The organism is Streptomyces sp. NPDC003248, assembly GCF_055563235.1.
On record NZ_JBVHDT010000011.1, the window covers coordinates 1 to 41527 of the forward strand.

Below are 41527 nucleotides of genomic sequence, written 5' to 3' on the forward strand. Positions count from 1 at the left end.
GCCGATCGCGGCCCGCACCGCCTGCGGGTCGGCGGCGAGGTCGTGGCCACCGACGTGCACCGTGCCGGCGTCGGCGGTGACGAGGGTGGAGAGGATCTTGACGGCGGTGGTCTTGCCGGCGCCGTTCGCCCCGAGCAGCGCGAACACGGACCCGGCCGGGATGCGCAGGTCGACGCCGTCGAGGACGGTCTTGTCGCCGTAGGACTTGCGCAGACCGATGGCGGAGATGGCGGCCGGCGGCGGGTGACCGTCACGTCGTCTGGGCGTGGGCATGACAGAAGAAGGCATGGGGCCCTCCCGGGCAGAAGGCTGAAGGGGCTGGGGGAGTGAGGGGGCGAGGCCGGTCGTTCCGGGCTCAGGCCTTGGCGCGGTGGACGTGGATGTTGCCGTACCGGGTGAGGGCGCGGACCTCGACGGTGTCCTCGGTCTTCTCCGGGGTCTCGGACGCGGTGAGCGTGTTGCGCACCTGCCCGGAGCCCGAGCGGACGTCGAGCCAGGCGGCCGTGCCCTCGCGGACGCCGATGTCGATGGCGCCGTAGGAGGTCTCCAACCGGACGGTTCCGCGGGCCACTTCGTCCACGCGCAGGGTGCCGTGGGCGGTGATGGCGGTGACCGAGTCCTCGGCACGCCGGACCTCGATGTCGCCGTTGGCGCCGCGCACCCGCAGCTCGCCGGTCGCGGCGCCGACGGTCGTGGTGCCGTGCGAGTTCTTCAGGACGGCGGGGCCGTCGACGAGGCCGACGCGCAGGCTGCCGGAGCTGGTGGTGATCTCGGCCATGCCCTCGACCCGGTCCACGGTGATCGAGCCGTGCGACGCGGTCAGCTTCAGCGGGCCGGTCGTGTCGAGGCGGACGTCGCCGGACGAGGTCTTCACGCGGACCTCGCCGAGCCGGCCCTCGCCGAGCACCTGGGCCCAGGCGCCGGTCATGTCGATGTGCGAGCCCGTGGGCAGTTCGATCGTCACGTCGACGGTGCCGGTGCGGCCGAACAGGTGGGACTTGGGCGTCCTGACGGTCAGTGCGCCGCTCGCGTACGTGACCTCGGTCTGGTCGGCCGCCCGTACGTCCTGGTCCCGCTGCGGGTCGCGGGGCCGCACCTCGACGACGGTGTCGTGGCGGTCGCCCGCGGTGAACTGGATGGAACCGGCCTCCACGTGCGCCGTGGCCGAGATCGGTTCGGGAGTGTCGAAAGAAGGCATGGTGTCCTGTCCTCTCGGGTCTTCCGGAGTCCCCGCAGGGGGACGTGGTGTGGGTGAGGCGATGAGGGTCAGAGTGCGTGGCTAGCGCACCCAGCCCGTGAAGCTCTGTCCGACGGTCCGGGTCTTCTCCGTCGTGCGCGGCCGGGTGCCACCGCCGACCGCCGCCGACACGGCGCGCACGAGCCACGCGTTGACCGACAGGCCCTCGCGGGCCGCGGCCTCCTCGGCGAGGGCCTTGAGGGGGGCCGGCAGGCGCAGGTTGACGCGGGCGGTGCCACCCTCGTCGCCGTCGGCCGGGGCCGGGGTCCTGAACGGCACGACCGGCGCGGTCGTCGGGTCCGCGGGGCCGCCGCCGTCGGCGGGCGGCGGTGTCACCACGAAGTCGGGGTCGAGCCCGCGCAGCCGTACGTCGACCGAGCCGGGCGCGAGTTCGCGGGTGATCTCGTTCATCGCGGCGCAGAGCACGTCGAGCATGGTCAGCCGGGTCGCCGACTCCAGGGGAGCCGTGAGCCTCTCGGCCAGCTCGCGGGCGTCGTCGCCGCCGGCTTCGGCGGCCACCGCGAGTTCGCGACGAAGGGTGTCGACATATGGAGTGAGGTCCATGACGCCATCATGGCGCCATAATGGCGTCATGCGCAAGCCGTTAGGGGACATCGTTGGGGGAGGTTCCTGGTGTGGCCGTTCTGGCCTGCGGAAACGCGGTGTCGCATGCGTGGATGATGGCGGCGCCGTGTGTGTCCATGCGCCTCTGGTGGCCCGGGGGGGGCAGGTGGCGCGTAATGGCGCCGGGTGGTGCCAGATGGTGCCACGCTGTGCCATGTCATGCCCCGCGGTGGGGCGGAGGGTAGCCCTGCGCGGTCTCGTGCTCCTGGGCGGCGCGATCGAGCCGGGGGCTTGCCGCGCCGGCAGCACGCTCCCCCGCACAGGTGAACCTGCGGGCAAGCCCGTCTGGAGAGTGCCGAGCGGCCAGTATGTGTGGTGCCGTGACCACAAACCTGATGCGTGCCGGGGCCGTCGCCGCCCTGGCCTTCCTCGCCACGGCTCTTCCCGCCTCCGCTTCCGGTGCGGCCGGCCCGGTGCGGGCCGCGATCGACTGCCCGTCCGGCTATGTGTGCATCTACCCGGACATCGATTTCGGCGGCCAGCCCTGGGTGTGGCGGGCCGTGGACGGCAGTGTCGAAGACCTCCCGCTCGCGATCCGTGACCGGGGCAGCTCCATCCGCAACAACTCCGCCCGCACCGCCCGCGTCTACGAAGGGCGCAACCACAGCGGCCGCTGGGTGTGCGTCACCCGCAGCGGCGGCTCCATCCACGACCTGCGCAGCTACAACCTCAACGACCAGACCCGCTCCCTGAAGATCAACCGCAACGACTGCGGCTGATCACCCTCGCCACCCGCGCCGCCAGGTGCCACACGTGCCGGGACAGTCGGCCGTCCGGTCCCGGCACGTGCCGGGGGTGCCCCTGGTGGCGACGAGGTCCGCGGTTCCGGCGGACCGTTCGCCGTCCTCCCCGTGAGGGGCCGCCGGCTCAGCCGGCCGCGTGGGCGGTGAGGAGCGCCATCGTCTCGTCCCACAGGTTCCTCTGCGTGCGGGCGTCCCGGCCGGGCTCGGGGCACTCCAGCGGGCGGGCGTCGCGGACGAGCAGTTGACCAGCCTGGAAACGCTGCTCGCCCGCCTCGACACAGTCCTCGCGCGCTGACGCCGCCTCCACGGGGAAGGTGCCCGGGGCCTGTTCCCGGTGGCGCCGTGATGCCATCCTGGGGCCGGGCGTAAGGCGCCCGCCCGCTCGATCACCCGAACGGCACCCGATGAAGACACCCCACCACGAGTCGGTCCTCTCCCGTGCCGCCCGCATCCTGGAGGCGTTCAGCCAGGACGAGCCGGCGCTGACCGTCTCCGAGATCGCGCGCCGTACCGGGCTGCACGTGGCCACGGCTTCCCGCCTCGTGGCCGAACTGGTCGCCCACGGCTTCCTGAGCCGGGACGACGACCGCCGGGCGCGCATCGGCGTCCGGCTCTGGGAACTCGTCATGAGGGCCTCGCCGACGCTGTCGCTGCGCGATGCGGCGATGCCGTTCATGGAGGGCGTGCACGACGTGGTGGGCCACCACGTGCAACTGGGGGTCCTCCAAGGTGACGACGTGCTGTTCCTCGAACGCCTCTCGGCCCCGAACGCGGTGGTCAATTACTCCCGCATCGCCGGGCGGCTGCCCCTGTACGCATCGTCCAGCGGCCTGGTGCTCCTGGCCCACGGCCCCGCCGACGTCAGGGAACGTGTGCTGGCCGGCCCGCTGACCGCCTACACCGCGGACACCCCGGCCACACCCGCACGACTGCGTATCCTCCTGGCCGAGGCGCGTCAGCGGGGTTACGCCTTCTGCCCCGGGCACGTCCACGAGGAGGCCCTCGGTGTGGCCGCCCCGGTGCGCGGCGCGGACGGCACCGTGGTGGCGGCCCTGTCGGTCATCGTCCCCAACGACGCGGGCGCCCAGGCGGTCGTCCCCGTCGTACGGATGGCCGCCCGAGGCGTGTCCCGTGCGCTGGGGGCGCCCACCGCACGCGTGCCCGGTGTGTGACGGCGGCTCGACGGCAGCGTGACATCCGTACGGAGTCCGCCTCTCGCTGAGTGAGAACGCCGTCGCGGTGCGACCGCGGCCACGCGCATCCTTCCTGCATTCCCCAGACAGGAGGCGACGACGTGGTCGTACACAACCTGCTGCCCTCATCTCCCCGGCCCACCCCCGCCCTGACCTTGCGGGTCCGCTCCAAGGACGTCGTCGCCGACGGCGTCGTGTCCCTCGTCCTCGACCACCCGGACGGCGTGCGGCTGCCGGACTGGACACCCGGGGCGCACATCGACCTGGTCCTGCCGGACGCGACGACCCGGCAGTACTCCCTGTGCGGCGACCGGTGGGACCCGTACTCCTACCGCGTCGCGATCCTGCGCGAGCCCGCCGGGCGCGGAGGATCGGCCTACGTCCACGACCGGCTGACGCCGGGAGATCCGGTGGGTTTCGGCGGTGTGCGCAACCACTTCCCGCTGGTGCCGGCCGGCCGTTATCTGTTCATCGCGGGCGGCATCGGCATCACCCCGCTGCTGCCGATGATCCACCAGGCCGCGTCGACGGGCACCGACTGGCAGCTCCTGTACGGCGGCCGCACCCGCGCCTCGATGGCGTTCCGCGACGACCTCACGGACTCCTACGGCGACCGCGTGCGCCTCAGCCCCCAGGACGAGTGCGGCCTGCTGGACCTGGCGGCACGGCTGAGCCAGCCGCCGCCCGGCACCACGGTGTACTGCTGCGGACCGGCCCCCCTCCTGGCCGCCGTCCAGGAGGCGTGCGCCGTCCTGCCGCCACACCGTCTGCGCACCGAGCGCTTCACCGCCGCGGACCGCTCCGCGCCCGTGCGCCGGACGCCCTTCGAGGTGGAACTGCGCCGCACCGGCCGCACGGTGACCGTCACCCCCGGCACCTCCGTGCTGCACGCCGTGCGCCGGGCCGGAGCCGAGGTGCTGTCCTCCTGCGAGCAGGGAACCTGCGGCACCTGCCTCGTCCCGGTGATCGAGGGAACGCCCGACCACCGCGACGCGGTCCTGGCCGACCACGAACGCGCGGCCGGCGACTGCATGCTGCCCTGCGTGTCCCGCTCCCGCTCGGACCGCCTGGTCCTGGACCTCTGAGCGCCCTGATGCCGACGGTCCCGAGCCGTACGCCGCCCGTGCGCTGTTCCGGACTCCGAGCCGTACGCCGCCCGGAGCCGTCCGCCCCCGGAGCCGTACGCCGCCGGGACCTCCGAGCCCTCCGCCCGTTCCTCCCAGCCGCTTCCGTGGAGCCGCCATGACCGAGACAGCAGCCGTCCCCGCAACGGCGCCGATCAGTGACGCCGACCCGTTCGCCGCGCAGCACCTGGCCGCACCCGAGCCACTGCACCGGCAGTTGCGCGCGGCAGGCCCCGTCGTCCGCCTCTCCCGCTACGACGTCCACGCCCTCGCACGCCACCGGGAGGTGCACGCCGCCCTGGCCGACTGGCAGACCTTCCGGTCCGGCAACGGCGTGGGCCTGGCCGACTTCCGTCACGAGAAGCCGTGGCGACCGCCGAGCCTGCTGCTGGAGAGCGACCCGCCCCACCACGACGCGCCGCGCCGCGTGCTGCGCGAGATCCTCTCGCCGCCCGCCCTGCGCCGGCTGCGCGAGACCTGGCAGACGGTCGCCGAGGAACTCGTCGACGCCGTACTGGCCGAGCGGGGGCAGGAGTTCGACGCCTTCGACGCCCTGGCGAAGGCATTCCCCCTACGGGTCTTCCCGGACGCCGTGGGACTCGGCCCGGACGGGCGCGAGCACCTGCTGCCCTACGGCAACATGGCCTTCAACGCCTTCGGGCCGCGCAACGGCCTCGTCCGGGCCGACACCCACCGGGTGGCCGAGCTGTCGGCCTGGGTGAACGCCCGGTGCGCCCGCGAGGCGCTGAGCGAGGACGGATTCGGCGCCCGCGTCTGGGCCGCCGCCGACCGCGGCGACCTCACCCACGAACAGGCACCTCTGGTGGTGCGCTCCCTGCTCACCGCCGGCGTCGACACCACCGTCCACGGTCTGGCCGCCACCCTGTACGCGTTCGCCACGCACCCCGGCGAGTGGCGGCGGCTGCGCGAGCGCCCGGCCCTGGCCCGCGTGGCGTTCGACGAGGCGGTGCGCTGGCAGTCCCCGGTGCAGACCTTCTTCCGCACCGCCGCCACCGACGTCGACATCGCCGGGATCCGCATACCCGAGGGCGGCAAGATCCTCATGTTCCTCGGCGCGGCCAACCGCGACCCGGAACGCTGGACCGACCCCGACCGCTTCGACCTCACCCGTGACCCGTCGGGCCACGTCGGCTTCGGCATGGGCATCCACCAGTGCGTCGGACAGCACGTCGCCCGTCTGGAGGCCGAGGCACTGCTGACCGCGCTCGCCCGCCGCGTCCGCTGCCTGGAGCTCGCCGGCGCCCCGGGGCGGCACCTCAACAACACCCTCCGTTCCTGGGCCTCCCTGCCCGTGCGCATCCGCCCGGCGGACTGACCCCTGGCGACGGTCCCGTCATCCGGAGGACGACGGGACCGCCGATCCGGCGAGTGTTTTCGGCCTACCTCCCCGCGCGTTTAAGTCAGGCGGTTGATTTAGACCGGCGGGCTGGGATTGGGTGGGGGCGACCGATCGGAGGAGACGGCACACGCCGGACACCCCCGGCACCACCCGGCCCGTACCGCACCGCAGGGGCGGCCACCCCGCGGCGAGAGGAGCTGACGACACGGTGAACCACACCGCCGGCAGGACGGAACGCAGGCCCGGACGCGGAGCCGGGACACGAGAGGCGATCATGGCGGCGGCCGAGCGCCTGTACGCCGAGCACGGCCTGTCCACCGTCTCCAACCGGCAGATCGGCGAAGCGGCCGGGCAGGGCAACACCACCGTCGTCAGTTACCACTTCGGCAGCAAGACGGCGCTGGTGCACACCATCATGACCAGGCACGGAACGGCGGTCGACGCCCTCCGCCGACGGCACGTGGAAGCCGTCGGCGAGAGCGACGACGTCAGGGACTGGGTGCGGTGCCTGGTACGTCCCGTGACCGAGCACCTGGACGCGCTCGGGGTGCCGTCCTGGCAGGCGCGGTTCACCGTGCAGGTACTGACCGATCCCCTGATGCGGGCCCTGGTCACCGACGAGTCCCTCACCCGGGAGAGTCTGTGGCACACGCTGCGGGAGCTGGGAAGGTGCCTGGGGCCGACCGTCCCCGCCGAGGTCCGCCGTGAGCGTGGCGAGATGGCCCGCCACCTGATCCTCCACACGTGCGCCGAACACGAGCGGGCCGCGGCCGCGGGAACGGCCGAACCCGGTGCCTCGTGGCAGCGCACCGCCCACGCCCTGGAGGACGCGCTGGTGGGGCTGCTGACCGCGCCCGTCACCCACCACCGCTGAGACCCCCTCGCTGCGCCGTCGCTACGCCGTCGATACGCCGCGCTGCGCCGTCGATACGGCCGTTGATATGGCCGTCGGTGCGGCCGTCGGTCGCCACAGCCCGGCCGGCCGGCCCGGCGCATCGTCCATCGGGCCCGGGGTCGCTTCCCGGCCGTCCCGCACCCCGATGTCCCCCCACCACCGGAAGACGAGGTCAAACCATGAAGATCACCGTCGAGGAAGAGAAGTGCTGCGGCGCCGGCCAGTGCGTGCTGATCGCACCGGAGGTCTTCGACCAGCGCGATGACGACGGCATCGTCGTCCTGCTCGACGCCACCCCCTCGGAAGACCGGCACGAGCAGGCCCGCGAGGCCGCCGCCGTCTGTCCCGCCGCGTGCATCGTCCTGGAAGACAACGCATGAGCGCGGTGAAGAGCATCCTGGTCGTCGGAGCCTCGGTCGCGGGCCTGGCGACAGCCGAAGCACTGCGCCGCAAGGGCTACACGGGAACCCTGACGCTGCTCGGCGCGGAGCGTGAACCTCCCTACGACCGGCCCCCGTTGTCGAAGCAGGTGCTGAGTGGGGCCTGGGAGCCGCAGCGCGCCCGGCTGCGCTCCAGCGAGGCATTGGCAGCCCTGGACGCCGAGTGGGTGCTCGGCGATCCCGCGACCGGCTTCGACGCCTGCCGACGCGAGGTCACCACCGCGGCCGGGCGCACCCTCACTGCGGACGCGGTCGTCATCGCGACCGGCATCACCGCCCGGACCCTGCCGGCTCAGCGCGGGATACGCGGCACTCACGTGGTCCGCACCCTGGAGGACGCCACCGCGCTGCGCGCCGATCTGCTCTCCGCCCGCCGCGTCGTGGTGATCGGCGACGGTGTTCTGGGCGCGGAGACGGCGGCCACCGCACGGCGGACGGGCCTGGACGTGACCCTCGCCGGCCCCCAGCCGGCCCCGATGACCGAGCAGCTCGGTCCGCTGGTCGCCGGGCACCTCGCCGACCTGCACCGACGCAACGGCGTGGCGGTGCGCGGCGGGGTGCTGCTGGACGCCCTGCACACCCGTGGGGACCGGGTGACCGGGGTACGGCTCAGCGACGGCACGGACCTGGACGCGGACGTCGTGGTCACCGCGGTCGGCTGCACCCCGGCCACCGGCTGGCTGAGGAACAGCGGCCTGCGCCTGGACGACGGTGTCGTCTGCGACGCCTCCTGCCGGGCCGCCGAGGGCGTGTGGGCGGTGGGGGACGTGGCACGCTGGCACCACGAAGGACTGGGCCGTCTCCTGCGTCTGGAGAACAGGACCAACGCCGCCGAGCAGGCCCTCGCCGTCGCCGCGGACATCCTCGGCACCGGCCGGCCCTACACGCCCGTGCCCTACTTCTGGACCGACCAGTTCGACGCCAAGCTCCAGATCCACGGCATCGCCTCCGCCGCCGCTCGGGCCGAGATCGTCGAGGGCGATCCGCACGACGGGCGCTTCGTGGTCCGCTACACCGGCCCCCGAGGCCCGGAAGGCGTTCTGGGGTGGAACATGCCCAGGCAGACGCGCCTCCAGCGCGCGCTTCTCGTCGACCAGTACACGCGCCCCCAGCAGCCCGTCACCCCGTGAAACCGGAGGGACGGGATCCCAGCGGCCCGGCGCGTACCGTCGGCAACCCGCCACCGGGCACGACCCGCTGCCACCACGAGCAGCCGCACCCTGCCGGCAGCCCGGCCCCCACTGTGCCGTCCGGTTCGCCGGGCACGGTGAACACAGTCCGCCGCTTCCCCACACCGGGAGTTGAACGATGACTTCTCCGAGCGACATCGACGAGACACGAAACGACATCGACCAGACGCGAGACGACATCGACGAGACCGTTCCGCAGTTCCCCCCGCCACGCTCCGCCGCGTGCCCCTTCGATCCCTCGCCGGAGCTGCGGGCCCTCGCCGACCGCGGACCGGTCACGCGGGTGCGTTCCTGGGGCGGGTCGACACCCTGGGCCGTGACCGGCCACGCCGAGCAGAAGGAACTGCTGACCGACCCGCGCCTCAGCGTCGACTTCGCCGCCCCCAACTTCCCCAGCCCCATCGACCCCCGGCACAGCCACGGTGGCGCCACCGACCTCAGCTTCGTCGGCATGGACGACCCCGAGCACGCCCGGCTGCGCCGCATGATCAGCGGCACGTTCACCATCAAGCGGGTCGAGGCGATGCGCCCCACGGTGCAACGGATGACCGACGAGATCATCGACCGCATGCTGGACGGGCCCAGGCCGGCCGACCTCGTCCAGGCGCTGGCCCTGCCCCTGCCGTCGCTGGTGATCTCCCAGCTGCTCGGAGTCCCCTACGACGACCACGAGTTCTTCCAGGCGAACAGCAAGGTACTGGTCTCCGCCACCGCCAGTGGAGCCGACCGCGGCGCGGCGCACACGGCGCTCACCGACTATCTGGACGCCCTGGTCTCCCAGAAGATCGCCGATCCGGGCGACGACCTGATCTCCACGCTGGGCGCGCAGGTGCGGGCCGGGGAACTGACGGCTCGCGAAGCCGCCACCATGGGCGTTCTGCTGCTGCTCGGCGGCCACGAGACCACCGCCAACATGATCAGCCTGGGCACCCTGGCCCTCCTGCGGCACCCTGAGCAACTGGCGATGATCCGCGACGCCCAGGACCCGCAGATCGTGGTGAACGCGGTGGAGGAGCTCCTGCGGTACCTGTCGATCGTGCACCTGGGCCGCCGGCGCACCGCACTGGAGGACATCGAAGTCGCCGGGCACACCATCCCGGCCGGTGACGGCGTCATCCTGCTGGGCGAGCTGGCCAACCGCGACCCGAAGGTGTTCACCGCCCCGGACCGGCTCGACATCACCCGCAACGCGCGCCGGCACCAGGCGTTCGGCGGCGGCACCCACCACTGCCTGGGCCAGCCCCTGGCACGCCTGGAACTACAGGTGATCTACCCGACCCTGTTCCGCCGCATCCCCACACTCCGCGCGGCGGTACCGCTGCACGAAGTGAAGTTCAAGTACGACGCGGTGATCTACGGCCTGCACGAGCTGCCGGTCACCTGGTGACGGCCCGCTGCCCCCGGTCGTCCGCATTCCGGCGCCGGGGGCAGTGGACGGCGTCGGGAAGGACTCCGCGGGGGCAGGCGGAGGATCAGCGGCGGCCCGGGAGCGGCCAGCCGGTGTAGGCCTCGGCGAGGTAGGCGCGGCCGGCGTCCGACTCGACGACCGTGCGCAGTTCGCCGATCTGGCGCATCCGGTCGAACTCGCTCGCCTCGGGCTGGAGGTGCAGCATGTTCGTCATCCACCAGGAGAAGTGCTGTGCCTTCCAGATGCGCTGCCGGGCGGTCTCCGGGAAGGCGTCGAGCAGGGTCTCGTCCCGGTCGAGCAGCAGGGCGCGCAGCGCGTCGGTGAGCAGGACGACGTCGGCGACGGCGAGGTTCATGCCCTTGGCGCCGGTGGGCGGCACGGTGTGCGCCGCGTCGCCGACGAGCACGACCCGGCCCTTGCGCATCTCGTGGGCGACGAAGCTGCGGAAGCGCAGCACGTCCCGCTGGAAGATGCGGCCCTCGTTGAGGGTGGTGCCGGGGACGCGCGACTGAAGGATCTCCCACAGCTGCTCCTCGGTGTACGCCTCGGTGTCGGTCTCCGGGTCGCACTGGAAGTACATGCGCTGCACGCCGGGGCTGCGCTGGCTGATGAGCGCGAACCCGTTGGGGGAGTTGCTGTAGATCAGCTCCTCGGCGCTGGGCGGCGCCTCGCACAGGATGCCGAACCAGGCGAACGGGTACTCCCGGAAGTAGCCGCCGTACGTACCGGTGACGGCCTCGCGGGCGACGCTGCGCGAGCCGTCCGCGCCGACCACGACGTCGGCCTCGATCTCGACCGGGTTGCCCTCGGCGTCCTTGGCGACGACCCGGGGGCGGTCCGTCTCGGCGTCCTCCACGCGCTGGGCGGTCACGCCGAAGCGGATGTCCTGGCCGGCGGCGAGGCGCGCGGCGACGAGGTCCTTCAGCACCTCGTGCTGCGGATACAGCCACACCGCCCGGCCGACGGTGTCGGTGAAGTCGATGCGGTGGCCCTCGCCGCCGAAGCGCAGCTCGATGCCCTCGTGCTTCTGTCCGACCGTGAGGACCCGGTCCGACGCTCCCGTCTCGTTCAGGATCTCGACGGTGCCCTGTTCGAGGATGCCGGCCCGGATGGTGGTCTCGATCTGCTCGCGGGTGCGGGAGTCGAGGACGACCGACTCGATGCCGTGTCGGTCGAGCAGGTGGGACAGCAGCAGGCCTGCGGGGCCTGCGCCGATGATGGCGACGCGGGTGCGTTCGGGCATGTCGTCTCCTTCGACGGCTGGCGCGGGGAACGCAGGGAGTGTGACGCGAGTCGGGCCTCGTGGACGACGGTCATTGCCATTGAACGGGAATCGGGTTTTCTGCGATGTACCGCCCGACCAGGAAAGAAGACGATCGGCGGACGTCTAGGGGCGGTTCGCTCCGATTGCGGCCGATATGCCGGAGGCGGCGGCGCGCAGTTCCTCGGCCGCGGGGCCGGTCGGCGCGTCGCGGGGGAGTACGACCGACAGCGCGGCGATCACCTGCCCGCGTCCCTCGCGTACCGGTACGGCGACGCCCGTGGACACGGACTCGACCGACCCCGGCGCCACGACGACGCCGTCGCGGCGGATGCCGGCGAGGACGCGGTGCAGCCGCGCCGGGTCCGTCAGGGTCTCCGGCGACACCGCGTCGAGTGGCCCGGCGAGGATGCGTTCCCGCAGCTCCTGCGGGCCGTGGGCGAGCAGGACCAGCCCCGACGACGAGGCGTGCAGGGGCAGCCGGCCCGCGATCCGGGTGATGTTCGCGCCCGCGTGCGGATGGGACAGGCGCTCGATGAAGAGCGTTTCGTCGTTCTCCAGCACCGCGAGCTGGGTGTGCTCCCGGACACGGGCCTGCACGCGCTCCATGAACGGCAGCGCCGCCTGCCGCAGGCGGAGCGCCCGGGAGCCGCGGAGCGCCAGCTCCCACAGCCGCATGCCCAGGTGCACCCGCTGCTCCTCGTCCCGTTCCAGCAGCCCGCACTCCACGAGCTCGGCCACCATCCGGTGGGCGGTGGACGACGGCAGCCTGGCGCGCCGGCCGATCTCCGCGGCCGTCTGCACCGTGCGGTCCGTGTCGAACGTCTCCAGGACGCGGACGATCCGCTCCGTGACCGACTCCCCGGACCGTGAGTTCGCCATGGTGCGTCCTTGCTCCTGTTCTGCGCCGAGGCACGGGTGACGTCGGCGGCAGGCACCACGCCGCGACCGTGCCGCGGAAATCCGCCGACCGTACCTGCGCGCCCGCCCCGTTCTCCCAGTATGCGCGGCTCACCAGGACGGACCTCCCGCGTTCCCGAGTGGCCACGGCTCGGTGGCCGGTCACCGTGGACGGGGTTCGAGGCGACTGCCCGGTTCAGCCGTTCGGGATCGACGTGCATCGGGATGGGTGGTCTGGGCCGTCGAGCCCCCGACGCCGTGGCGGGCCCAGAGGGTCCTGAACCGCTCGCTCGCCAGGGCGAGTTCGCGGCGTTCGCGATGCTCCCGGGCCGTCGGTGAGCACGACGGCCGCGGCGGGCGGCGGTTCCCGTCGGCTCGGCCCGCCCGGCCCGCTGCACCGTCCGGTCGTCCGTGGCGGTGCAGGGCGTCAGAGGCCGAACTCCTGCGGAGACAGGCCGAGGACCGAGCACACCTCACGCAGGACCTGCTCCTCGGCCGGCGCGACGTATCCGTCCGCACCCGCGACGACGAAGCCGGTCTGCACGACCGCCCTGGCCTCCGTCGGCTTCTTCGCCGCCTTGGCGATCTCCTGGAGTGCTTCGGTCCTGCCCTGCTGGAAGTCGAACGCCAACCGGTCGACGTGGCGGTTGAAGCGCTGCCGCAGCTGATCGGGCGGGAAGTTCTGCAGGACATCGTTGTGCAGCAGCAGCGACTCCACATGCTGCCGCTCGGCCGGGTCGACATGCCCGTCGGCGGCGGCGACCAGGGCGCACACGGCCATGCTGGCGTCACGGTAGGCGCCGCTCTTCAGCTCCGTCTTGAGGGAGCTGAGCTGCGACTTGAGCACGCTCACCAGCTGGGCCTTCGACCCCCCGGCGGACCCCGCCCCGGGCCGTCCGTGCCCCCCGGAGCCCCGAGCCCCCTGCGCCTGCTGCTGAAGACCCTTGGCCTGGTCCTTGATCCGATCCCACATCGCCATCCGTGCCACCTCGGCTTCGCCCCGTGTCGTTCCGGTCGTCCGCGGATGATCCGCGGTCCTCCTGCCAACTCCTGCGGGCTCGTCGAAGTTCCGTCGCCGTCGTCGCGCAGTGCGCGGAACCGGCGCCGAGGGAGGGCAGCGCACGCTCGCGCCCCGCGCACCGAGGCGCCGAGCGGGACGCCGGCTCCTCGCGCCCGCCGCCGACGGAGCAGGTCAGGTGGGGTGCGTCTCAGTGGTCACCCGGCTGGTGCCGCTGCCGAGGCGGGCCGGTGTGCTCGGGTCACCCGCGCATCGCCGCCACCCGCGCACCGCCGGTCACCCGCGCACCGCGGGCCGCGGCGACCGCGGGTCACGGGCGGGCGGTGTCGTCCGGCTGGCGGTCGGCGAACTCCCACCAGGCGAGCGGCAGCCAGTCCCCGTCGACGAAGCCGTCGACGGAGCCGCCGGTGCCCCGTATGGCCACCTCGGTCCCCACCGGATAACTGGTGCCCGACAGCCCGGACACCGGAACGAGCAACACGCCGAGACGTCGCTTCAAGGTTCTTGATCCTTCCAAAGGGTACAGAGCGGGACTTCGCGGCCCCTGGATGCAAATCATCTCATCGTGCACCAGTCTGGACAGTGAGGTAATACACAGAAACCCGGTCGAGCTGCCTGAATCGAGGCCCCTCTCCTCGACTGGCGCCCAAGTTCTCCGCAATCGGTGTTTCCGTGTGTGATCGAGCAAGCACGCCTAGTGGAGGTGCTCGACGATGAGGGCTGTCGTGTACAAGGGACCGTTCGAGGTGGCGGTCGAGCAAGTGGAAGATCCCCGGATCCAGCACCCGAACGATGTGATCGTGCGCGTCACGTCGACCGCCATCTGCGGTTCCGACCTGCACATGTACGAGGGCCGCACCGCTGCCGAGCCGGGAATCGTCTTCGGTCACGAGAATCTGGGGGTCATCGAGCAGACCGGTGACGGGGTGACGACGCTCAGCCGTGGGGACCGGGTCGTCATGCCCTTCAACGTGGCCTGTGGTTTCTGCAAGAACTGCACGGCGGGTTTCACCGGCTTCTGCCTGACCGTGAACCCCGGCTTCGCCGGCGGTGCCTACGGCTACGTGGCGATGGGGCCCTATGTGGGAGGCCAGGCGGAGTACGTGCGCGTGCCCTATGCCGACTTCAACTGTCTGAAGCTCCCCGAGGGCACCGAGAAGGAGACCGACTTCGTCCTGCTCGCCGACATCTTCCCCACCGGCTACCACGGCAACGAACTGGCCGACGTGCGCCCCGGCGAGAGCGTCGCCGTCTACGGCGGTGGTCCGGTCGGGCTGATGGCCGCCTACTCGGCGATCCTGCGCGGGGCGAGCAAGGTGTTCGTGGTCGACCGGGTGACCGAGCGGTTGCAGAAGGCCGAGGAGATCGGTGCCATACCGGTCGACTTCACCCAGGGCAACCCGGTGGAGCAGATCCGGGAGGAGACCGCGGGGCAGGGCACGGACAAGGGCATCGACGCCGTCGGCTACCAGGCCCAGGCGCGCGGTGAGGACCGTGAGGAGCCGGCGACCGTGCTGAACTCGCTGGTGGAGACGGTCAGGCCGACGGGTGCCCTGGGTGTGCCCGGTCTGTACGTTCCGCGCGACCCGGGCGGACCGGACGAGCAGGCCAAGCAGGGCATGCTGATGGTCGCCATCGGACGCCTCTTCGAGAAGGGGCTGCGCATGGGCACCGGTCAGTGCAACGTCAAGCGGTACAACCGTCAGCTGCGTGATCTGATCGTCGAGGGTCGGGCTCAGCCCAGCTTCGTGGTGTCCCACGAGCTGCCCCTCGACCAGGCCCCGACGGCGTACGAGAAGTTCGACAAGCGGATCGAGGGCTACACCAAGGTCGTTCTCCATCCGCATGCGTGAGACGGCGGCGGAAACCCCCGGGTTCGTCACCCGGGGGTTTCGTGCGGGGTGAGCCGCGCCGCCTGTGCCGGCGCGAACGGCGGCGACGGCCTCGACGGGTGCCGAGGGGGCTGGTACGGGCATCGGAGCGGCCGGTGCCGGTCGGGGACGAGAGTGGCTCGAATTCGACGTTGTGACCATGGTGGGCGGCGTGCACCCTGTGCGATGTGGGAGCGCTCCCAGGCGGTCGTACCCCACCGTGTCCCCCCATGGCCGCACCCTCCACACCCGCAGCTCCCACACCCCCACACCGAAGAGGGAGACTGCGATGCGCTGTATGAGTTGTCATGATCTTGACACGCGCTGGATCCGGTTCCGTCCGGCCCTTCTGCTGTGCGTGCTCGCCGCACTGCTGATCAGCCTCGTCCCCGGGGGCGGCACCGCGGCGGCCCACGGCTCGGTCGTCGACCCGGCGTCCCGCAACTACGGCTGCTGGCTGCGCTGGGGCAGCGACTTCCAGAACCCGGCCATGGCACAGGAAGACCCCATGTGCTGGCAGGCGTGGCAGGACGACCCCAACGCCATGTGGAACTGGAACGGCCTGTACCGCAACGGCTCCGCGGGCGACTTCCAGGCGGTCGTCCCCGACGGCCAGCTGTGCAGCGGCGGCCAGACCGAGGGCGGCCGCTACAACTCCCTGGACGCCGTGGGTCCGTGGAAGACCACCGACCTGTCGAGCGACTTCACCGTCCAGCTGTACGACCAGGCCAGCCATGGCGCGGACTACTTCCTGGTGTACGTCACCCGGCAGGGCTTCGACCCCACCACCCAGCCGCTGCAATGGAGCGACCTGCAACTGGTCGCCCGCACCGGCAGCTACGCGCCCAGCCAGAACTACCTGATCGACGTGAGCACGTCGGGCCTGAGCGGCCGGCACGTCGTCTACACGATCTGGCAGGCGTCGCACATGGACCAGACCTACTTCCTGTGCAGTGACGTGAACTTCACCTGAACCCCCACTTCCGCCGCCACCGGACGCGTCGCCCAGATGACGCACGCGCCCGGTGGCAGCGACGGCCGGCGGCACGGCGACCACCTCCACCGTGCCGCCGCCCGCGTACACGATCCGGCCGGCGCCCGTCAGTCGTCCCTCGGACCCTCCGCGGCACGCACCACCCGCACGGCACCCGCGACGAGGGCGGCGATCAGCGACACGCCGACCATTCCCGCCGCCGTCAGACCCGTGCGCCATGTCCACAGAGGCCCGCCCCGGTCGAGGTCGGCCACGGGGATCGCGTCGTCCGACGAGTAGCGCACCCCTTCCGCCACGGCGGCGTCGTCACGGCTGTCGAGGGTGACCCGTACATCGGCGTCGTCCGGGCAGCGCAGCCGGTAGTGCCAGCGTCCGTCGCCCCTGTCGTTCCGTACGGACAGCACGTCGCAGTGCGCCGTCCGGCCGACGAACCGCAGGCCGGTGCCCGGTGCCGTCGCCATGAAGCAGAGCAGCGTGGCGAACAGCACCGAGAAGAGGGCGTACCCGAGGGCCTTCGGGCTCTGGAGGAGGGTCAGGGTGAGCGACAGCCAGAGCAGGCCCGCCACGGTGGCGAGAACCCAGCAGCACAGCCACAGCAGGCACAGCAGGACGCGGGCGGTCCGGCTCAGGTCGTACAGCCAGGGAGCGGCCACGGAGATTCCCGCGACCGCCGCCACGAACACCGCGGTCACCACCGTCAGCCACAGGGCCCTGGAGGCCCACTCCACGCGGTTGCGGACGGCCGGATCCCGCGTCAGACGGCTCCGGACGCGCCACCGCGTGTCGTGCCACCGCACGCGCGCATCCGAGAGCCGGGACCGTGCTTGCGCCATGCGCTGCCCCTCCCTGTCTCGTTCCCGCCCCGCCGCGAGGACCGGCGGTCCGTCCTGGCCGGCCGCCGAGCCCCCCGCGGACGATGTCCAGCGGCCCCTTGCCGTCGAGCACCACACCGTCGTGGTCCGGCACCTCCTGCGGACCTTCGCCGCCGGCCTCGGTCTCGTGTGCCGCTCGACACCCGTGCCGCCCTCGCCGATCCGGGCGAGCAGGTGGTAACCGGCCACCTCCCGGGGGCCTTCGGGGCCAACGGCTCCAAGTGACCGCCATAGGGGGCCTGTTGTCCGTCGTGCCGACGGGATCGTCCCTCCTCGCGCGGCCCGACTCCGCCCGGTCACCCTGGCCGAGACCGGAGCCGGGAGACATCCGTGAACTCACCCAATCGGTTACGTAAGATCGTCACAGTGGCCGTCCCCAACGGCCCTCGTGCCGAGGGGAGACGGGCGTGCACGCGACGCCGCTGGTGGGCCGTGGAGCAGAGCTGGAACGCTGGGACCAGGTGCTCGACCGCGGACTCGACGGAGCCGGCGGGCCGGCCGTCGTCGACATCGCCGGAGCGGCGGGCATCGGCAAGAGCCGGCTGCTGGCGGAGTTCTGCCGACGCGCGGAGCGCCGGGGGATGCGCGTGCTGCGCGGCCGGGCCGCCGAGTACGAACGGCACCTTCCCTACCGGCCGTTCAGCGACGCTCTCGCCGATCACGGCCCGGAGCTGACGGACCCGGCCGCCGGGCAGGGGCGCCGTGGCGACCGGTTCGGGCTGCACCGGTCGGTCGCCCGACTGCTCGAGCGGGCCGCCGCATCCGGTCTCGTCGTGGCGCTGGACGACCTGCACTGGGCCGACCCGGCGTCGCTGGAACTCCTCGACCACCTCGTACGCCATCCCCCGCACGCACCGGTCGTGATCGTCGTGGCCCGGCGCGACCGCCAGACCTCCGCCTCCCTCGCCGCCGCCCTGACCCGGGGCATCGACCTGGGCACGGTGGTCCGCCTCGACCTCGGCCCGCTCGACGGGGCCGCCTGCGTCGACGTCCTGGCACCGACCCTGGCCCCCGGCCTGCCGTCCGGCCGGGCCCACGAGCTGTACGCGGCCAGCGACGGCAATCCGCTGTACTTCCTCGCCCTCCTCCAGGCCGGGCAGACCGAAGGCGCCGGGGACACCGGCCGGCCCCTCACCCCTGACACACCCCCACCGGCCCGCTCCGCCGGTCTCGGCGCCGTCCTCCTGGACGAACTGACCCCGCTGCCCCCCGCTCAGCGCCGGACCGCCGAGGCGGTGGCCGTGCTCGGCGACCGCGGCACCCCCGCTCTGCTGGCCCGGGTGACCGGCCGCGACGAGCCCGGTGTCGACGCGGACCTGGCGGCCCTGGCCGCCCGCGACCTGGTCCGCGCGGGACCCGGCGGACGGTGGACCCTGCGCCATCCGGTCCTGCGGACGCTGGTGCACGAGAGCACCGATCCCCCCACCCGCGCCCGGATGCACCGCCTCGCCGCGGAAGCCCTGGCCGAGACCGGCGCGCCCGTCACCGAACGCGCCCACCACGTCGAGCGGTCGCTCACCGGGTGGGACCCGCAGGCCCTCGCCGTCCTGTCCGAGGCCGCCGAACGCTCCGTCGCCACCGCACCCGCGAGCAGCGCCCACTGGCTGGGCGTCGCCCTCGCGCACCTGCCGGACCAGCCGCGCCACCTCGCCCTGCGCCGCGACCTGATGCTGCGACGGGCCCAGGCCCTGGGCGTGTCGGGCGGCCTGGGGGAGAGCCGGGACCTCCTGCACGAGGTCATCGCCATGTCACCGCCGGGCGAGCCGGACACGGCGGCGGTGCGGGCCTCGGCCGTGACGCTGTGCGCGGTGATGGAGCGTCACCGCGGCCGCTACCCCGAGTCGGTCGCGCTGCTGCGCCGTGAGCTCTCCCGCACCCCCGGCCCGTCGCCCGCCGACGCCGTCGCGTTCGGCCTGGAACTCGGCTCGTCCGCGCCGCTCGCCACCGCGTACCCGCAGGTGCGTGCCGACCTGGCCCGCACGCTGGACCTGGCCCGGAACCTGGGCGACGAGGTCGCCGAGGCGGCCGTGCTCGCCATCGCCGCCCTGGGCGAGACGTACGAGGGCGAGATGCCGGCCGCCCGGGAGACCACCGGCCGCGCGGCCGCGCTCGTCGACGCCCTGACCGACCACGACCTCGCGGGTCTGTGCGAGCCGCTGGCTCGCCTCAGCTGGGCGGAGGCGTTCCTCGAGCGCTACGCCGACGCCGAACGGCACGCCGACCGCGGCCTGGCCGTCGCCCGGCGCGGCGGCCGCCTCTACGTCGTCCCGCACCTGCTGCTCTGCAAGGCGCACCTCCACCTGACGACCCTGCGGATCGCATCGGCCCTGGAGCTCGCCGACGAGGCCGAGACCATCGCCCGCGGCATCGGAAGCGGTGAACTGCTCGCCTTCGTCCTCGCCAACAAGGCGCACGCCCTGCTCTACGCCCTGCCGCCCGGCGACCGGACCGCCCTCGCGGTGGCCGAGGAGGCCGTCGCCTCGGCCGGTACCGGCATGAACTGGTGGGCGTCGATCGCCTGGTGCGTGCTCGGCCAGGCCGCGCTGCTCGGCGGGGACGCGCGGCGCGCCCGTACCGCCGTCCTGCGCGCGGGAGGCGACGACCTCCGCCGCCTCCACCCGTCCATGCGGCCGCTCATCCTGGAGGTGCTGGTCACCTCCGCCCTCGTCACCGGCGACTCCGACTCCGCCCGGACCTGGGCGGAGCGGGCCCGCAAGGAGGCGGAACAGCTGGGGCTTCCCTCACAGCGGGCCTCGGCGCTGCGCAGCGCCGCCCAGCTCCTGCTCGCCGACGGCGACACGGCAGCGGCCGCCACGCTGTTCGAGGAGGCCGCGGAGGCGGCGGGGGGCGCCGGAGCGGTCCTGTGGGAGGCGGTCAGCCTGCTGTTCGGCGCGACCCCGGCCGCCTCCGCGGGGCACCCGCAGCGCGCCCTGGCCCTGTGCGACCGCGCCCGGCACCTCGCCGCGGCCGGGGGAGCCCACCAGCTGACCGGACTGGCGGACATGATCCGCCCCATGGTGTCAGGGCCCACCGCGAGCACCGGCACACCCGGTCCGGTCCCTGACCCGCTCCCCGGTCCGGTCCCTGACCCGCTCCCCGATCCGTTCCCTGACCCGGTCCCTGATCCGGTGCCTGACCTGGTTCCCGCGTCGCTCACCCCGCGCGAACGGGAGATCGCCGCACTGGTCGCCGCCGGCCTGACCACCCCCGCCATAGCGGCCCGGCTCTTCCTCAGCCCCCGCACGGTCGAGTCCCACCTCAGCCGCATCTACCGCAAGACCGGCGTCACCACGCGGGCCGCGCTCGCCGCGCTCCAGACCCGTTCCACGCTGCGCAACGGCACACCCCGCACCTCCGGACCCGGGACACAGGCCGCGCCGTGATCGCGGTGCGCCGCCCGCACGAGGCGGTGACGAAGGCGAACGGCTCGTCGGCGCTACGGGGACGGCCCGTCGGTCCATGTCGTCGCCTCGGACGAGGACGGCGAGCCGGCGACGGACTGACACCGCCGGACCGCTTCGGCCGGCGCACCGCGGGTCGCAGCGGGAGCGCGTGGGCGCCGCCCGCCCGCCGGGCGCGGGGTGCGGGACGGGTTCAGGCGGTCATGGAACGGGGTCCTGTCTCGTGAGCGTCCGGCGACGGTGGTTCAGGGCTTCCAGGGGCCGATGCGGTCCAGGCGGCGCAGTTGCTGGCGTGCGGTGGGCAGGTCGAGACCCTGGCCCCGTCCGGTGAGGTGGTCGGCGACGGTAGTGCGGTGCTCGACGGGTTTGTGGTCGTCGTACTTGAACTTGGCCCTCACCTCGATGACGTCCAGGCGCAGGCCGCGGATGCCGGCCAGCATCCGCCCGTACGGGGGCTGGCCGACCTCGATGGGGGAGTGGTCGCCGTCGGGCTGGAAGTGCGCCATCTGGCGGCGCAGGAGTTCGGCCTTGGCCTCGGGGTCGTCGATGACGTGTGCGCGGCAGGTGAACTGGACGGCCGCGTAGTAACTGGTGGGGACGCCCTCGATGGGCGGGACGTCGGGCTTGACGCGCCAGGGGCCGGGGACGAAGGCGTAGTCGCCGATGACGGTGAAGGTGACGTTCGGGTCGTGCTCGATGGCCGTCCAGACCGGGTTGGGCCGGGCGAGGTGGATCAGCAGGTGGCCGGCGTCGGTGATGAAGTGGGTGGGGACGACGGTGGGCGGCCGGCCGGGCAGGCCGTTGACGCCGAGCTGTCCGAAGTCGTGGCCGTCGGCGATCCAGGTCTGCCATTCGGCGTCGTCCAGGGCGGCGTCCCAGGGCTGGATGAACATGCGGTTCTCGCTTTCACAACGGAATGACTTGACCGTACAATGAAACGACCGCTTGCCGTCAATCGAACGACCGGGCGGATCATTCCAGTGCTCCCCAGGTCAGGACGGTGATCAGGTGACCGAGGCAGAGGCGGCCCTGCGCACGCTCGCGCACAACGTCAGAGCCGCACGTACGCGCGCCGGCCTGTCCCTGGACGAGCTGGGCCGACGCGCCAAGGTCAGCAAGGGCGCCCTCGTCGGGCTGGAGAAAGCCCAGGGCAACCCGAATTTCGCCACCCTGATCCGCCTCGCCGACACCCTCGGCATCTCGGTGTCCGCCCTGATGGAAGGCCCGGCCGAAGGCCGCGTCCGAGTGGTGTCCGCCGACGCCGTCACGCCTCTGTGGACCGGGGAGGGGGGCAGCGAGGCCCGGCTCATGCTGACCACCTCGGGGCCGGCCCCGGTCGAGGTCTGGCGCTGGAGACTGGAACCGGGCGAGGAATACCCCAGCCACCCTCACCAGAGCGGCGTGGTGGAGACCGTCAGCGTCACGTACGGCCGGATGACCCTGATCGTCGACGGCACCGAGCATGGCGTCGAAGCCGGGCAGACCGCTGCCTTCGACGGCGACACCCCCCACACCTACCGCGGCGCGGGCACCGGAACCTGTCACCTGATCATGACCGTTCACATCCCGCCCGGCCCCGGCTCCACGACCTGACCGGGCGCCCGGGGCGGTCTCGCGGCGCGCCGCCGTCGCACGAGGCGGCCGTCCGCTCACTGCGGACGCGGCATGACAAAGGCAAGGGGGCCGTTCCTCCCTCGCCGTGCTCAACGGACAGCGCAACGGGGGGCTTGCGGCAAGGCCCGGGGCGTGCCGCAGAATGCCCGGCCGAGGCCAGTACCGGCGGACAGGGGGAGTTGCCAAGTGCGTGTGCTGTTGTCGACGTACGGGTCGCGTGGGGACGTCGAACCGATCGTGGGACTCGCGGTGCGGTCGCGGGCGCTCGGCGCGGAGGTGCGGGTGTGCGCGCCGCCGGACGAGACCTTCGCCCTACTGCTGGACCGTGTCGGTGTGGAGGCGGTGCCGGTCGGCCTGCCGATGGGGACGATGGCCCCGCCGTCGACGGAATCGGCGGCCTCCCGGCGGGTGAGCGAGCTGGCCGCGCAGTTCGACACCGTCGCCGCGGCGGCCGAGGGGTACGACGTCCTGCTGGCGACCGGGCTCGCGCACTTCGCCTCGCGGTCGGTGGCCGAGAAGCTCGGCACCCCTTATGTCTACGCGACCTTCTGCCCGTTCCTGCTGCGGTCGCCGCACCAGGCGCCCCCCCGCGCTGCTGCCGGGCCGGTCGTTCCCCCCGGACGTGACGGACAACCGGGTGCTGTGGGACCTGAACGCCCGGACCTTCGACGCGCTGCACGGCGAGGCGCTCAACGCCCACCGGGCCTCGGTCGGTCTGCCCCCGGTGGACGACGTGTACGACTTCATCTTCACCGACCGGCCGTGGCTGGCGTCGGACCGACCCTGGGCCCGCGGAGTCCCTGTCGGCCGCGCTCAGAACGGCGCTGGATCCCGAGACCCGCGCACGAGCGAGGGCCGTGGCCGGCATGATCCGCACCGACGGGGCGGCAGCGGCCGCGAAGCTGCTGCTCGACGCCGTCGGCCGAGGCAGGCTGCCGGTGTCCGCATGACGGCACCACGGCGGAAGGCGACCGCGCCCCGCTCGGCAAGCCGTCAAGCCGCGGTCCGGCCGCCGCCCCGTCCCGCCGCCGTGGTGACGGCGGAGACGACGGAGGTCGCGGCGAGGCTACCCAGCATGACCAGTCCGGCACCGACCGCGAAAAGCCCGCTGGCGTCGTCCGACCAGTCGTAGAAGGCGGCCGCGGTGAGGCCGGCGCTGGTGCCGAACACGGCCCCCGCGACACGGCGCCGGGACGCCGCCCAGCACACCGGCGCCAGCAGGGTCAGCACCAGTCCGATCACCTGCCACGCCTCGTACGGGCCGGTCGTCGAACCGTCGGGGTGCACATCCCGATGCTGGTCCCAGCCCAGCCAGGCCGCCCAGGCCGCCGACGCCACCGCAGCCGGCACGAGCATCGACAGAAGGCGGGAAACGGGTCTCTGCTGTCCTTTGTCCATGCCCCCACCTTCGCGACCGGCGCCCGCACCGCACAGAGCGCACGTACTCAGTCGTGGGGGAGTACATGAGGCAGGGACCGGGGTGGGCGGCCGGCCTGTGGGCGGGACGACAGGTCGCGGCGGGTGTCCCGGATCGGCCGGCGTCGGCGGGAGGGGTCGGCGCGCCGGGGCCGCGCGGGACGACGGCTTCAGGGCGAGGCCAGGGCCCGTCCTCGCCTGCCGGGGACGCGCTCCGCCGCGCCGTCGACCTCGGCCCCGACCGCGTCTAGCCCCCGCCTCCCGCCGGCGCGGCCGGACCGGCTCCGGACCGGCTCCGGTCCGGCTTCGGTCCGGCTTCGGTTGGGAGCCGGCCGGGGTCCAGGAAGTGGACGGGGCTTGGTGCGGCGCTGCGGCTGCTGTAGAAATGGGCCCCATGATTCAGAAGCCCTTGGTGCGACGCCTGGTCATCGACCTGTGCCGACGCCCGGCTTCCTGTTGTCGCTGACGTCGCGTCCCTGACGTCTCCCCGCCGGCCGGTGGTGTCACCCGAACCGGTGCGGTTCGGTCACCGCGCCTCTCCGCGTGGCTGACGCCTCCGCCCTGGCCCACTGCCGTCCGTCGCGGATCGCCCGACGCTTCGGCCCCTTCGGCTGATGCGGCCGTCCCGATCGACATGTCGACCGGTCTCGGCCTTTCCCGGCCTTCCCCTGACCTGACTCGGTCCACCTCGATCGTTCCTGGTTGACCGTCGTCGGTCTCGGCCGTCCGTGCTCGTCCGTCCGCGTTCTGCCGTGCGTGTTCTGCCGTGCGTGTTCTGCCGTCCGTGCTCGTCCGTCCGTGCTCCGCCGACCGTGCTTCGGCGCCCCTGGAGGCCGCCCCATGTCCTTGGCAACACGTCCGCACGACGCCGATGCCGTGTCCGGTGAAAAACCGGTGCGGCGGCGCCGGTTGTCGGCCCGGGTCCCGGCCCGGGTGCGCAACGTCGCCCTGCCGTTCGGCTCGCTCCTGCTGTTCCTGGTGCTGTGGCAGGCACTGGCCGCGAGCGGGGCGTGGAGCGAGACCCTGGTTCCGCCGCCCGCCAAGGTGTGGGACGCGTTCGTCGCGGTGTCCACGACGAACGACGGGGTGCGCGGCTACAACGGCACCTACCTCGTCGAACACCTCGGCATCAGCCTGCGGCGCATCGCGCTCGGGGCCGGGGCCGGCATCGCCGCCGGGGTGGTCTTCGGGCTGCTGATGGGCACCGTCGGCCGGCTGCGGTCGCTGTTCGAGCCGTGGATCACCTTCCTGCGCACGCTGCCGCCGCTGGCGTACTTCTCCCTGCTCGTCATCTGGCTGGGCATCAACGAGGAGCCGAAGATCACGCTGCTGGCCGTGGCCGCGTTCCCGCCGGTGGCCGTGTCCACCACCACCGCCGTGGCCGCCGTGCCGAAGAGCCTGGTCGAGGCGGCCCGCGCGCTCGGCGCGTCCCGGTGGGACGTCGTCCGCGACGTCGTCGTCCCCTCCGCCCTGCCGGAGACCCTCACCGGCGTCCGGCTGGCCGTCGGCGTGGCCTACTCGTCGCTGGTCGCGGCCGAACTGGTCAACGGCCTGCCCGGGATCGGCGGCATGGTCAAGGACGCCGCGAACTACAACAACACGCCGGTCGTGCTCGTCGGCATCATCGCCATCGGCGTCTCCGGTGTGCTCATCGACGGCCTGCTGCTGCGGCTGGAACGCGCCGTCGTGCCCTGGCGCGGTCGCGCGTGACCGCGCCGCTCACCGTCCCTCACCCGCACAGAAACGGCCCCGCCATGTCCCGTACCCCGCACCGCCCGTCCCGCCGACTGCTGCTCGCCGGGGCCCTCGCCGCCGCCTCCGCGGCCGTCACCGGCTGCTCCTCGGACAGCGAGGCGTCGTCGTCCGGCGGGTCCAAGACGCTGCGCATCGGCTACTTCGCCTTCCCCACCGGCGACCTGATCGTGAAGAACAGGAAGCTCCTGGAGAAGGCCCTGCCGGACCACGACATCAGATGGATCAAGTTCGACTCCGGCGCCGGCGTCAACCAGGCCTTCATCGGCAACTCCCTCGACATAGCCGCCCTGGGGTCGAGCCCGTTCGCCCGCGGGGTGTCCGGGGCCTCGCCGATCCCGTACAAGGTGGCGTGGATCCTCGACGTGGCGGGCGAGAACGAGGCGCTCGTGGCGCGCAAGGCCGCCGGAGTGCCGGACGTGGCCGGCCTCGAGGGGAGGACCGTCGCCACGCCGTTCGCCTCCACCTCGCACTACAGCCTGCTGGCGGCGCTGGACAAGGCCGGGCTGAAGGCCTCCGACGTCAAGCTCGTCGACCTCCAGCCGCAGGCGATCCTCGCCGCCTGGCAGCGGGGGGACATCGACGCCGCGTACGTGTGGCTGCCCACCCTGGACGAACTGCGCACCACCGGGAACCAGCTCACCAGCAGCAAGGAGATCGGCGCCGCCGGCAAGCCGACCCTGGACCTGGCCGTCGTCTCGGACGAACTGATCGCCCGGAACCCGCAGGCGATCGCCGCCTGGCGGAAGGTGCAGGCCGAGGCGCTCCGGGTGCTCGCATCGGACCGCGCCGGCTCGGTGAAGGCCGTCGCGGCGGAGCTCGGCATCAGCGCGGCCGACGCCGAGGCGCAGCTCGCCCAGGGGGTGTTCCTCACCCCGGAGCAGGTGACGTCCGCCGACTGGCTGGGCACCGACGCCGGTCCGGGCGAACTGCTGACCTACGTCACCGACACCGGACGCTTCCTGGCCGACCAGAAGCAGATCGACGCCGCACCGTCCGAGGACGCCGTCCGCAAGGCCTTCTACCTCGAGGGGCTGTCCGATGTCCGCCGGTGAGACCACGACGTCCGGCCGGAGCGCACCCACCGGACGGGCCGGCTCCGTCCGGCTCGACCAGGTCGTCCACCAGTACGTGCGGGGCGGGGAGGCCGTCACCGCCGTGGGACCGGTCGATCTGACCGTTCCCGCCGGGGAGTTCCTGGTGCTGGTCGGCGCCTCCGGCTGCGGCAAGAGCACACTGCTGCGGCTGATCGCCGGGTTCGAGCGGCCCACCCACGGCTCGGTGCGGGTGTCCGGAGCCGAGCCGCGGCCCGGTGAGGCGGCCGGTGTGGTGTTCCAGACGCCGCGGCTGTTCCCGTGGCGGACCGTGCGCGGCAACATCGACCTGGCGCTGCGGTACGCGGGCGTCGAGCGCGGCCGTCGGCCCGAGCGCCGTGCGCAACTGCTGGCACGGGTCGGGCTGGAGGGCACCGGGGAGCGGCGCGTCTGGGAGATCTCCGGCGGCCAGCAGCAACGCGTCGCCATCGCGCGGGCCCTGGCCGCGGAGAATCCGCTGTTCCTGCTGGACGAGCCGTTCGCGGCGCTGGACGCGCTGACCCGGGAGCGGCTCCAGGAGGACGTCCGCCGGGTGACCGCGCAGACCGGGCGGACGACGGTGTTCGTGACCCACTCGGCCGACGAGGCGGTGTTCCTCGGCTCGCGCATCGTCGTGCTGACCAAGGGGCCGGGCACCGTGGCCCTGGACCTGCCGATCCCGCTGCCGCGCGGTGACGTCGACGCCGAGGAACTGCGCGCGTCACCGGAGTTCACCGAGCTGCGGGCGCGGGTCGCCCACGCCGTGAAGGCCGCCGCGGCGGCCTGACCACCCCTGCGCCGGGCCTTGCGGACCTCCGGCCCCGGCAAGGAACGACCAAGGAACGACCAAGGAAAGACCGAGGAAGGGACACACGTCACGTGAGCATCCTCAGCGTCCGGCCCGCGGCGGCGCGGCTGCCGGTCACCGAACTCGGCCCCCACTTCGGCGCCGAACTCCACGGCGTCGACCTCGGGCGCCTCGACGACGACCAGGTCCTCGCGCTCCGCGAGGCACTCGTACGGTACAAGGTGCTCTTCGTCCGCGGACAGGACGGTCTCGACGACGCCGCGCAGATCGAGTTCGGCCGGCGCCTGGGCGAGGTCACGGCCGGGCACCCGGTGCACGACTCCGGGGACGTGGCCCCCGAGGTGTACTCCCTCGACAGCACGGACAACGGCTTCGCCGACGTGTGGCACACGGACGTGACGTTCGTACGGCGGCCGCCCGCGATCTCCGTGCTGCGGGCCGTGGTGCTGCCGCCCAACGGGGGCGACACCAACTGGGCCGACAGCCAGCTCGCCTACGAGTCGCTGTCGCCGGGCCTGCGGGCGTACGTCGACACGCTCACCGCCGTCCACGACGGCACCCGCGAGTTCGGCTACTACCTCGCCCAGCGCCGGCGGGGGAAGGGCAACGTGTGGGAGGGGGAGGTGTTCACCGACCTGACGCCGGTCGAGCATCCGGTGGTGCGGGTGCACCCCGAGAGCGGCCGCAAGGGCCTGTTCGTGAACCCGGGCTTCACCTCGCACATCGTCGGCGTCTCCGAGCACGAGAGCCGGGGCGTCCTCGACATCCTCTACGCCCATCTCACCAAGCCCGAGCACATCGTGCGCCACCGCTGGCAGCCGGGTGACGTCGCCCTGTGGGACAACCGCAGCACCGCCCACTACGCCAACCGCGACTACGGCGACCGGCACCGCGTCATGCACCGCATCACCCTGCGCGGCGACCTGCCCGTGGGCCCCGCCGCCCCCCGCCCCTGACGGCGGGCGGGGACGGCCCCGGCGACCGCCGGACGCCCCAGGGACACACGCCTGGCCACGGCAAAGGCCTCCGGCGTCCCGCTTGCGGCGGGACGGCCGGAGGCCTCGAGTCGGTGGCGAGGAGAGCGAAGAGGCTGGAATCAAAGGAGTGATGAGAAGGAAGCCCCTTCATGGCCTCGCCACGGCTACGTTAACAGTCAGGCGGGGATCAGGTCGCGCAGATTTTCGGGTGTGACGATCCGCGACCCCGGGTGCAGTCCGTCGGGCCGCTCCAGGCCGATGTAGGTGACGGGCCCCGCCGGGACCGTCTTCCCGTCCCACACGGTGACGGTCGTCCCGCCGCCGGTCATCAGGCCGGTCAGATGGCGGACCGTGAGCTGCTCGCGCTCGACGATGCCGCGCAGCAGCGTCGCGACCGTCACCCGGTTGCCCTCGACCCGGTTGGACGCCGGGGTCCCCTTCAGGTACAGGTGCAGCCACTTGGCGCGCCACCGGCCGTCGGAGCCGCGCAGGAACGCCAGCGGCAACGCGACCCGGCCCGGACCGCGCAGCTCCGACTTCATGCGCACCGTGCGCGGCTCGAACGGGCGTCCCTGCTGCTCGGTCCCGCGCAGCATGAACCCGAAGAACGACTCCTCGACCTCCTCGAAGCCCTCCCCGGCGAAGATGTTGACCTGCGGGACGACGAAGGCGCCCCGCACGGCGCCCAGCCGCAGGTCGATGAACTCCGAGGCCCCGTCGGGCGCGTCCGTGATGTCGCCGGAATGCTTCCCCCCGGCGTCGCGGAGGTTGGTGTACGACAGCCAGGAGACGGTCGCGTAGTCGGCGTCCAGCAACAGCGCCGACAGGTCGTAGTCGGTGGTGTGCTCGGCCTGCTTCCAGTACACGAAGAAGCGCAGCAGTTCCCCGTCGACCGGGGACGACGAGCCGCGCGGCAGCACCCCGAGCCCGGAGGCGGTCGCCTTGCCGCTGAGCGGCAGGGCCACGTCCAGGACGTCCGGGTCGATCAGCAGGTGGTCCACGGCGGGCAGCCGGCGGCGCAGCTCCGCGTCCAGGGCGGCGATCAGCCGCTCGCGCTCGGGCGCGGGCACCGGCGGGCGGCTGTCGTCGGTGACCCATGCCCGGCCGAGCCGGTTGACGAACACCCGGCGCGCGCCGGTCTCCTGCGCACGGTTGTGCAGGTGCTGGCGCACCGACAGCACGACCCGGCCGGAGACGCCGGGGACGACCCGCTCGGCGGCGGCCACGACGGCGTCCCGCTCCTCCTGCGTCCGGGCGGCGCGCAGCAGCCGGTCCAGGGAGCGGAACAGCCTGCCGGGGGCGGCCTTCAGCAGCTCGGCCGCGCCGGTGACGTCGCTCGCGCGGAGCAGCTCCTCCACCCGGCTGTCCAGGGAGCGCGCCGCCTTCTCGCCGCGGGCGACGGCGAACACGTCGGCGGCGTGCGGCCACTGCGGGTACTCGTGCGGGTGCAGCCGCTCGCCGAGGCGCTTGAACATCTCGCGGTGCGCGTGCACGTCGGCGAGCTTGGCCGGCGCCGCGGCGACGACCGCGTCGAGGCCCGCGAGCAGCGCCCGGCGCACGGGGCGGGGCAGCGCCCGCAGCCGCGTCGGCTCCCGCAGGGTCACATCACCGCCCGCGAGCGCGCAGGCCAGCCGGAGCACATCGGTGACCGTGTCCAGCAGCAGGCCCGCACCGGCCATCAGCCGGGCCTGGTTGACCACGGCCCGGTTCTCCCGCACCGGGATCTCCTCGGGCTGCGGTCCGTCCGCGCAGTGACCCGCGAGGTCCCGGAGGTCCCGCAGGCCGTCCTCGCCCAGAGGCGTGCCGCTGCCCGCCAACGCCAGGTACAGCCGAGTGAGTTCGTCGTCCGACGTGCCGCCCGGGTGCAGGACCGTCAGACGGTCGCCCGCCGCGGCGATCAGCTCGTCGTGGTGGGCGAGCATCTCGGCGTACGTGTGCCGGTAGGTGCCGTACGACGGGAGGGTGAGCAGGTCCACCACACCGGCGCTCAGCTGCTCCAGGGTGCTCGCGCGCGTCCCGTCGTCGGCGAGAGCCCCGGCGATGCACCGCATCCAGAAGTCGAAGGTGTCCGGCACGCCGGCCGGGAAGTCGATGAAGTACACGTTGTGCCGGACGTGGTCGCCGACCATCTCACGGACCGTGCCCAGCGTCCGTACGGCGGTGTCGACGACCGTGTCCTCGGACAGCCCCGACAGGTGCTCGAGCAGCTCCGCCGAGAGTTTGAAGCCCACGGACAGCAACGCGGCGTCGAACTGCCGCGCCGCGGTACCGCCTTCCCCGGCGGGTCCCGTGGGGAGAGGGAGGCGGTGGGTGTGCCGGATGACCAGAGCGTCGAGTCGGTGGACCATTCCGGCATGCTCCCAAGGCCGGGCAGACGGCCGCACCCGGTTTTCACGTGGCCACGGACAGGGCGAGGAGCGGGCCGCGCGCCGTGCCCGTCCGGGGCCGGTTCCCTCACCGGGTGAGGTGCGGGCCGCCGTCGATCCGGTGCGGGCGTCGAGGGCTCGGACCTCGCTGCCGGCACCGGTGACCCGTTCACCGGCGATGCACATCGCCCCCGTCAGGCCGGCCGCAGGCAGGTGAGCCGTGGGCCGGTGGGTGGCGGTGCTCATGCGCGGAGCCTTCCTCCCGGGGCGGCCGGAGTACGTGCCGGGTCAGGCCGCGGTGCCGGGCAGCCCGGCGATCAGCGCCGAGAGCTCGTCGAGTTCCTGCGGGGTCAGGTCGGTGAGCGGGGGCCGGACCGGGCCCGCGGTGTGACCGGCGGCGGTCATGCCGGCCTTGACGATGCTGACCGCGTAGCCGGCCTGGCGGTTGCGGATCTCGGTGTAGGGGAGCACGAAGTCCGACAGCATCCGGGTGACGTCCGCCTGCCGGCGCTCGCGTACGGCGGTGTAGAAGGTGAGGGCGAACTCGGGCAGGAAGTTGAAGATGGCCGAGGAGTAGGTCGTCACGCCGAGCTGGAGGTAGGGCAGGGCGAACGTCTCGGCCGTGGGCAGCCCGCCGACGTAGGTCAGGCGGTCGCCGAGGCGGGCGTGGATACGGGTCATGGTGTCGATGTCGCCGACGCCGTCCTTGTAGCCGATCAGGTTGGGGCACGTGTCGGCGAGGCGGGCGACGGTGTCGGCGGAGTAGACGGCGTTGGCGCGGCTGTAGACGACGACGCCGAGGGAGGTGGAGCGGCAGACCGCTTCGACGTGCCGTGCCAGGCCCTCCTGGCCGGCCTCGGTGAGGTAGGGCGGGAAGAGCAGGATGCCGTCGGCGCCGGCGCGTTCGGCGGCGGCGGCGAACTCGATCGCGGTGGCGGTGCCGTAGCCGACCGGGGCAAGGATCGGGGTGCCCTCGGGAGCGCTGTCCGCGGCGGCGGCGACGACGCGTTCGACCTCGGTGGGGGTGAGTGAGAAGAACTCGCCCGTCCCGCCGGCGGCGAAGAGGCCGCCGACGTCGTACTTGGCCAGGCGGACGATGTTCTCGCGGTAGGCGTCCTCGTCGAAGGAGAGGTCGTCGCGGAAGTGGGTCACGGGGAAGGACAGCAGGCCGGAGCCGATACGGCGGCCGAGTTCGGCCGGGGTGAAGGACGTCATGGGAGTGCTCCTGAAGGTCGGGGTGGTGCGGGTGTCGCCGTGTGGCGGTGCTGTGGCCGTCGGCCGGAGGGCGGTCGGGAGGAGGGATGGTGTCGGCGCGGTCGGGAGGGGGATGGTGTCGGCGTGGGGGCGCGGTGGGGAGGGGGTTGGTGTCGGCGCGGGCGGCGCGGCTGTCCGTTGTCGGCGCTGCCCGCGCCGGGTCCGGGGCGCCGGCCGTGGCGGGTACCGCGCGGCCGGCGGAGAGGGGGGTGGGTCAGGGACGGGTGCCGGCCTCGTGCTCGGCGACGGTCCAGGCGCGGGCCTGGTCGCTGAGGGTGAAGCCGAGGCCGGGCCGGGAGGAGACGTGCATGCGGCCGTCGCGGATCTCCAGGCGCTCGTTGAACAGGGGCTCCAGCCAGTCGAAGTGCTCCACCCACGGCTCGATCGGGTAGGCGGCGGCCAGGTGGAGGTGGATCTCCATGGCGAAGTGGGGCGCGAGCTGGAGCTGGTGGTGCTCGGCGAGGGCGGCGAGCTTGAGGAACTGGGTGATGCCGCCGATGCGCGGGGCGTCGGGCTGGATGACGTCCGCGCCGCCGTGGCGGATCAGCTCGACGTGCTCGGCGACGCTGGCCAGCATCTCGCCCGTGGCGACCGGGGTGTCGAGCGAGGCGGCGAGCGCGGCGTGGCCCTGGGCGTCGTAGGCGTCGAGGGGTTCCTCGATCCAGACCAGGCCGAACTCCTCCAGGGCGCGGCCCATGCGCTGGGCGGTGGGGCGGTCCCACTGCTGGTTGGCGTCGACCATGAGGGGCACGTCGTCGCCGATGTGCTCGCGCACCGCGGCGAGGCGGGCCAGGTCGTACCTGCCGTCGGGGTGTCCGACCTTGAGCTTGATGCCGCCGATGCCGCTGGCCAGGGAGGCGGTGGCGTTGTCGAGGACCTGCTCGGTCGGGGTGTGCAGGAAGCCGCCGGAGGTGTTGTAACAGCGCACCGAGTCGCGGTGCGCGCCCAGCAGCTTGGCCAGCGGCAGGCCGGCCCGCTTGGCCTTGAGGTCCCACAGGGCGACGTCGAAGGCGGCGACGGCCTGGGTGGCCAGACCGCTGCGGCCCACCGAGGCACCCGCCCACACCAGCTTGGTCCAGATCTTCCCGATGTCGCTGGGGTCCTCGCCGATCAGGTTCTCGGCGATCTCCTTGGCGTGGGCGAACTGGCCCGGGCCGCCGGCCCGCTTGGAGTAGCTGAAGCCGACGCCCTCGTGCCCCAGCTCGGTCGCGAGTTCCACGAAGAGGAAGGCCACCTCGGTCATCGGCTTCTGCCGGCCGGTGAAGACCTTCGCGTCACTGATCGGGGTGGCCAGCGGGAGCGTCACCGAGGACAGGCGCAGCCAGGCGATCCGGTCGAGCGTGGCCTCGCCGTCGGCGTGTGCGGCCTGCGGCGTCGTGTTCATCGTGGTCACCACTTCGAGTCCCTGGGGTTGAGGCGATCGGTGCGGGGCCCGACCGCTACCGGGCTCGGCGCCGCCTCTCCCGAGGGAGCGTGGGCGGGCTGGGTGCGGTGGCTGTCGAGGCCGGACAGACGGTGCCGCACGCGAGTGCGGGGAGAGCGGTCCGGGAGGAGGCACCTCGACGATCTCGATGAGGCTCGGCCACGGGGTGCTCCACGTGCGGTACGTCCTCGTCCACGCGGTGCGGCCGAGGCGCGGGCGGGGGTCGCCGTCTGTCGAGATCAGACGCTACGGTCGCCAATGATTCACGTCCAACATAGATTTTGGATGTAGCGATACCTGGAGAGCATCAATGTTCACCCTTGCCCAGCTGACGAGCTTCGTGGCCGTCGCCGAAGAACTGCACTTCACCCGTGCCGCGGAGCGGCTGAACATGACGCAGCCGCCGCTGAGCCGGCAGATCCAGCTGCTGGAGAACGAGCTGCGCGTGCACCTGCTGGACCGCACCAACCGCACGGTGCGGCTCACCCCCGCCGGCCGGGCCTTCCTGGTCGAGGCCCGCCGCATCCTGCGCCAGTCCGAGCACGCCACCCTCGCCGTGCGCCGGGTCTCCACCGGGGAGGCGGGCGCGATCGCCGTCGGGTTCACGGCCGCCAGCGCCTACTCCGCCCTCGGCGGTCTGCTCCAGACCGCACGGGCGGCGCTGCCGGGGGTGGAGATCCTGTTGCAGGAACTCGTCACCCGGGACCAGCTCAAAGCGCTCGGCGAGGGTTCGCTCGACCTCGGCCTGATCCGGCCCTCGGCCACCGGGGCGGACCTGACCTCGCGCACGGCCGTACGGGAGGGGCTGCTGGCGGCCCTGCCCGCGCGGCATCCGCTGGCCGCGGGGTCGGGGTCGCTGGGGGTCGGGGACCTCGCGGGCGAGGACTTCCTGATGTACTCGCCCATCGAGGCCCGCTACTTCCACGAGCTGCTGGTCAGCATCTTCCGGGCCGCGGACGTCCGGCCCGTCTTCACCCAGTACCTCACCCAGGTGCACAGCATCCTGGCCCTGGTCAACGGCGGCTGGGGGATCGCTCTCGTCCCCGAGGCCGCGGCCCAGATGCGCTACGGCGGGATCGTCTTCCGGCCCGTGGACCTGCCGGACCCGCGGCCGGTCGAGCTGAACTTCGTGTGGCGCAAAAACAACGACAATCCGGCTCTGGATGCGCTGCTGTCCCACCTGTGACACCCACCCGGCACGTTCATGTCACATGACTGTCATATAAGGAAGGTATCGCAAGCAACAAAATTCGACATGGACGTGCATCGGAACCATCTCTACGGTCAACTCAGCCACCGGTTCGGTGGCTCGGACCGCACGCGGCACCGCTGCCGTATCCCCCGGGTCTAGGAGAGTGACCATGACGGTTCTCGGCCGGCAGGACGAGCCGGCGACCGCCGGCCCCGAGCCGCCCCCGGCGCGGCCCGGCTCGGGCAACGGTTTCGGCCAGGTGCTGCGACGCCACGGCGGACCGCAGCGGGCGGTCGACCCTCCGGTCGCCCCGGCGCGCCACCGAGCACGGCCTCCCGGGACCGCTTCGGCCATGCCGGTCTCCCGCTCGGCGGCCGACGGCCGGCCCTCGACCCGCTAGCCGTCCCGTCACCGCAGACCGCGCAGACCGCGCAGACTCTGCGCTCCGCTCCGACCGCGCAGACCTGTACCCCGTGCCGACCGCGCAGACCTGTGATCCGTGCCGGTCGCGCGGACACCCGACCGTGCCCTCCGCGCCGACCGTGCGGTGGCGCGGCAGGCGGCCGAGGAGCCGGCTCCGATCCCGAGCCGGTACGGCCGCGCGGAAGAACGACCGGCGCCCCGCCCCCCTCGGAGCGGCACCGAGCCGCCGTCCGCCCCGCCCGTCCCCCTCCGGCGCCGGCCGTCCTGCGGCCCGCGCCCGCCGCCGCGCCGCCTGTCACGGCGCGACGCCACCGCCGTTCCGCGTGCGGTCGGCCCCGCCCTGCCTCGCCCCACCCCGCATCCCAGCCGTGCCGCGTTCCGTGCCGTCCCGGCACCGGCTGCTCAACCACAGTTCAAAGGGGAGCTGACATGCCACTTCTCGTAGTCGGAACCAGCGTTCTGTTCCTGCTACTCCTCATGACCCGGCTGAAGCTGAACGGCTTCGCGGCGCTCCTGCTGGTGGCGGTCGGTGTCGCCGTGGTGCAGGGGATACCGGTGACGGACATCCCGGACGTCCTCTCGGACGGCATCGGGGGCCAGATCGGTGACACGATGCTCACCATCGGGCTCGGCGCCATGGTCGGCCGTGTCATGGGGGACTCCGGCGCCGCCCAGCGCATAGCCGGCAAACTCCTCGACGCCTTCGGCCCGCGCTGGGTCCAGGTCGCCATGGTCGTCACCTCCATGCTCATCGGCGTGACCATGTTCTACGAGGTCGCCTTCATCATCATCGTGCCCATCGCGTTCACCCTGGTCCGGGTCACCGGGGCGAACCTGCTGTGGGTCGGGCTCCCGATGTCGATCGCCCTGTCGACCATGCACAGCTTCCTTCCCCCGCACCCCGGCCCCACCGCCGTCGCCGCGACCTTCCACGCCTCCGTCGGACTGACGCTGTTCTACGGCCTGTTCATCGCGGTCCCGGCCGGCGCGCTCATCGCGCTGCTCTGGCCGCGACTGCCGTTCATCAAGGCCATGTCCCCGGCCATCCCCAAGGGCCTGGTCAGCGAGCGCGAGTTCACCGACGAGGAGATGCCCGGCCTCGGCTGGTCCCTGTTCGTCGCCCTCTTCCCCGTCGTCCTGATCGCCGGCGCCGCGGTGACCGACATGGCCGCCTCCGGCGAGAGCCCGCTGCTGCACACGGTCGCGTTCATCGGCTCGGCGCCGATCGCGCTCCTGCTGACGCTGCTCCTGGCGATCTGGGCGTTCGGACCGAGGATCGGCCGGAGCCTGTCGGACGTCAGCTCCTCCTGCGGCTCGGCGGCCCAGGCGATGGCGATGATCCTCCTGGTGATCGGTGCCGGCGGCGCCTTCAAGAACGTCCTCGTCGAGGGAGGCATCTCCGACTACATCAAGGACGTCACCGAGAGCTGGACCATCTCGCCCATCATCCTCGCCTGGCTCATCGCGGTCATCCTGCGGGTGGCCCTCGGCTCGGCGACGGTCGCCGTCGTCACGGCCTCCGGCGTGGTGCTGCCCCTGCTCGCCGGCAGCGGGGTGAGTCCCGAGATGATGGTGCTCGCCGTCTCCTGCGGCTCCATCGCCTTCTCCCACGTCAACGACCCCGGCTTCTGGCTGTTCAAGGAGTACTTCAACCTCTCGGTCATCCAGGCGATCAAGGTGCGCACGACGTACACGACGGTGCTGTCGGTCCTCGGCCTGGGCGGTGTCCTGGCGGCCGAGTACACCATCGGCATCCTCGGTCTGTGACCCGCGGGCCCTCCCGGGCCCTTTCCGTCCCGTCCCGGTCCCACCCGCGTACACCCCCGCACCTCGCACGTCTATAACCCTGTACCCCGTACCTCCGTCTACAAGGGACTCGAAACCAGCATGAGCACGAGCCAGCCGACCGTCACCGCCTTCTCCGTCTATCCCGTGGCGGGCCGCGACTGCATGGAACTGAACCTCTCCGGTGCCCACGGCCCCTACTTCACCCGCAACATCGTCGTCCTGACGGACTCCGAGGGGCGCACGGGCCTGGGCGAGGTGCCCGGCGGAGAGAAGATCACGCAGACCCTGCGCGACGCCGAGTCCCTCGTGGTCGGTGCGAAAGTCGGCGACTACAAGCGGGTCCTGCGGGAGATCGGGGACCGTTTCGCCGACCGCGACTCCGGCGGACGCGGCGCGCAGACCTTCGACCTGCGCACCACCGTCCACGCCGTCACCGCCGTCGAATCCGCGCTGCTGGACCTCCTCGGCCAGCACCTGGACGTGCCGGTCGCCGCGCTCCTCGGGGACGGACAGCAGCGCGACTCGGTCCGCGTGCTGGGCTACCTCTTCTACGTCGGCGACCCGGGCCGCACGGACCTGGAGTACGTCCGCGAACACGACGCGGACGTCGACTGGTACCGGATCCGGCACGAGGAGGCCCTGACCCCCGAGGCGATCGTCCGCCAGGCCGAGGCCACCTACGACCTGTACGGCTTCCGCGACTTCAAGCTGAAGGGCGGCGTCCTGGACGGCGCCGAGGAGGTCAAGGCCGTCCTGGCGCTGAAGGAACGCTTCCCCGAGGCCCGGATCACCCTCGACCCCAACGGCGCCTGGTCGCTGCGCGAGGCCGTCGAGCTCTGCGAGCCGCTGGTCGGCACGCTCGCCTACGCCGAGGACCCCTGCGGGGCCGAGGGCGGCTACTCCGGGCGGGAGGTCCTCGCCGAGTTCCGCCGCGCGACCGGTCTGCCCACCGCGACCAACATGATCGCGACCGACTGGCGGCAGCTGACCCACGCGCTGGCCCTGCAGTCGGTCTCCATCCCGCTGGCCGACCCGCACTTCTGGACCATGCAGGGCTCCGTGCGCGTGGCTCAGCTGTGCAACGCGATGGGCCTGACCTGGGGCTGCCACTCCAACAACCACTTCGACATCTCCCTGGCCATGGTCACGCACTGCGGGGCCGCGGCGCCCGGCGCGTACAACGCCCTGGACACGCACTGGATCTGGCAGGAGGGCCTGGAGCGGCTCACCGTCGCCCCGCCCCGCATCGTCGACGGCGAGATCGCCGTGCCCGACGCCCCGGGGCTCGGCGTCCAGCTCGACATGGACCGCCTCCTCGCCGCGCACGAGCTGTACCGCGCCAAGGCCTTGGGGGCCCGGGACGACGCCACCGGCATGCGGTACCTGGTCCCCGGCTGGGAGTTCGACGCCAAGCGGCCCTGCCTGGTGCGCTAGCGGCTGTCGTTCGGACGGGTCGCGGGGTGCCGACGGTGCCCTGCCGGCGGGGGGAGGCTGTCCGGGCGGGGTGTCGCTGGACCGTACCCAGGGCGCCACGCGATCGCTCGTGGTCAGCGAGTACTTCGAGACGAGCGCCGACGGCGTGGCCGTGCGCGCGTCTACCGCATCCGCCTCTGAACCGCTGGGCGGACCCTCGGCGGGGCGCGCCGGGCACCCCCGAAGCCCCCCTGCGGTGGGACGTCGGCCCGCGGGGCCTCAGGCAGTGCGGGGCTTCGCCGGTACGCACCGCCAGGCGAGGCCCGCGGCGGCCAGGTAGGCCAGTGCGCCGACGGCCATGCTGGTGCGCAGCCCGGTGCTGTAGTCGGTGGCCGTGGCGAGCAGACTGCCGCCGAGGGCCACGCCGGTGGCGCTGCCGATCTGGCGGGTGGTGTTGAACAGGGCGGAGGCGGCCCCCGAGGAGGCGGGGGGTGCGGCGCCCATCACGGTGGTGGTCGAGCCGGTGAGGGCGAAGGAGGTACCGAATCCCGCGGCCATCATGGGGGCCACCAGCAGCGGGTAGGCGGGTTCGGCTCCTGCCGCGGCCCAGCCCGCCAGTCCCAGGGAAGCCAGGAGCATGCCGGAGACCACCAGCGGACGGTCGCCGGTGCGGCGGGTCAGCCGCCCGGACAGGACGGAGGCGAACATGGTCATCGCCACCGCGGGGAACAGTGCCAGCCCGGTGCCGAGGGCGCTGTAGCCGCGCTGGTGCTGGAACTCCAGGCTGGCGGTGAAGACCATCCCGTAGAAGGCGAAGTTGAACAGCAGGCCGATGACGGCTCCGCCGCCCATCGCGCGCGAGCGCAGCAGGCTCAGCGGAAGGACCGGGGACCGCGCCATCCGCTCGCGCACCGCGAACGCCGCGGCGGACAGCGCGGCCAGGCCCGCCCCGGCGAGCACGGCCGGATCGGACCAGCCTCGCCGTCCGGCCTCGTTGAGTGCCGAGGTCAGCAGTGCCACCGCCGCCACGACCGCGCACTGCGCCGGCCAGTCCAGGGCCCGGCCGGCGCGGCGGGGCGAGCGCGCCACGTACCGCAGCGTCAGCACCAGGCAGGCCGCACCGGCGGGCAGGTTGACGAGGAACACCCAGCGCCAGCCCACCGTGGAGACGAGCAGACCGCCCAGCAGCGGCCCGGCGGAGGCCGCGATGCCGGCCATCGAACCCCACATCCCGAAGGCCCGGGAGCGTGCGGCCGGCGCCGGGTAGGCCTGCTGGAGCAGGGCCAGGGAACCCGGCACGATCAGCGCCGCGCCGAGCCCCTCCACCAGGCGGGCCGCCACCAGGAAGGCGGCGCTCGGCGCGAGCGCGCACGCGGCCGAGGACACGGTGAACACCGCCACGCCCGAGCAGAAGACACGACGGTTGCCGAGCCGGTCGCCCAGAGCGCCACCGGTCAGCAGGAACCCGGCGAAGACCAGGGTGTACCCGTCCGTGATCCACTGGATGCCGGTGAGCGAGGCCGACAGCTCCCTGCCGATCACCGGCACGGCGACGTTGATGACCGTCACGTCCAGGATCACCATGAAGTACCCGGCGCACACCGCCAGCAGCGGTGCCGCGGACCGTCGCCCGGACTCCGGGACCGGCCCGGGGGAGGGCACGGACTCACCGCCACCGGCCGGCTCCGCGCACGCCACGGCCCCCACTCCATCCCATCCACGGAGGAACTGCATCGGAATGTCACGATAAGTTCCCTGTGCTCCGCATTGCGGGAACCTTGCTGCACGCATCGTCTCCGGTCACCAAGGAAACCGACGCGGTGGGCGGGGGAGACTGCCTGGTCCCCGTGGAGCAGGGCGCCGGCCGAGGCCCGGCGGGCGCTGCCCGTGAGGCGCCGCCCGCGCATCGGCGCCGCCCGCGGCACGGCCCGTCAGGCGCGGGTGGCGGCCTTGCGCAGGCCGTAGGCGGCGGCGCCGGCCACGAGTACCGCGGCCCCCCACAGCACCGAGGCCGGTGGCAGCGCGAAGGCCAGGACCAGGCAGCCCGCCGCGCCGACGACCGGCACGATCCGAGCGGGGCGGCCCTCGGCCGGTGTCAGCGTCCAGGCGGCGGCGTTGGCGATCGCGTAGTAGGCCAGCACGCCGAAGGAGGAGAAGCCGATCGCCCCGCGCACGTCCGTGGTGGCGGCCAGGACGACGACCACCGCGCCGACCGCCGACTCGGCGCGGTGCGGCACCCCGAACCGCGGGTGGACCGCGGCCAGCGCATGCGGCAGGTGCCGGTCGCGGGCCATGGCCAGGGTGGTGCGCGACACCCCGAGGATCAGCGCCAGCAGCGACCCGATCGCCGCGACGGCCGCCCCGGCGCGCACCACCGGCACCAGTCCCGGGACACCGGCGGCGCGCACCGCCTCGGCGAGCGGGTCCACGGTGTGGGCGAGCCCGTCCGCGCCGAGCACCGCGAGCACGGCGACGGCGACGGCCACGTAGACGGCCAGCGCGATGCCGAGCGCGAGAGGGACGGCGCGGGGGACGGTCCGCCTCGGGTCACGGACCTCCTCGCCGAGAGTGGCGATGCGGGCGTACCCGGCGAACGCGAAGAACAGCAGCCCCGCCGCCTGGAGCACGCCGCCGAACGTGACGTGCGCCCCGACGTCCAGCCGCGCGGCCCGCGCCTGGCCGCCGGCCAGGCAGGCGGTGACCACGGCGGCGAGCACCGCCAGGACGACCGCGACGATCCCGCGCGTCCACCACGCGGACTTCTGCACGCCGACGTAGTTCACCCCGGTCAGCGCCACCACGGTGGCGACCGCCACGGCGCGGGCCTGGTCCGGCCACACGTACGTGCCCACGGTCAGGGCCATCGCCGCGCAGGAGGCGGTCTTGCCGACCACGAAGCCCCATCCGGCCAGGTAGCCCCAGAAGTCGCCCAGGCGCTCACGGCCGTAGACGTAGGTGCCTCCCGACTGCGGGTAGCGGGCGGCCAGGCGGGCGGAGGAGGTGGCGTTGCAGTACGCCACCACGGCGGCCAGCGCCAGGCCGACCAGCAGCCCCGAGCCGGCCGCGCGGGCTGCCGGGGCGAACGCGGCGAAGACACCCGCGCCGATCATCGAACCGAGCCCGATCACCACGGCGTCGAACACGCCCAGGTGCCGCTTCAGCTCTCCCGCTTCGGCAGACGCCGCCGACCCGCCCATCGCACGCTCCTCGAACACAGCCCACGGACATCACACGCTCCGGTATCGGCGCACGATAGAGGAGCAGGGTGACGAGCAGGGGAACCGCCCGCTTCCGGCTCCGATCCGCGGCCCCGCGATGATCTCGCGTGGTCCGCCGAGGCCGGCGCCGCCGCACCGGCACCGGTTCCCGGCGGACCCCACCGGACCCGTCGCCGCCCGCGGAGCCGGCCCCGGGGACGTCCTCGCCCGGCCGACGACGGTCGCGCGGCCGACGACGGTCCGCGGCCCGGCCGTCGGGCCCGCCACCTCGGCGCCGAG

General features: G+C 73.0%; 36 protein-coding genes and 1 pseudogene. 21 read left to right on the forward strand and 16 right to left on the reverse strand.

What is annotated here, in order from left to right:
• From ACZ3KJ_RS24090 to ACZ3KJ_RS24100, 3 genes are all read right to left on the reverse strand, one after another.
• Window positions 1-273, reverse strand: a 273-nt coding sequence (locus tag ACZ3KJ_RS24090; RefSeq protein ID WP_467530296.1) for an ATP-binding cassette domain-containing protein, incomplete at its 3' end; no start/stop codon positions are given.
• Between the two features lie 82 nt (window positions 274-355).
• On the reverse strand, window positions 356-1198 hold the full coding sequence (locus tag ACZ3KJ_RS24095) for a DUF4097 family beta strand repeat-containing protein (protein WP_467529917.1): 843 nt from the start codon (window positions 1196-1198) through the stop codon (window positions 356-358).
• An 81-nt stretch (window positions 1199-1279) separates the two neighbouring features.
• Window positions 1280-1801, reverse strand: a complete 522-nt coding sequence (locus ACZ3KJ_RS24100) for a hypothetical protein (protein WP_467529918.1) — start codon at window positions 1799-1801, stop codon at window positions 1280-1282.
• Between the two features lie 380 nt (window positions 1802-2181).
• Here ACZ3KJ_RS24100 and ACZ3KJ_RS24105 point away from each other — a divergent pair, with 380 nt between their 5' ends.
• Window positions 2182-2580: a peptidase inhibitor family I36 protein gene (locus ACZ3KJ_RS24105; protein ID WP_467529920.1), complete on the forward strand. Its 399-nt coding sequence runs from the start codon at window positions 2182-2184 to the stop codon at window positions 2578-2580.
• 148 nt (window positions 2581-2728) lie between these two features.
• Here ACZ3KJ_RS24105 and ACZ3KJ_RS24110 read toward each other — a convergent pair whose 3' ends face one another.
• Entirely contained in the window at window positions 2729-2956 is a 228-nt protein-coding gene (locus ACZ3KJ_RS24110) for a hypothetical protein (RefSeq protein WP_467529922.1), read from the reverse strand.
• Window positions 2957-3008: 52 nt separating this feature from the next.
• On the opposite strand from ACZ3KJ_RS24110, the gene ACZ3KJ_RS24115 reads away from it, so the two are divergent.
• The 7 genes from ACZ3KJ_RS24115 (at window position 3009) to ACZ3KJ_RS24145 (ending at window position 10193) form a co-directional block, all read left to right on the forward strand.
• Complete coding sequence (locus tag ACZ3KJ_RS24115) at window positions 3009-3776, forward strand: IclR family transcriptional regulator (RefSeq protein ID WP_467529924.1); 768 nt, start codon at window positions 3009-3011, stop codon at window positions 3774-3776.
• Between the two features lie 122 nt (window positions 3777-3898).
• The gene (locus tag ACZ3KJ_RS24120) at window positions 3899-4882 is read left to right on the forward strand and encodes a PDR/VanB family oxidoreductase (RefSeq protein WP_467529926.1); all 984 of its coding nucleotides are present in this window, start codon (window positions 3899-3901) and stop codon (window positions 4880-4882) included.
• A 157-nt stretch (window positions 4883-5039) separates the two neighbouring features.
• Window positions 5040-6257 carry a cytochrome P450 gene (locus ACZ3KJ_RS24125; protein ID WP_467529928.1) on the forward strand — a complete coding sequence of 406 codons (1218 nt, stop codon included), beginning with the start codon at window positions 5040-5042 and terminating at the stop codon, window positions 6255-6257.
• A 298-nt stretch (window positions 6258-6555) separates the two neighbouring features.
• Window positions 6556-7155, forward strand: coding sequence for a TetR/AcrR family transcriptional regulator (locus ACZ3KJ_RS24130; RefSeq protein ID WP_467530298.1), 600 nt, complete (start codon window positions 6556-6558; stop codon window positions 7153-7155).
• Between the two features lie 200 nt (window positions 7156-7355).
• Window positions 7356-7556 carry a ferredoxin gene (locus tag ACZ3KJ_RS24135; RefSeq protein ID WP_467529930.1) on the forward strand — a complete coding sequence of 67 codons (201 nt, stop codon included), beginning with the start codon at window positions 7356-7358 and terminating at the stop codon, window positions 7554-7556.
• Window positions 7553-8746 carry an NAD(P)/FAD-dependent oxidoreductase gene (locus ACZ3KJ_RS24140; protein WP_467529931.1) on the forward strand — a complete coding sequence of 398 codons (1194 nt, stop codon included), beginning with the start codon at window positions 7553-7555 and terminating at the stop codon, window positions 8744-8746. Before ACZ3KJ_RS24135 ends, ACZ3KJ_RS24140 begins: the two co-directional genes overlap by 4 nt.
• Window positions 8747-8924: 178 nt before the next feature.
• The gene (locus ACZ3KJ_RS24145; protein ID WP_467529933.1) at window positions 8925-10193 is read left to right on the forward strand and encodes a cytochrome P450; all 1269 of its coding nucleotides are present in this window, start codon (window positions 8925-8927) and stop codon (window positions 10191-10193) included.
• Between the two features lie 85 nt (window positions 10194-10278).
• Here ACZ3KJ_RS24145 and ACZ3KJ_RS24150 read toward each other — a convergent pair whose 3' ends face one another.
• The 4 genes from ACZ3KJ_RS24150 to ACZ3KJ_RS24165 form a co-directional block, all read right to left on the reverse strand.
• Window positions 10279-11457 (reverse strand): 4-hydroxybenzoate 3-monooxygenase, encoded by a 1179-nt coding sequence (locus ACZ3KJ_RS24150; protein ID WP_467529935.1) that lies wholly within the window; start codon window positions 11455-11457, stop codon window positions 10279-10281.
• Window positions 11458-11601: 144 nt separating this feature from the next.
• A complete protein-coding gene (locus ACZ3KJ_RS24155; protein ID WP_467529937.1) occupies window positions 11602-12357 on the reverse strand; it encodes an IclR family transcriptional regulator in 756 nt (251 codons plus the stop codon).
• Between the two features lie 445 nt (window positions 12358-12802).
• On the reverse strand, window positions 12803-13354 hold the full coding sequence (locus ACZ3KJ_RS24160) for a tellurite resistance TerB family protein (RefSeq protein ID WP_467529939.1): 552 nt from the start codon (window positions 13352-13354) through the stop codon (window positions 12803-12805).
• Between the two features lie 349 nt (window positions 13355-13703).
• Window positions 13704-13892 carry a hypothetical protein gene (locus ACZ3KJ_RS24165; protein ID WP_467529941.1) on the reverse strand — a complete coding sequence of 63 codons (189 nt, stop codon included), beginning with the start codon at window positions 13890-13892 and terminating at the stop codon, window positions 13704-13706.
• A gap of 214 nt (window positions 13893-14106) precedes the next feature.
• Here ACZ3KJ_RS24165 and ACZ3KJ_RS24170 point away from each other — a divergent pair, with 214 nt between their 5' ends.
• On the forward strand, window positions 14107-15246 hold the full coding sequence (locus tag ACZ3KJ_RS24170) for a glutathione-independent formaldehyde dehydrogenase (RefSeq protein ID WP_467529943.1): 1140 nt from the start codon (window positions 14107-14109) through the stop codon (window positions 15244-15246).
• A gap of 316 nt (window positions 15247-15562) precedes the next feature.
• Window positions 15563-16237: a lytic polysaccharide monooxygenase auxiliary activity family 9 protein gene (locus tag ACZ3KJ_RS24175; protein ID WP_467530299.1), complete on the forward strand. Its 675-nt coding sequence runs from the start codon at window positions 15563-15565 to the stop codon at window positions 16235-16237.
• A gap of 128 nt (window positions 16238-16365) precedes the next feature.
• On the opposite strand, the gene ACZ3KJ_RS24180 is transcribed toward ACZ3KJ_RS24175, so the two are convergent.
• The gene (locus ACZ3KJ_RS24180; protein ID WP_467529945.1) at window positions 16366-17091 is read right to left on the reverse strand and encodes a hypothetical protein; all 726 of its coding nucleotides are present in this window, start codon (window positions 17089-17091) and stop codon (window positions 16366-16368) included.
• A 446-nt stretch (window positions 17092-17537) separates the two neighbouring features.
• On the opposite strand from ACZ3KJ_RS24180, the gene ACZ3KJ_RS24185 reads away from it, so the two are divergent.
• Window positions 17538-20513 (forward strand): helix-turn-helix transcriptional regulator, encoded by a 2976-nt coding sequence (locus tag ACZ3KJ_RS24185; protein ID WP_467529947.1) that lies wholly within the window; start codon window positions 17538-17540, stop codon window positions 20511-20513.
• Window positions 20514-20776: 263 nt separating this feature from the next.
• Here the strand turns inward: ACZ3KJ_RS24185 and ACZ3KJ_RS24190 are convergent, their stop codons facing one another.
• On the reverse strand, window positions 20777-21424 hold the full coding sequence (locus ACZ3KJ_RS24190) for an FMN-binding negative transcriptional regulator (RefSeq protein WP_467529949.1): 648 nt from the start codon (window positions 21422-21424) through the stop codon (window positions 20777-20779).
• A gap of 115 nt (window positions 21425-21539) precedes the next feature.
• On the opposite strand from ACZ3KJ_RS24190, the gene ACZ3KJ_RS24195 reads away from it, so the two are divergent.
• The gene (locus tag ACZ3KJ_RS24195; RefSeq protein ID WP_467529951.1) at window positions 21540-22124 is read left to right on the forward strand and encodes a helix-turn-helix domain-containing protein; all 585 of its coding nucleotides are present in this window, start codon (window positions 21540-21542) and stop codon (window positions 22122-22124) included.
• 1014 nt (window positions 22125-23138) lie between these two features.
• Here ACZ3KJ_RS24195 and ACZ3KJ_RS24200 read toward each other — a convergent pair.
• Window positions 23139-23543 carry a hypothetical protein gene (locus ACZ3KJ_RS24200; RefSeq protein WP_467529953.1) on the reverse strand — a complete coding sequence of 135 codons (405 nt, stop codon included), beginning with the start codon at window positions 23541-23543 and terminating at the stop codon, window positions 23139-23141.
• An 858-nt stretch (window positions 23544-24401) separates the two neighbouring features.
• Here ACZ3KJ_RS24200 and ACZ3KJ_RS24205 point away from each other — a divergent pair.
• The 4 genes from ACZ3KJ_RS24205 to ACZ3KJ_RS24220 all read left to right on the forward strand — a co-directional run bounded on the left by ACZ3KJ_RS24205 (window position 24402) and on the right by ACZ3KJ_RS24220 (window position 28150).
• A complete protein-coding gene (locus ACZ3KJ_RS24205; RefSeq protein ID WP_467529955.1) occupies window positions 24402-25271 on the forward strand; it encodes an ABC transporter permease in 870 nt (289 codons plus the stop codon).
• Window positions 25272-25315: 44 nt separating this feature from the next.
• Window positions 25316-26368, forward strand: a complete 1053-nt coding sequence (locus ACZ3KJ_RS24210; protein WP_467529957.1) for a taurine ABC transporter substrate-binding protein — start codon at window positions 25316-25318, stop codon at window positions 26366-26368.
• A complete protein-coding gene (locus ACZ3KJ_RS24215) occupies window positions 26355-27173 on the forward strand; it encodes an ABC transporter ATP-binding protein (protein ID WP_467529958.1) in 819 nt (272 codons plus the stop codon). Before ACZ3KJ_RS24210 ends, ACZ3KJ_RS24215 begins: the two co-directional genes overlap by 14 nt.
• A 92-nt stretch (window positions 27174-27265) precedes the next feature.
• Entirely contained in the window at window positions 27266-28150 is an 885-nt protein-coding gene (locus ACZ3KJ_RS24220) for a TauD/TfdA dioxygenase family protein (RefSeq protein WP_467529960.1), read from the forward strand.
• Between the two features lie 197 nt (window positions 28151-28347).
• Here the strand turns inward: ACZ3KJ_RS24220 and ACZ3KJ_RS24225 are convergent, their stop codons facing one another.
• From ACZ3KJ_RS24225 to ACZ3KJ_RS24235, 3 genes are all read right to left on the reverse strand, one after another.
• Window positions 28348-30519 carry a TerD family protein gene (locus ACZ3KJ_RS24225; protein WP_467529962.1) on the reverse strand — a complete coding sequence of 724 codons (2172 nt, stop codon included), beginning with the start codon at window positions 30517-30519 and terminating at the stop codon, window positions 28348-28350.
• A 306-nt stretch (window positions 30520-30825) separates the two neighbouring features.
• Complete coding sequence (kdgD, locus tag ACZ3KJ_RS24230; protein WP_467529964.1) at window positions 30826-31752, reverse strand: 5-dehydro-4-deoxyglucarate dehydratase; 927 nt, start codon at window positions 31750-31752, stop codon at window positions 30826-30828.
• A 253-nt stretch (window positions 31753-32005) separates the two neighbouring features.
• A complete protein-coding gene (locus tag ACZ3KJ_RS24235) occupies window positions 32006-33187 on the reverse strand; it encodes an L-talarate/galactarate dehydratase (RefSeq protein WP_467529966.1) in 1182 nt (393 codons plus the stop codon).
• 337 nt (window positions 33188-33524) lie between these two features.
• Between ACZ3KJ_RS24235 and ACZ3KJ_RS24240 the strand changes: the two genes are divergently transcribed.
• The 4 genes from ACZ3KJ_RS24240 to ACZ3KJ_RS24255 all read left to right on the forward strand — a co-directional run bounded on the left by ACZ3KJ_RS24240 (window position 33525) and on the right by ACZ3KJ_RS24255 (window position 38051).
• A complete protein-coding gene (locus ACZ3KJ_RS24240; RefSeq protein WP_467529968.1) occupies window positions 33525-34400 on the forward strand; it encodes a LysR substrate-binding domain-containing protein in 876 nt (291 codons plus the stop codon).
• Between the two features lie 175 nt (window positions 34401-34575).
• Window positions 34576-34806 (forward strand): hypothetical protein, encoded by a 231-nt coding sequence (locus ACZ3KJ_RS24245; protein WP_467529969.1) that lies wholly within the window; start codon window positions 34576-34578, stop codon window positions 34804-34806.
• Between the two features lie 452 nt (window positions 34807-35258).
• Window positions 35259-36596: a gluconate:H+ symporter gene (locus ACZ3KJ_RS24250; protein ID WP_467529971.1), complete on the forward strand. Its 1338-nt coding sequence runs from the start codon at window positions 35259-35261 to the stop codon at window positions 36594-36596.
• Window positions 36597-36716: 120 nt separating this feature from the next.
• On the forward strand, window positions 36717-38051 hold the full coding sequence (locus ACZ3KJ_RS24255; protein ID WP_467529972.1) for an enolase C-terminal domain-like protein: 1335 nt from the start codon (window positions 36717-36719) through the stop codon (window positions 38049-38051).
• A gap of 258 nt (window positions 38052-38309) precedes the next feature.
• On the opposite strand, the gene ACZ3KJ_RS24260 is transcribed toward ACZ3KJ_RS24255, so the two are convergent.
• Together ACZ3KJ_RS24260 and ACZ3KJ_RS24265 are read right to left on the reverse strand one after the other, a co-directional pair.
• Complete coding sequence (locus tag ACZ3KJ_RS24260; RefSeq protein WP_467529974.1) at window positions 38310-39728, reverse strand: MFS transporter; 1419 nt, start codon at window positions 39726-39728, stop codon at window positions 38310-38312.
• A gap of 233 nt (window positions 39729-39961) precedes the next feature.
• Window positions 39962-41227 (reverse strand): APC family permease, encoded by a 1266-nt coding sequence (locus tag ACZ3KJ_RS24265; protein WP_467529975.1) that lies wholly within the window; start codon window positions 41225-41227, stop codon window positions 39962-39964.
• A gap of 118 nt (window positions 41228-41345) precedes the next feature.
• Here ACZ3KJ_RS24265 and ACZ3KJ_RS24270 point away from each other — a divergent pair.
• A pseudogene (locus tag ACZ3KJ_RS24270) lies at window positions 41346-41527 on the forward strand (hypothetical protein); the annotation flags it as partial.

Bases quoted from the DNA above. Each gene is read 5' to 3' on its own strand.
- ACZ3KJ_RS24140 (WP_467529931.1), top strand. From the start codon at position 7,553: ATGAGCGCGGTGAAGAGCATCCTGGTCGTCGGAGCCTCGGTCGCGGGC.
- ACZ3KJ_RS24135 (WP_467529930.1), top strand. From the start codon at position 7,356: ATGAAGATCACCGTCGAGGAAGAGAAGTGCTGCGGCGCCGGCCAGTGC.
- ACZ3KJ_RS24190 (WP_467529949.1), bottom strand. From the start codon at position 21,424: ATGTTCATCCAGCCCTGGGACGCCGCCCTGGACGACGCCGAATGGCAG.
- ACZ3KJ_RS24170 (WP_467529943.1), top strand. From the start codon at position 14,107: ATGAGGGCTGTCGTGTACAAGGGACCGTTCGAGGTGGCGGTCGAGCAA.
- ACZ3KJ_RS24115 (WP_467529924.1), top strand. From the start codon at position 3,009: ATGAAGACACCCCACCACGAGTCGGTCCTCTCCCGTGCCGCCCGCATC.
- ACZ3KJ_RS24175 (WP_467530299.1), top strand. From the start codon at position 15,563: ATGAGTTGTCATGATCTTGACACGCGCTGGATCCGGTTCCGTCCGGCC.
- ACZ3KJ_RS24240 (WP_467529968.1), top strand. From the start codon at position 33,525: ATGTTCACCCTTGCCCAGCTGACGAGCTTCGTGGCCGTCGCCGAAGAA.
- ACZ3KJ_RS24265 (WP_467529975.1), bottom strand. From the start codon at position 41,227: ATGGGCGGGTCGGCGGCGTCTGCCGAAGCGGGAGAGCTGAAGCGGCAC.
- ACZ3KJ_RS24225 (WP_467529962.1), bottom strand. From the start codon at position 30,519: ATGGTCCACCGACTCGACGCTCTGGTCATCCGGCACACCCACCGCCTC.
- ACZ3KJ_RS24150 (WP_467529935.1), bottom strand. From the start codon at position 11,457: ATGCCCGAACGCACCCGCGTCGCCATCATCGGCGCAGGCCCCGCAGGC.
- ACZ3KJ_RS24160 (WP_467529939.1), bottom strand. From the start codon at position 13,354: ATGGCGATGTGGGATCGGATCAAGGACCAGGCCAAGGGTCTTCAGCAG.
- ACZ3KJ_RS24205 (WP_467529955.1), top strand. From the start codon at position 24,402: ATGTCCTTGGCAACACGTCCGCACGACGCCGATGCCGTGTCCGGTGAA.
- kdgD (WP_467529964.1), bottom strand. From the start codon at position 31,752: ATGACGTCCTTCACCCCGGCCGAACTCGGCCGCCGTATCGGCTCCGGC.
- ACZ3KJ_RS24180 (WP_467529945.1), bottom strand. From the start codon at position 17,091: ATGGCGCAAGCACGGTCCCGGCTCTCGGATGCGCGCGTGCGGTGGCAC.
- ACZ3KJ_RS24130 (WP_467530298.1), top strand. From the start codon at position 6,556: ATGGCGGCGGCCGAGCGCCTGTACGCCGAGCACGGCCTGTCCACCGTC.
- ACZ3KJ_RS24215 (WP_467529958.1), top strand. From the start codon at position 26,355: ATGTCCGCCGGTGAGACCACGACGTCCGGCCGGAGCGCACCCACCGGA.
- ACZ3KJ_RS24200 (WP_467529953.1), bottom strand. From the start codon at position 23,543: ATGGACAAAGGACAGCAGAGACCCGTTTCCCGCCTTCTGTCGATGCTC.
- ACZ3KJ_RS24145 (WP_467529933.1), top strand. From the start codon at position 8,925: ATGACTTCTCCGAGCGACATCGACGAGACACGAAACGACATCGACCAG.
- ACZ3KJ_RS24095 (WP_467529917.1), bottom strand. From the start codon at position 1,198: ATGCCTTCTTTCGACACTCCCGAACCGATCTCGGCCACGGCGCACGTG.
- ACZ3KJ_RS24245 (WP_467529969.1), top strand. From the start codon at position 34,576: ATGACGGTTCTCGGCCGGCAGGACGAGCCGGCGACCGCCGGCCCCGAG.
- ACZ3KJ_RS24250 (WP_467529971.1), top strand. From the start codon at position 35,259: ATGCCACTTCTCGTAGTCGGAACCAGCGTTCTGTTCCTGCTACTCCTC.
- ACZ3KJ_RS24110 (WP_467529922.1), bottom strand. From the start codon at position 2,956: ATGGCATCACGGCGCCACCGGGAACAGGCCCCGGGCACCTTCCCCGTG.
- ACZ3KJ_RS24255 (WP_467529972.1), top strand. From the start codon at position 36,717: ATGAGCACGAGCCAGCCGACCGTCACCGCCTTCTCCGTCTATCCCGTG.
- ACZ3KJ_RS24210 (WP_467529957.1), top strand. From the start codon at position 25,316: ATGTCCCGTACCCCGCACCGCCCGTCCCGCCGACTGCTGCTCGCCGGG.
- ACZ3KJ_RS24155 (WP_467529937.1), bottom strand. From the start codon at position 12,357: ATGGCGAACTCACGGTCCGGGGAGTCGGTCACGGAGCGGATCGTCCGC.
- ACZ3KJ_RS24125 (WP_467529928.1), top strand. From the start codon at position 5,040: ATGACCGAGACAGCAGCCGTCCCCGCAACGGCGCCGATCAGTGACGCC.
- ACZ3KJ_RS24100 (WP_467529918.1), bottom strand. From the start codon at position 1,801: ATGGACCTCACTCCATATGTCGACACCCTTCGTCGCGAACTCGCGGTG.